Annotated in this window: 55 protein-coding genes and 2 tRNA genes (2 of these 57 running past the window's edge); 28 read left to right on the top strand and 29 right to left on the bottom strand. The window is 61.5% G+C overall.

Annotated elements, in window-relative coordinates; genetic code table 11:
* Window positions 1-652 carry the 5' portion of a glucose 1-dehydrogenase gene (locus ATY78_RS03690; RefSeq protein WP_088680993.1) on the bottom strand. 125 nt of this gene lie to the left of the window's left edge, so the window shows 652 of its 777 coding nt (coding positions 1-652); it begins with the start codon at window positions 650-652; its stop codon lies beyond the left edge, outside the window.
* 107 nt (window positions 653-759) lie between these two features.
* Here ATY78_RS03690 and ATY78_RS03685 point away from each other — a divergent pair, with 107 nt between their 5' ends.
* Window positions 760-1,335: a TetR/AcrR family transcriptional regulator gene (locus ATY78_RS03685; protein ID WP_088680992.1), complete on the top strand. Its 576-nt coding sequence runs from the start codon at window positions 760-762 to the stop codon at window positions 1,333-1,335.
* A gap of 47 nt (window positions 1,336-1,382) precedes the next feature.
* On the opposite strand, the gene ATY78_RS03680 is transcribed toward ATY78_RS03685, so the two are convergent.
* On the bottom strand, window positions 1,383-1,997 hold the full coding sequence (locus ATY78_RS03680; RefSeq protein ID WP_088680991.1) for an FMN-dependent NADH-azoreductase: 615 nt from the start codon (window positions 1,995-1,997) through the stop codon (window positions 1,383-1,385).
* A 139-nt stretch (window positions 1,998-2,136) separates the two neighbouring features.
* Here ATY78_RS03680 and ATY78_RS03675 point away from each other — a divergent pair, with 139 nt between their 5' ends.
* On the top strand, window positions 2,137-3,105 hold the full coding sequence (locus tag ATY78_RS03675) for a LysR family transcriptional regulator (RefSeq protein ID WP_088680990.1): 969 nt from the start codon (window positions 2,137-2,139) through the stop codon (window positions 3,103-3,105).
* Between the two features lie 39 nt (window positions 3,106-3,144).
* Here the strand turns inward: ATY78_RS03675 and ATY78_RS03670 are convergent, their stop codons facing one another.
* On the bottom strand, window positions 3,145-5,133 hold the full coding sequence (locus ATY78_RS03670) for a bifunctional 2',3'-cyclic-nucleotide 2'-phosphodiesterase/3'-nucleotidase (protein WP_088681041.1): 1,989 nt from the start codon (window positions 5,131-5,133) through the stop codon (window positions 3,145-3,147).
* 178 nt (window positions 5,134-5,311) lie between these two features.
* On the opposite strand from ATY78_RS03670, the gene ATY78_RS03665 reads away from it, so the two are divergent.
* Window positions 5,312-6,031 carry a hypothetical protein gene (locus tag ATY78_RS03665; protein ID WP_088680989.1) on the top strand — a complete coding sequence of 240 codons (720 nt, stop codon included), beginning with the start codon at window positions 5,312-5,314 and terminating at the stop codon, window positions 6,029-6,031.
* On the opposite strand, the gene ATY78_RS03660 is transcribed toward ATY78_RS03665, so the two are convergent.
* The 3 genes from ATY78_RS03660 to ATY78_RS03650 form a co-directional block, all read right to left on the bottom strand.
* Complete coding sequence (locus ATY78_RS03660) at window positions 6,001-6,405, bottom strand: PilZ domain-containing protein (protein WP_088680988.1); 405 nt, start codon at window positions 6,403-6,405, stop codon at window positions 6,001-6,003. The two genes, ATY78_RS03665 and ATY78_RS03660, sit on opposite strands and share 31 nt — an antisense overlap.
* 86 nt (window positions 6,406-6,491) lie before the next feature.
* Window positions 6,492-7,373 carry a DMT family transporter gene (locus ATY78_RS03655; protein WP_088680987.1) on the bottom strand — a complete coding sequence of 294 codons (882 nt, stop codon included), beginning with the start codon at window positions 7,371-7,373 and terminating at the stop codon, window positions 6,492-6,494.
* Between the two features lie 72 nt (window positions 7,374-7,445).
* On the bottom strand, window positions 7,446-7,907 hold the full coding sequence (locus ATY78_RS03650) for an Lrp/AsnC family transcriptional regulator (protein ID WP_003587050.1): 462 nt from the start codon (window positions 7,905-7,907) through the stop codon (window positions 7,446-7,448).
* A 156-nt stretch (window positions 7,908-8,063) separates the two neighbouring features.
* Here ATY78_RS03650 and ald point away from each other — a divergent pair, with 156 nt between their 5' ends.
* Window positions 8,064-9,182: an alanine dehydrogenase gene (gene ald / locus ATY78_RS03645; RefSeq protein ID WP_088680986.1), complete on the top strand. Its 1,119-nt coding sequence runs from the start codon at window positions 8,064-8,066 to the stop codon at window positions 9,180-9,182.
* 16 nt (window positions 9,183-9,198) lie between these two features.
* On the opposite strand, the gene ATY78_RS03640 is transcribed toward ald, so the two are convergent.
* The 5 genes from ATY78_RS03640 to ATY78_RS03615 all read right to left on the bottom strand — a co-directional run bounded on the left by ATY78_RS03640 (window position 9,199) and on the right by ATY78_RS03615 (window position 13,276).
* The gene (locus tag ATY78_RS03640) at window positions 9,199-9,702 is read right to left on the bottom strand and encodes a DUF1203 domain-containing protein (protein WP_088680985.1); all 504 of its coding nucleotides are present in this window, start codon (window positions 9,700-9,702) and stop codon (window positions 9,199-9,201) included.
* Window positions 9,703-10,040: 338 nt separating this feature from the next.
* Window positions 10,041-10,601 carry a GNAT family N-acetyltransferase gene (locus ATY78_RS03630; protein WP_088680983.1) on the bottom strand — a complete coding sequence of 187 codons (561 nt, stop codon included), beginning with the start codon at window positions 10,599-10,601 and terminating at the stop codon, window positions 10,041-10,043.
* Between the two features lie 5 nt (window positions 10,602-10,606).
* Complete coding sequence (gene sseA / locus ATY78_RS03625; protein ID WP_088680982.1) at window positions 10,607-11,476, bottom strand: 3-mercaptopyruvate sulfurtransferase; 870 nt, start codon at window positions 11,474-11,476, stop codon at window positions 10,607-10,609.
* 18 nt (window positions 11,477-11,494) lie between these two features.
* On the bottom strand, window positions 11,495-12,232 hold the full coding sequence (locus ATY78_RS03620) for an alanyl-tRNA editing protein (RefSeq protein WP_088680981.1): 738 nt from the start codon (window positions 12,230-12,232) through the stop codon (window positions 11,495-11,497).
* Between the two features lie 6 nt (window positions 12,233-12,238).
* Complete coding sequence (locus ATY78_RS03615; protein WP_088680980.1) at window positions 12,239-13,276, bottom strand: cysteine synthase A; 1,038 nt, start codon at window positions 13,274-13,276, stop codon at window positions 12,239-12,241.
* 221 nt (window positions 13,277-13,497) lie between these two features.
* Here ATY78_RS03615 and ATY78_RS03610 point away from each other — a divergent pair, with 221 nt between their 5' ends.
* A complete protein-coding gene (locus tag ATY78_RS03610) occupies window positions 13,498-14,157 on the top strand; it encodes a ChrR family anti-sigma-E factor (RefSeq protein ID WP_190237379.1) in 660 nt (219 codons plus the stop codon).
* A gap of 98 nt (window positions 14,158-14,255) precedes the next feature.
* On the top strand, window positions 14,256-15,092 hold the full coding sequence (locus tag ATY78_RS03605) for an SDR family NAD(P)-dependent oxidoreductase (protein ID WP_088680978.1): 837 nt from the start codon (window positions 14,256-14,258) through the stop codon (window positions 15,090-15,092).
* On the opposite strand, the gene ATY78_RS03600 is transcribed toward ATY78_RS03605, so the two are convergent.
* From ATY78_RS03600 to ATY78_RS03590, 3 genes are all read right to left on the bottom strand, one after another.
* Complete coding sequence (locus ATY78_RS03600) at window positions 15,093-16,352, bottom strand: cyclopropane-fatty-acyl-phospholipid synthase family protein (RefSeq protein WP_088680977.1); 1,260 nt, start codon at window positions 16,350-16,352, stop codon at window positions 15,093-15,095.
* A gap of 176 nt (window positions 16,353-16,528) precedes the next feature.
* On the bottom strand, window positions 16,529-17,977 hold the full coding sequence (locus tag ATY78_RS03595; RefSeq protein WP_088680976.1) for a deoxyribodipyrimidine photo-lyase: 1,449 nt from the start codon (window positions 17,975-17,977) through the stop codon (window positions 16,529-16,531).
* Between the two features lie 150 nt (window positions 17,978-18,127).
* Window positions 18,128-18,454: a hypothetical protein gene (locus ATY78_RS03590; RefSeq protein WP_088680975.1), complete on the bottom strand. Its 327-nt coding sequence runs from the start codon at window positions 18,452-18,454 to the stop codon at window positions 18,128-18,130.
* 207 nt (window positions 18,455-18,661) lie between these two features.
* Here ATY78_RS03590 and ATY78_RS03585 point away from each other — a divergent pair, with 207 nt between their 5' ends.
* The gene (locus tag ATY78_RS03585) at window positions 18,662-18,973 is read left to right on the top strand and encodes a hypothetical protein (RefSeq protein WP_088681040.1); all 312 of its coding nucleotides are present in this window, start codon (window positions 18,662-18,664) and stop codon (window positions 18,971-18,973) included.
* Window positions 18,974-18,977: 4 nt separating this feature from the next.
* On the opposite strand, the gene ATY78_RS03580 is transcribed toward ATY78_RS03585, so the two are convergent.
* Window positions 18,978-19,463, bottom strand: coding sequence for an Lrp/AsnC family transcriptional regulator (locus tag ATY78_RS03580; protein WP_088680974.1), 486 nt, complete (start codon window positions 19,461-19,463; stop codon window positions 18,978-18,980).
* Window positions 19,464-19,599: 136 nt separating this feature from the next.
* On the opposite strand from ATY78_RS03580, the gene ATY78_RS03575 reads away from it, so the two are divergent.
* Window positions 19,600-20,019 (top strand): DUF2000 domain-containing protein, encoded by a 420-nt coding sequence (locus ATY78_RS03575; RefSeq protein ID WP_088680973.1) that lies wholly within the window; start codon window positions 19,600-19,602, stop codon window positions 20,017-20,019.
* Window positions 20,020-20,144: 125 nt separating this feature from the next.
* Entirely contained in the window at window positions 20,145-20,822 is a 678-nt protein-coding gene (locus ATY78_RS03570) for an HAD-IA family hydrolase (RefSeq protein WP_088681039.1), read from the top strand.
* Window positions 20,823-20,839: 17 nt separating this feature from the next.
* Here ATY78_RS03570 and ATY78_RS03565 read toward each other — a convergent pair whose 3' ends face one another.
* The 6 genes from ATY78_RS03565 to ATY78_RS03540 form a co-directional block, all read right to left on the bottom strand.
* The gene (locus tag ATY78_RS03565) at window positions 20,840-23,497 is read right to left on the bottom strand and encodes a nitrate reductase (protein WP_088680972.1); all 2,658 of its coding nucleotides are present in this window, start codon (window positions 23,495-23,497) and stop codon (window positions 20,840-20,842) included.
* Window positions 23,498-23,842 (bottom strand): nitrite reductase small subunit NirD, encoded by a 345-nt coding sequence (gene nirD, locus ATY78_RS03560; RefSeq protein ID WP_088680971.1) that lies wholly within the window; start codon window positions 23,840-23,842, stop codon window positions 23,498-23,500. It lies immediately after the preceding gene.
* Window positions 23,843-23,852: 10 nt separating this feature from the next.
* Window positions 23,853-26,303, bottom strand: a complete 2,451-nt coding sequence (gene nirB / locus ATY78_RS03555; RefSeq protein WP_088680970.1) for a nitrite reductase large subunit NirB — start codon at window positions 26,301-26,303, stop codon at window positions 23,853-23,855.
* 17 nt (window positions 26,304-26,320) lie between these two features.
* Window positions 26,321-27,562 (bottom strand): nitrate/nitrite transporter, encoded by a 1,242-nt coding sequence (locus ATY78_RS03550; protein ID WP_088680969.1) that lies wholly within the window; start codon window positions 27,560-27,562, stop codon window positions 26,321-26,323.
* A 487-nt stretch (window positions 27,563-28,049) separates the two neighbouring features.
* Window positions 28,050-29,333, bottom strand: a complete 1,284-nt coding sequence (locus ATY78_RS03545; protein WP_190237378.1) for a CmpA/NrtA family ABC transporter substrate-binding protein — start codon at window positions 29,331-29,333, stop codon at window positions 28,050-28,052.
* Between the two features lie 34 nt (window positions 29,334-29,367).
* Complete coding sequence (locus ATY78_RS03540) at window positions 29,368-29,955, bottom strand: ANTAR domain-containing response regulator (RefSeq protein ID WP_088680967.1); 588 nt, start codon at window positions 29,953-29,955, stop codon at window positions 29,368-29,370.
* Window positions 29,956-30,367: 412 nt separating this feature from the next.
* On the opposite strand from ATY78_RS03540, the gene ATY78_RS03535 reads away from it, so the two are divergent.
* The 3 genes from ATY78_RS03535 (at window position 30,368) to ATY78_RS03525 (ending at window position 33,204) form a co-directional block, all read left to right on the top strand.
* Window positions 30,368-31,027: a peroxiredoxin gene (locus ATY78_RS03535; RefSeq protein ID WP_088680966.1), complete on the top strand. Its 660-nt coding sequence runs from the start codon at window positions 30,368-30,370 to the stop codon at window positions 31,025-31,027.
* A gap of 166 nt (window positions 31,028-31,193) precedes the next feature.
* Window positions 31,194-32,150, top strand: coding sequence for a lytic transglycosylase domain-containing protein (locus ATY78_RS03530; RefSeq protein WP_088680965.1), 957 nt, complete (start codon window positions 31,194-31,196; stop codon window positions 32,148-32,150).
* A 100-nt stretch (window positions 32,151-32,250) separates the two neighbouring features.
* On the top strand, window positions 32,251-33,204 hold the full coding sequence (locus ATY78_RS03525) for an NAD-dependent epimerase/dehydratase family protein (protein ID WP_088680964.1): 954 nt from the start codon (window positions 32,251-32,253) through the stop codon (window positions 33,202-33,204).
* Between the two features lie 99 nt (window positions 33,205-33,303).
* On the opposite strand, the gene ATY78_RS03520 is transcribed toward ATY78_RS03525, so the two are convergent.
* A complete protein-coding gene (locus ATY78_RS03520; protein ID WP_088680963.1) occupies window positions 33,304-34,569 on the bottom strand; it encodes a glycerate kinase in 1,266 nt (421 codons plus the stop codon).
* Window positions 34,570-34,759: 190 nt separating this feature from the next.
* Between ATY78_RS03520 and ATY78_RS03515 the strand changes: the two genes are divergently transcribed.
* Window positions 34,760-35,056, top strand: a complete 297-nt coding sequence (locus ATY78_RS03515) for a DUF6074 family protein (RefSeq protein WP_088680962.1) — start codon at window positions 34,760-34,762, stop codon at window positions 35,054-35,056.
* Between the two features lie 87 nt (window positions 35,057-35,143).
* Here ATY78_RS03515 and ATY78_RS03510 read toward each other — a convergent pair whose 3' ends face one another.
* The 3 genes from ATY78_RS03510 to ATY78_RS03500 all read right to left on the bottom strand — a co-directional run bounded on the left by ATY78_RS03510 (window position 35,144) and on the right by ATY78_RS03500 (window position 36,734).
* Complete coding sequence (locus ATY78_RS03510; protein WP_088680961.1) at window positions 35,144-36,064, bottom strand: hypothetical protein; 921 nt, start codon at window positions 36,062-36,064, stop codon at window positions 35,144-35,146.
* Between the two features lie 194 nt (window positions 36,065-36,258).
* A complete protein-coding gene (locus tag ATY78_RS03505) occupies window positions 36,259-36,528 on the bottom strand; it encodes a hypothetical protein (RefSeq protein WP_088680960.1) in 270 nt (89 codons plus the stop codon).
* Window positions 36,525-36,734: a hypothetical protein gene (locus ATY78_RS03500; RefSeq protein WP_088680959.1), complete on the bottom strand. Its 210-nt coding sequence runs from the start codon at window positions 36,732-36,734 to the stop codon at window positions 36,525-36,527. Before ATY78_RS03500 ends, ATY78_RS03505 begins: the two co-directional genes overlap by 4 nt.
* A 538-nt stretch (window positions 36,735-37,272) precedes the next feature.
* Here ATY78_RS03500 and ATY78_RS03495 point away from each other — a divergent pair.
* The 3 genes from ATY78_RS03495 to ATY78_RS03485 all read left to right on the top strand — a co-directional run bounded on the left by ATY78_RS03495 (window position 37,273) and on the right by ATY78_RS03485 (window position 38,290).
* A complete protein-coding gene (locus ATY78_RS03495) occupies window positions 37,273-37,452 on the top strand; it encodes a hypothetical protein (RefSeq protein WP_088680958.1) in 180 nt (59 codons plus the stop codon).
* An 81-nt stretch (window positions 37,453-37,533) separates the two neighbouring features.
* Entirely contained in the window at window positions 37,534-37,737 is a 204-nt protein-coding gene (locus ATY78_RS03490; protein ID WP_088680957.1) for a CsbD family protein, read from the top strand.
* Between the two features lie 238 nt (window positions 37,738-37,975).
* Complete coding sequence (locus ATY78_RS03485) at window positions 37,976-38,290, top strand: hypothetical protein (protein ID WP_088680956.1); 315 nt, start codon at window positions 37,976-37,978, stop codon at window positions 38,288-38,290.
* Window positions 38,291-38,731: 441 nt separating this feature from the next.
* Here the strand turns inward: ATY78_RS03485 and ATY78_RS03480 are convergent.
* Window positions 38,732-38,806, bottom strand: a tRNA-Asn gene (locus ATY78_RS03480).
* A 117-nt stretch (window positions 38,807-38,923) separates the two neighbouring features.
* Here ATY78_RS03480 and ATY78_RS03475 point away from each other — a divergent pair.
* Both ATY78_RS03475 and ATY78_RS03470 read left to right on the top strand, forming a co-directional pair.
* Window positions 38,924-39,241 carry a hypothetical protein gene (locus ATY78_RS03475; RefSeq protein ID WP_088680955.1) on the top strand — a complete coding sequence of 106 codons (318 nt, stop codon included), beginning with the start codon at window positions 38,924-38,926 and terminating at the stop codon, window positions 39,239-39,241.
* Window positions 39,242-39,334: 93 nt separating this feature from the next.
* Window positions 39,335-39,643: a hypothetical protein gene (locus tag ATY78_RS03470; protein ID WP_088680954.1), complete on the top strand. Its 309-nt coding sequence runs from the start codon at window positions 39,335-39,337 to the stop codon at window positions 39,641-39,643.
* A gap of 77 nt (window positions 39,644-39,720) precedes the next feature.
* Here the strand turns inward: ATY78_RS03470 and ATY78_RS03465 are convergent, their stop codons facing one another.
* A complete protein-coding gene (locus ATY78_RS03465; protein ID WP_088680953.1) occupies window positions 39,721-40,059 on the bottom strand; it encodes a KTSC domain-containing protein in 339 nt (112 codons plus the stop codon).
* Between the two features lie 270 nt (window positions 40,060-40,329).
* Here ATY78_RS03465 and ATY78_RS03460 point away from each other — a divergent pair.
* The 7 genes from ATY78_RS03460 (at window position 40,330) to exoR (ending at window position 48,864) form a co-directional block, all read left to right on the top strand.
* Window positions 40,330-40,403: transfer RNA gene (locus ATY78_RS03460), tRNA-Cys, on the top strand.
* A 426-nt stretch (window positions 40,404-40,829) separates the two neighbouring features.
* Window positions 40,830-41,495: a protein-L-isoaspartate O-methyltransferase gene (locus ATY78_RS03455; RefSeq protein WP_190237377.1), complete on the top strand. Its 666-nt coding sequence runs from the start codon at window positions 40,830-40,832 to the stop codon at window positions 41,493-41,495.
* Window positions 41,496-41,818: 323 nt separating this feature from the next.
* Window positions 41,819-42,703, top strand: coding sequence for a DUF2497 domain-containing protein (locus tag ATY78_RS03450; protein WP_088680951.1), 885 nt, complete (start codon window positions 41,819-41,821; stop codon window positions 42,701-42,703).
* A 116-nt stretch (window positions 42,704-42,819) separates the two neighbouring features.
* Window positions 42,820-45,663, top strand: coding sequence for a valine--tRNA ligase (locus ATY78_RS03445; protein ID WP_088680950.1), 2,844 nt, complete (start codon window positions 42,820-42,822; stop codon window positions 45,661-45,663).
* Between the two features lie 399 nt (window positions 45,664-46,062).
* Window positions 46,063-47,343: an OmpP1/FadL family transporter gene (locus ATY78_RS03440; protein ID WP_088680949.1), complete on the top strand. Its 1,281-nt coding sequence runs from the start codon at window positions 46,063-46,065 to the stop codon at window positions 47,341-47,343.
* A gap of 89 nt (window positions 47,344-47,432) precedes the next feature.
* Window positions 47,433-48,041: a hypothetical protein gene (locus ATY78_RS03435; protein ID WP_245313479.1), complete on the top strand. Its 609-nt coding sequence runs from the start codon at window positions 47,433-47,435 to the stop codon at window positions 48,039-48,041.
* Window positions 48,042-48,060: 19 nt separating this feature from the next.
* On the top strand, window positions 48,061-48,864 hold the full coding sequence (gene exoR / locus ATY78_RS03430) for an exopolysaccharide production regulator ExoR (protein ID WP_088680947.1): 804 nt from the start codon (window positions 48,061-48,063) through the stop codon (window positions 48,862-48,864).
* 9 nt (window positions 48,865-48,873) lie between these two features.
* On the opposite strand, the gene xth is transcribed toward exoR, so the two are convergent.
* Both xth and erpA read right to left on the bottom strand, forming a co-directional pair.
* Entirely contained in the window at window positions 48,874-49,665 is a 792-nt protein-coding gene (gene xth / locus ATY78_RS03425; protein WP_088680946.1) for an exodeoxyribonuclease III, read from the bottom strand.
* A 231-nt stretch (window positions 49,666-49,896) separates the two neighbouring features.
* Entirely contained in the window at window positions 49,897-50,229 is a 333-nt protein-coding gene (erpA, locus tag ATY78_RS03420; RefSeq protein ID WP_088680945.1) for an iron-sulfur cluster insertion protein ErpA, read from the bottom strand.
* Between the two features lie 222 nt (window positions 50,230-50,451).
* Between erpA and ATY78_RS03415 the strand changes: the two genes are divergently transcribed.
* The 3 genes from ATY78_RS03415 to ATY78_RS03405 all read left to right on the top strand — a co-directional run.
* Window positions 50,452-51,669 carry a deoxyguanosinetriphosphate triphosphohydrolase gene (locus tag ATY78_RS03415; RefSeq protein ID WP_088680944.1) on the top strand — a complete coding sequence of 406 codons (1,218 nt, stop codon included), beginning with the start codon at window positions 50,452-50,454 and terminating at the stop codon, window positions 51,667-51,669.
* 64 nt (window positions 51,670-51,733) lie between these two features.
* Complete coding sequence (gene argS, locus ATY78_RS03410; protein WP_088680943.1) at window positions 51,734-53,491, top strand: arginine--tRNA ligase; 1,758 nt, start codon at window positions 51,734-51,736, stop codon at window positions 53,489-53,491.
* Between the two features lie 61 nt (window positions 53,492-53,552).
* Window positions 53,553-55,955, top strand: partial view of an SPOR domain-containing protein gene (locus ATY78_RS03405; RefSeq protein ID WP_088680942.1) — the 5' portion only. It continues 783 nt past the right edge of the window; only the first 2,403 of its 3,186 coding nucleotides appear in the window; its start codon is at window positions 53,553-53,555; the stop codon falls past the right edge of the window.

The raw sequence follows: 55,955 nt of genomic DNA, 5'->3' as shown, positions 1-55,955 counted from the left end.
CGTCGGCTTCGCTCATGCGGCCAAGCGGGCTGAGGCCGCCCATACGGGTCTCGAGCACCGACATTGCGTCTTCCGTTGGCGCCATCGGCGACCAGATCGGCGTCTTCGTGGCGCCTGGAGTGACCTGGTTGACGCGGATGCCGCGCGGCGCGAGTTCTGACGCCATGTTGCGCGTCATCGCCCGGACCGCCGCCTTGGTGGCCGCATAGGCGGACCAGCCGGGAGCTCCGAGCACGGCATGCACCGAACCGTTGAGGATGACGGAACCGCCGTCATTGAGATACGGCAGGGCCGCCTGCACGGTGAAGAAGACCGCTGTCAGATTGGTGGTGATGATCCGGTTGAACTGCTCCGGCGAGGTGTCACCGAGCGGTGTCGCGCCGCCGATGCCGGCATTGGCGAAGACGATGTCGAACTTGCCGACCTTTGCGGCGGCTTCCGCGAAGGCCTTTTCGGTGGCGGCGGCATCGGTGACATCGACCTGCAACGCCAAAACGCCGGCGCCGAGCGTCTTTTCGGCGGCAGCGAGCGTTTCCGGATTGCGGCCGGTGATGACGACCCTGGCGCCCTCATCGATGAAGACCTTGGCGGTCGCAAGACCGATGCCGCTGTTACCGCCGGTAATCAGGGCGACCTTGTTTCTTAGACGCATGATTCATGCTCCTCTTGGAAATGACAACGATCTGGATTATGATCGTTATCTATAAGGATTATGACTGTAATCTTTTTGAGTCAAGAGGCACTCCCAGGAGAATTGCGATGGGTCGTTCGCAGCTGGAAAAACAGAAGACGCATGAGAAGATCGTCGAAACCGCATCAAAGCGGCTGCGCGAGGAGGGGCTTGAGGGCATCGGCGTCGCCGACCTGATGAAGGAAGCCGGGCTGACCGTCGGCGGCTTCTACAAGCACTTTGCCTCCCGTGACGATCTGGTCGCCGAGGCGATCGGGTCCGCCTTCGATTCGTGGGGGCGCGGGCTGGAAGCCGAGGGCGTGGACCCGGCGAAGATGACGGCTGCCGATGTGGCCGATCGCTATGTCAGCGCCTATCACCGCGACAATCCCGGCGAAGGCTGCCCCTTTGCCGCGCTGACCTCTGATATCGCTCGCAGCGGCGAGAAGGCGCGGGGCATTGCGACGGAGCGGCTCGAACGCAATTTCGAGGCTTTGGCCAGCAAGGCTGCGGGAACGGATGAGGGGGAAAGACGACGAAAGGCGATCATGGCTTTCGCGATGATGGCAGGTGGCGTCGGCCTTGCCAGGATTTCCCTGGACGAAGCTCTCTCGGCCGAAATCCTGGCGACGATCCGGGATTTTGTCGCCAATATCGATAAATGACAACGGCCGGCGAAAGCCGGCCGTTCCACAAAAGATTCGAAAGCCGATCAGGCGGCGAGCGCGATTTCCTGGACGCGCGACTTGGCTGCGTCGATGGCCTTTTCAGCGGCTTCCGGACCGAAGGCGAGGCCCTCGACATAGATGGTTTCGACATCGGTGATGCCGAGGAAGCCGAGAACCGACTTCAGGTACGGAACGGCGTGGTTCAGAGGAGCGGCCGGTCCCTGCGAGTAGACGCCGCCCGAGGTGAGCACGACATAAACCTTCTTGCCGGTCAGGAGGCCGACCGGGCCGCTTTCCGTGTACTTGAAGGTCACGCCGGCGCGAGCGACGTTATCGATCCAGGTCTTCAGCGACGAATAGATGTTGAAGTTGATAAGGCCGGTGCTGATGACGATCGTGTCGGCAGCAAACAGTTCGGCGACGAGTTCGTCGGAGGTCTTGATGGCTGCGATTTCTTCGGCGGTGCGAGCTTCGGCCGGCTTGCGGATCGCGCCGGTGAAGAGGTCGTCGATATGCGGCAGCGGGTTGGCGGCGAGGTCGCGGCGGACGAGAGCGCTGCCCGGCTTCTGGTTTTTCAGCTTTTCGGCGAGATCGGCGGCGATCGGCGTCGAGAGCGATTCGGCACGCGGGCTGGACGTCAGAAGAAGGATGGACGACATGGTGCATTTCCTTTCGAATTGAACGGGACGGCCCGGTGTTGGGAGGTGAGCCGCAGTGTCGAGGAGGAAAATAAGGCTGGCCAGCTATCGAAAAAACGGAGATAATGTCGATCAAAATTATCGATGGAATGGATGGAAGATGCTTCCGAACCCGACTCTGGATCAATTGCAGGTGTTTCTGACCGTTGCCGAGACCGGCAGCTTCTCGGCCGCTTCGCGCGTGCTGAACCGCGCGCAGTCGGTCGTCAGCTATACGATCGCCAATCTGGAAGCCCAGCTTGAGATGCCGCTTTTCGAGCGTTCCGGCGCCCGACAGCCGAAGCTGACGGAAGCGGGCAAGGCGATGCTGGAAGATGCGCGCCGAATTCTCGGCGACCTGCAGGTCATGCGGGCGCGGGTCAAGAGCCTGAAGGAAGGGCTCGAAGCCGAGGTTTCCGTCGCCATCAGCGTCATGGTGCCGTCAAAAGCCGTGGTGGATGTGCTCCACGAATTCCGCGAGATGTTTCCGTCCGTTTCCCTGAACCTCAACGTCGGCGAGCTCGGAATGGTGATGGATCTGGTTTTGAGCGGCAAGGCGACGATCGGGATCGGCGGCGCGGTCCTGAAGCAGGACGATTCGGTCGTCACCGAGCGGATCGGTCATTCCTTCATGCTGCCGGTTGCCGCCAGCAATCACCCGCTGGCCGGGCTCGGCCGGCCGCTGACGCTCGGTGATGTGCGCGAGGAAGTGCAGCTCGTCGTCACCGACGCGTCGGGCCTGACGAAGGGGCGGGATTTCAACGTCCTGTCCTACAAGACATGGCGCGTCAGCGATATCGCCACGAAGCATCAGCTCATCAAGGCTGGCCTCGGCTGGGGCGGCCTTCCGGCCTCCCTGATCCATGACGATCTCCTCAGCGGCGCGCTCGTCCATCTCGATCTGGATGCCTATGAGCAGGGAGAATATGCCATCTATTCGATGCGCCGGCTCGCCAATCCGCCCGGACCTGCCGCCACCTGGATGATCGACGCGTTCCGCTCGCGGCTTACCCATTGCCCGAGCCAAGCGGATTTCCACGCCCGCATCGCCGAACTGCGTGAGCCCGCAATCCCGCTTGCGGCCGAATGAGGAAGGCGCGAGTGCGCCTTCCTCGAAATTGCCTTGCCCTTACAGGACGAGCCTGAACTTCGAGAAGCCGTCGGCTCCTTCGCCGGCTTCCTCGATCTTGACGCTCTTGACCGCGGCAAGGAACTGCTTTGCCTTCGGGCCGCTCTCGAACGTCGCCGTCGTGCCCGGCAGCGGCTTGAAGGTCCAGTTCGCGTCCGCCGACGGATTGATCGTGCCCTGGTCGTGGACATAGCGGACGATGACGTCGCGGTTGGTATCCGGCGCCTGGAAGATTACCTTGTCCGCGGCAATCTCCGGGAAATTACCGCCGCCGCCGGCGCGGTAATTGTTGGTGACGACGACGAATTTCTGGGCGGGATCGATCGGCTTGCCGCCGAAGGCCAGATTCTGGATGCGGTTGGCATCCGGATTGATCGGCTTGCCGGATGAGTCATATTTCGGCGGCTGCGACAGGTCGATCTGGTAGGTCACGCCGTCGATGACATCGAAGTTGTAGGACGGGAAGTCGTTGTTGAGCAGCGCCGCATCCTTCGAGCCGGCTGCGATGTGATTGAACATGCCGGCCGACATTTCCAGCCAGTTCTTCACCTGTGCGCCGGTGATGGCGACTGCCTGCACCGTGTTCGGATAGAGATAGAGATCGGCGACGTTCTTGATGGCGATATCACCGGCCGGAACGTCGGTATAGTAGTCCGCGCCGCCGCGTCCGCCGGCCTTGAAGGGAGCTGCGGCCGAAAGCACCGGCAGGTCCTTGTACTCGGTGTCGGCGAGCATCTGCTTGATGTACCAGGTCTGGGCCTGGCTGACGACCTGCACGGAAGGATCGTCGGCGACGAGCGCGAAATAGGAATAGAGCGGCGCGGAGGTCTTGCCGACGGGCGTGCGGACATAGGCGAGCGTCGCCTCATGCTCTGATTTGGCGGCCTCGACCACTTCCTTCTTGTCGGCGTAGTCGGCAACGACTTTCTTCTTGTCGTCGCGATGATAGATCGGCCGCGCTTCCGAGGTGAAGTCGACGATCTTCCAGCTGTTGCCGTCCTTTTCGAGCAGCAGGTCGATGAGGCCGAGATGCGAGCCCCAGAAGCCGGCCATCACAGCGGGCTTGCCATGCAGCGTGCCCTTGACGGGATCCGCATTGGCGATGCCGTCCCAGCTCTTCGGGCCGGGGAAGACGAGATGCTGGTGGCCGGTGAAGATCGCATCGATCCCCTCGACGGCGGCCAGATGCAGCGATGCGTTTTCCATCTTTTCGGACGGCGTGGCTCCGTCGATGCCGGAATGGGAGAGGGCGATGACGATATCGGCGCCGGCTTCCTTCATGGCGGGAACCCAGGCCTTGGCGGCTTCGACGATGTCACGCGTCTGCGCCTTGCCCTCGAGGTTCTTGATGTCCCAGAGCATGATCTGCGGCGGCACGAAGCCGATGAAGCCGATCTTGACCGGGCTCTCCTTGCCGGCGCCGTCCTTGATCTGCTTTTCCACGATGACATAGGGTTTGAAGAAGAGCTCGTCCTGCTTCGGGTCGGAAGCGAGCTGGCCCTTGGTCAGGTTGGCGCAGACGAAGGGGAAGTTCGCGCCCGACAGGACCTTGAACATGAAGTCGAGGCCGTAGTTGAACTCGTGATTGCCGAGCGTCCCGACGGTATAGCCGAGCGTGTTCATCGCCTTGATCACCGGATGGACGTCGCCGTCCTTCATCCCGTGCTGGTAGGCCATGTAGTCGCCCATCGGATTGCCCTGCAGCACGTCGCCATTGTCGATCAGCAGCGAGTTGGCAGCTTCCGCACGGATATTGTCGATGATCGTCCCGGTGCGCGAAAGGCCCATCGTGTCGTTCGGCTTGTCGGCATAATAGTCATAGGGGAAGACGTTGACGTGAATGTCAGTCGTTTCCATCAGCCGGAGATGCGCCTGATTGGCATTGGCGCGCGCGCTGAAAGGGTGCAGCAGAACCAGGGCGGAGGTGGCGGCGAGACCGCCGAGCAGCGAGCGGCGGCTCATGACGCCGACATCGAAAATGGAAGACATGGAAAGCTCTCCTTCAAAGATCATGCATCGTCCGGCGCATCAGAATTAGGACGATTTCGCGAGGAGTACACATCAAAAATGACGGGACGGCAAAACAATCCGAGGGAAAGGCCGCGTGGTTTTAAAATACAATTTATGGTAAAGTGGCGCGACTGAGATCGATAGGGGGATCGGGATCATGAGCAGGGTCGTCATCGCAATGGTCGGAGGTTTCGGAGGCACGGCGCCCAGTCTGGTCGACAAGGCGCAGGCGCTCTATAGCGGCGACGTGGAGAAATGGCTGACGACGACGGCAAATCCGTGGATCTCAGTTGCCTGCGCGGTCGGCGCCATCGCGGTCTTCTTCATCATCGGCGCCGCAATCGCCCTGATCTATCGCGAACAACAGCTGCAAAAGGCGCTTCTTCTCGGCATCGGCGCGCCGGCCCTCATCATGGCGGCCGCGCAAGGCAGCTCAACCAGCCCGAGGCCGATCGAGGTCAAACCGCCGGTCTCCGGCCTTTTTTCCATCGTCGGCGCCGCTTATGCCCAGGACCGCTCGCTGCCGCCGCGTGTCGAACTGAAGGTCAATCCCGGCTGGACGCAGGGCGAATGCCAGACCTGCGATATCAAGTTCCTCGGCCGAGACGGCCAGCTCATATCAAGCGAGCCGCTCTCGGCGAGCCCCGCGCCCGGCGGTGTCAACGTGCCCTTGGGCACGGAGACGATCGTACTGTCGGGCGCCAACGCCAACAGCGCTGCCATCGACGTCAAGGATCTGGGCGCCAGGCTGCCGGAGAGGCAAGGCCCCGTCACCCTCGACGTCAACGTCAACCGCAGCTACTGGAACGATCTCAGTCGCTCCTTCGGCGCCAAGGCGGTGCAGCCTTATGATTTCAGCGTCGATGTCGCCAGGTGAGGTCTGTTGTTGCCGCTCGGATGGGCTGTGACCAGCTGGCGTACCGCCAGCACCGGCCGTATTTCCTTATGGAAAAAGCGGAAATAGGAGGAGACCTGCGCCCGCGCATTCGAGTTCACGTCGAACTGGATGCCGATACGGCCGTTATGTTTCCAGCGGATGATGCCTTCGAGCATGCCGAGGTTCTCGGCCTCGATCCGCACCTTGCTGCCGGAGGCGGCATGGACAGGCCCCTTCGTCTCCAGCGCGGCGCCGGTTGCCGACAGGTTGAGAATGCGGACATCCACCTGGGTGTTCAGATATTTCATGTTGCCGAAGACACGACAGTTTTTGCGGTCGGCCTTTCGGGCCGTAATATTCAGGTTGCGCGTCATATTGTCTCCCTTGGACATCGCCGGAGAAACATAGCAGCCGAAAATTGAAATGGTTTTAGGAGCTTGGCTAAAATTGCAATGAAACGTCAGCTGGTTTTATCGTTTCTGCGCCCCACCACATGTTCGCGCCAGACGGTGAAGATGCCGGCTCCAACCACGATGACCGAGCCGACGATCATGTTGAAGCTCAGCGTCTCGCCATAGATCGTCACGCCGATGATCGAAGCGTAGACAAGCGACAGATAGGTCAGGGGCTGGACGGCTGCGGCATCGAGAATGTCGTAGGCGCGGATCAGGAAATAATGGCTGGAAATGCTGGTCACGCAGACGAGCGCCATCCAGCCCCAGTCGCCTGGTGACATCCAGCTCCAATAGAACGGTCCGACAAGCGTCATCGTCACGGCGCCGACGACACCGGTATAGAAGAAGCTGGTCGTCGAAGAATCGTCGCGGCTGACGAGACGGGTGATGATGACGTAGAAGGCGAAGTTGAAGCAGGAAAGGACGGCGAGAAGCAGCTTCACGTCGAAAAAATCGCCTTCCGGCTTCAGGATCAGCAGCACGCCGAAAAGCCCGGCGCCGATCGCCGTCCACCGCCGCCATCCGACCCGCTCTCCGAGGATCGGCATCGCCAGCAACGCGATCAGGATCGGTGTGGCGGAAAAGATCGCCTGCGAACGGGCAAGGCCGATCAGGGCAAAACAGGTGATGGCCAGCACCACCTGCACCGCAAGCAGAACGCCGCGCGCCACTTGCAGGGCGGGACGTTTGGTGCGGGCCGTCGCCTTGAGGCCGCCGCGCATCTTCGAAGCGAGAATGATCGTGAAGAGCCCGAAGGCCCAATAGCGGATCATCGTCACGAAGATCGGCGGATAGGCGGATGCCAGGTGTTTGGAGATGGCGTCCTGCAGCGAAAAGATGGTGAGCGCCAGCAGGGCGAAAATATAGCCTTGGGACTTCGATTTCATCACATGCCAATAAGCGGGAAACGCCCGCGCGCGACCGAAGTCTGGTCAGGCTTTCCGTGAATATGCAAGGCCTCAAAGGCCGACATTCGGCCTGTCGATGATTTCTCGGAGCGCAAAACTGGAATTGATCTTGACGACGTGGGGAAGGGCCGACAGCCAGTCGCGATGAATGCGCTCGTAATCTTCCAAGTCTCGGGCGGCGACCCTGAGGATATAGTCGTATTCGCCCGACATCAGGTAGCAGACGAGCACGTTCGGGCAGAGCTTCACCGCCGCCTCGAATTCCGCGAGCGTCTTGGCGAACTGGCCGGAGAGCGAGATATGCACGATGGCGATCATCTTGTAATCGAGTGCCTTGTGCGAAAGCCGCGCATGATAGCCGCCGATGACGCCGCTTCGCTCGAGTATGTCGAGCCGGCGTGAACAGGCCGAAGGCGACAATCCGATCTTTTCGGCAAGCTCGGCATTGGTGATGCGGGCATTGGCCTGCAGCACCTTGAGAATCGCAAGATCGATGGTATCGAGATCAGCCATTCGCAGAACCTTCGAAAAAGGGCGGAAGATACGCAATAATCTCCGAAAAGTGGCCTTCTGGCAAATCGTCTTTGCAAGGACATTTCGCGGTCTTGGTGGTTGGATTCATCGTCAGAGGAGATCCGCGACCGCGGAGACAAAATGAGAGGAACGCCAATGCGTGTCGGTTGCCCGAAGGAAATCAAGAATCATGAATATCGCGTCGGTCTGACGCCGGCTTCTGTGCGCGAATATGTGGCCCACGGCCACGAGGTCTGGGTGGAGACCAAGGCGGGCGCCGGCATCGGCGCCGATGACGCCGCCTATGCCGCGGCTGGCGCGAAGATTGCTGCCTCCGCCAAGGATATTTTCGAAAAGTGCGACATGGTCGTCAAGGTGAAGGAGCCGCAGCCTTCCGAATGGGCGCAGCTTCGCGACGGCCAGCTTCTCTACACCTATCTGCACCTGGCGCCCGATCCCGATCAGACCAAGGGGCTTCTCGCCTCCGGCGTCACCGCGATCGCTTATGAGACGGTGACCGACGAGCGTGGCGGCTTGCCGCTGCTGGCGCCGATGTCGGAAGTGGCTGGACGCCTGTCGATCCAGGCGGGAGCGACCGCGCTGCAGAAGGCCAATGGCGGCCTCGGCGTCCTGCTTGGCGGCGTGCCTGGCGTATTGCCGGCTAAGGTTGCGATCATCGGTGGCGGCGTCGTCGGCCTGCATGCCGCCCGGATGGCCGCCGGCCTCGGCGCCGATGTCAGCATTCTCGACAGGTCGCTGCCGCGCCTGCGACAACTCGACGACATTTTCGCGGGCCGCGTCCATACCCGTTATTCCAGCATCCAGGCGCTGGAGGAGGAGGTCTTCTCGGCCGACCTCGTCATCGGCGCCGTGCTGATCCCCGGTGCCGCCGCTCCGAAGCTCGTCACCCGCGAGATGCTGTCCGGCATGAAGAAGGGTTCCGTCATCGTCGACGTCGCCATCGACCAGGGCGGCTGTTTCGAGACCTCGCATGCGACCACCCATTCCGATCCGACCTATGAGGTCGACGGCGTGGTGCATTATTGCGTCGCCAACATGCCGGGTGCCGTACCCGTCACCTCGGCGCATGCGCTGAACAATGCCACGCTGGTCCACGGCCTCGCGCTTGCCGATCGCGGCCTGCGCGCCATCGCCGAAGACAAGCATTTGAGGAACGGCCTCAACGTTCACAAGGGCCGCATCACCAACAAGCCGGTCGCCGAAGCGCTCGGCTACGAAGCCTTCGCGCCGGAGAGCGTGCTGAACGTAGCGTAAGTTCGCTGACTCTAGGTTAGGCGCCGGTCTCCACGAGGGCCGGCGCCTTTATCTTGTCGATCCGGCACTGGAAGCAGTTGTTGCGCGCCGAGCGCACATGCACATAGGCAATGTCCGGCCGCGCCAGCAGCTTTTCCCCATAGGCCGCAATCTCGCCGATGAGGGTTACGGCACCAGTGCCATAGACGATGCGGTTGTTCTCATTGTAGCCGCGGACGATGAAGTCGCGGCTCGTCGTCAGCACCGGCGGCAGGATCTCTTCGGCGGCATAGCGCCGGCAGGGCTGCTTATGCAGGAAGATCGGCCCGGTTTCGGCATAGGGCTGCAGTTCCGGAAAGGGGCGGTAGGCAAAGACCAGCATCTCCTCGCCCTCTTCGATATTCTGCAGGCAATGGCGGCAAGGATTGCCGTCACCATCTGACATCATCGTCTCGGGCAGCCTGTCATAGGCGTCGCGGCCGCCGTTCCAGAGGTGTTCGGCATCAGCGGTCGGCATGGCGACAAAACGAATGGCGGTCATGGCAGATCTCCTTTGTGATCGCCATGAAATTGCACTCGGACTATCGGCCAAGCCACCCGTTTCTTGCGCTTATTGTTTGCCGGGATCGCGGCTGCAAACTCGCTTCTCACGACGGCAGGCATGCCAACGTATTGAGAGAAATTCCACCTCTCTTCCCTCATTCTGTGCTTGTCACAGGAATCCAGTGCGCCCAAGTCATTCACCGCGCCGACGCGCGGTGGCTGGATTCCTGTGACAGGCACAGGAATGAGGGAGGCGAAGAAAAGGACGTTTCACCGCATCGCCTGACATACCTGACGTGGACACGCAGACAGCGCCCGGACGAGGAAACGAACCCGTCAGCTTTTCCGCGCAAGCTCCAGCAACTCCTTGTCACTCAGCGGCCGGACGATGCCGGTGCCCGTGGACACGGGAGAGAAGCCGAACATCTGGTAGAGCTGCAGCGCGCGGGGATGGTCGAGATTGTTGGTGGTGGTGGTGACGCGCTGCGGATTGAGCGTCCAGATGGCGTAGAGCGCCTGCAGCAGGAACCATTTGCCGATGCCGAGGCCGAGCGCATGTTCGATCAGGCCGAAATGGCTGAGCTCGATCGTGTCCTCGTCCTCGCAGAAATATTCATAGAAACCGGCGGGTGCGCCGTTCACGTAGAGGACGCTGATATTGTTGCGCTTGTCGTTCAGCGTGCCGGCAAGCTGCTCATCGCTCATGCGCAGCCGGTCCACCCATTGCCAGCGCGCGCCCACCTGCCGGTAGAGGTAGCGGTAGAAGGGCAGCGGTATCTCAGGCGCGCGCATGATCGCGGTCTGGATGTTGACGGGCACCGGCAGGCTCGCCTTCGGCGGCGCCGTCATTTCGAGCCGGGTGATATGAGCTTTCAGCGAAGCGGGCGTCTTCCCCATGGCGATCAGGCTTTATCAGGCGTCGGCGGGCCGGTGACGATGGGCGTATCCTCGCGGCTGCCCCATTCGCTCCACGAGCCGTCGTAAAGCTTGTTGTCGTGATGGCCGAGCGATTCCAGCGCCAGCGTGATGATCGCGGCCGTAATGCCCGAGCCGCAGGAGGTCACGACGGGCTTCGAGAGATCGATGCCGGCTTCCTCGATCGTCTGCCTTAGTTCGGGCAGCGACTTGAACCGGCCCTGGTTGGCGAATGTGCCGGAAGGCAGGCTGCGGGCGCCGGGCATATGGCCGGAGCGCATGCCGGCACGCGGCTCAGGCTCGGCGGCGGCAAAGCGGCCGGCGCTGCGGGCATCGGCGATCTGCATCGCGCCGCTCGAGACGATGTCGCGCATCGTTTCGAGCGTCACCACGCGGCTCTCGTCGAAGTCAGGCCTGAAGGTCGCCGGCGCATGGTTGGGCGCGGTGGTTTCCAGCGGCCGGCCCTCGGCCTTCCAGCCGTCGAGACCGCCGTCGAGTACGAAGACGTTCTTCGCGCCCATCACCCGGAACAGCCACCAGACGCGCGGCGAGGCGAACATGCCGATGCCGTCATAGACGACGATGCGGTCGTTCTCGCCGATGCCGAGCTTGCCGACCTCGGTGGCGAAATCATCGGGTGAGGGGATCGTGTGCGGCAGCGACGTCGAATGATCGGCGATCTTGTCCTGGTCGAAGCGGATGGCGCCGGGAATGTGGCCGGCCGCATATTCTGCATCGGCATCGCGCTTCTGCGCCGGCAGATAGAAGGAGGCGTCCAGCACGCGCAAATCCGGCTTGCCGAGTTCGGCCTGCAGCCAGTCGGCCGAGACGACGAAACGGCTCTTGGTCTCACTCATTATGGTCTCCCTTGATGGTCAGGCTTCGTCGCCGGGCGTACCGAAGCGGATGCGGAAGCGCCGGTTCTCCTTGCCCTTCTTCTCGATCTTGGCGATGTGAATCTGGCCGACTTCCTGTGTCTCGGAAACATGTGTGCCGCCGCAGGGCTGGCTGTCAATCGAGGAGTTCTCGCCGATGCAGACGAGGCTCACGCGCCCGAGCCCGATCGGCGGCCGCACGTTCTTCGATTTGACGATATCGGGGTTGGCCGCAAGCTCGTCGTCGGTGATCCACTGGAGATAAACTGGATGGTTCTGGCCGACCAGTTCCATCAGCTTTGATGTCACCTCGTCCTTGTCGATCGTCTCGCTCATGTCGAAATCGACGCGGCTTTCCTCCTCGCCGACGGCTGCTCCCGTTATCGGATAGGAGCAGACGACGGACAGCAGGTGGCAGGCCGTGTGCATGCGCATCAGCCTGTAGCGGCGCGGCCAGTCGACATGCAGCACCAGCGTCTCGCCGATTTCAGGCCGCGCCTCGCCGTCGCGCGGCACATGGATGATGATATCCTTGCTCGCACCGTGCTTGGTATGGCCGAGCGCGATCTTGCTGCCGTCGGCGCGCTCCAGCTCTCCGGTATCTCCCGGCTGGCCGCCTGACGTCGCATAGAAACAGGTTTGATCCAGTTCGATGCCCCCGTCCTCGTGAATGGCGGTGACGACCGCCTCGCATGTCGAGAGATAGAAATCGTCACGATAGAGGGCATTGACGGGCATGGGGTCTCACGCGGGTTCGTAAGGAACGTCTATCTCAGGTGACTTCGCCATCCAGCCCGGAACGGGCAGGCCCTTCGACACCAGGAAATCCGGGTTGAAGAGCTTCGACTGATAGCGGTTGCCATAATCGCAGAGGATCGTCACGACCGTATGGCCGGGCCCGAGATCCCGGGCGAGCTTGACCGCGCCGGCGATGTTGATCGCCGTCGAGCCGCCAAGGCACAGGCCTTCGTTCTCGACGAGGTCGAAGAGATAGGGAAGCGCCTCGGCATCGGAGACACGATAGGAGAAATCAGGCGTAAAGCCTTCGAGATTGGCGGTGATGCGGCCCTGGCCGATGCCCTCGGTGATTGAGGAGCCCTCGGATTTCAGCGTGCCGTTCTGGTAGAATTCAAAGAGAGCCGCACCATCGGGATCGGCGATGCCGATCTTGACGTCGGCATTGAAAGCCTTGAGGCCTGCGGCAACACCGGCCAGAGTGCCGCCGGAGCCAACGGAGCAAATGAAGCCGTCGATCTTGCCGTCGGTGTCTTTCCAGATTTCCCTGGCGGTCGTTTCGATATGCGCCTGGCGATTGGCGACGTTGTCGAACTGGTTTGCCCAGATCGCGCCGTTCGGCTCGGTCTTCGCCATCTGCTCGGCGAGCCGCCCGGATACCTTCACGTAGTTGTTCGGGTTCTTGTAGGGAACGGCGGGCACTTCGACGAGTTCGGCGCCGAGCAGCTTCAGCGCGTCCTTCTTTTCCTGGCTCTGCGTTTCCGGGATGACGATGACGGTGCGGTAGCCGAGCGCCTTGGCGACCAAGGTCAGCCCGATGCCGGTATTGCCGGCCGTGCCTTCGACGATGACGCCGCCGGGCCGAAGCAGGCCCTTCCGCTCCGCGTCGCGGATGATGTAGAGCGCGGCGCGATCCTTGACCGACTGGCCGGGGTTCAGGAACTCCGCCTTGCCGAGAATGGTGCAGCCTGTCGCCGCGGAAGCGCCCTTCAGTTTGATCAGGGGCGTATTGCCGATGGCTTCGAGGACGGAGGGGTGGAAGGTCATGGAATCTGCCTCTATTCGAACTCTTACTTTAGGAACGGTCTTTTCCCTTCACAAGGCTGTGTTGGCAAGAAATGCTATTCCATGCCTGTGGCGGACGCGATAAAATTTCGCTTTCCTTCCCCGAAATGCGTGGGGCCTGCAATAAGCCTCCGTCCGGGTGATCCGAAGATTGACTTTCCCCGTACGGATGACGACAAAGCCAAGCGGGGCGGCAACAGGGCGTGACCGAAACACAGATGGTTCACGGGCATATCGACACGATCGATGCATTGATGGCGCATTATGTGGCCGGCACCTTGCCTGAGCCGGCGCGTGTGCTCGTTCGGTCCCATCTCGAAATGAAAGCGGACAATCGCAGCTTTGTGAACGGCCTGGAACTGCTGGCCGGAGAGGCGCTGGAAAATGCTGCTGGAATTGCCATCGCCGAGCGGGACAGGCAGCTTCAGGCGATTTTTGCTTCCGCTTCTCCCATTCCCGAACCACCTACCTCCGCACGGCCGAAACCTGCGCTGTTTCCACGGGCATTGCGTGATCTCGTCGGCTTCGAAGCCGAGGACGTGCCCTGGCGCAAACGGCTGCCGGGCTTCAAGGAATATTCTCTCGACAGGGACGGCTGCGAGGTCAACCTGATGTGGATCCGCCCGGGCCGCGCCTTGCCGGCCCATACCCACAAAGGCATGGAGCTGATCCTCATCCTCGACGGCGCCTTCAACGATGAACGCGGCCATTTCGGCCCCGGCGACATCTCCATTGCCGACGAGACGGTCGAACACCGGCCGGTCGCCGAAGCGGACGGGCCCTGCATCGCCTTCACCGTTTCGGACGGCCCGGTCAGGCTCACGGGATCATTTCGTCAGATGATGAGCGACCTCATCGGCTGAAAGCAGCCACAATGGTGTGATAGAGCCATAAATCCGGGAGATGAGAGAACTTCCGGACCTGTTTTCGTGTTGATCAGGCAGAGCAGGAGGAACATGTCATGCGTGATTTCATCGCCCGTCCCGAACATGGAATCGTCTGGATCTCGGGCGCGAGTTCCGGCATCGGCCGGGCGCTCGCGCTGACGCTCGCCGCCGAAGGATACAAGGTCGCCGTCACCGCGCGGAGACATGAGGAATTGGTCGAGCTGCAGGCCGAGGCCAGCGGCCTTTCCGGCAGTATCATCGTGCTCGACGGCGACGTTACCGATGCCGAGGACATGGAACATGTCATGGCCTCCATCGAATACGAGCACGGCACGCTCGCCATGGCGATCTTCAATGCCGGCGTCTATGTGCCTGTTCATGCCGAGGATTTGCACCGCGCCGATTTCGAAAGGAGCTTCGCCGTCAATCTTTCCGGCGTCGTCAACTGCCTGTTGCCGGCGATCCGCCATATGAAGGCGAAAGGGCAGGGACAGATCGCCATCGTCTCCTCCGTCACAGGCTATGGCGGCCTGCCGACGGGTGCCGCCTATGGCGCCACCAAGGCGGCGTTGATCAACATGACCGAGAGCCTGAAGTTCGATCTCGACAAGATGGGTATCCGCATCCAGCTCGTCAGCCCGGGTTTCGTCGACACGCCGGCGATGAGGAAAAAAAACGCTTTTCCCATGCCAGCCCTGATATCGGCCGAAGAAGCCGCCCGGCAGATTGCCGCCGGATTGAAATCGCAGGCCTTCGAGATCAGTTTCCCGAAGCGCTTCACCACGCCGCTGAAGCTGGCGCGGCTGCTCCCCTACGGCGCTTACTTCGCGCTGGTGAACCGTATGACCGGCTGGCGGGAACGGCCGGCGGCGACTGGTCACCACCCGGCGACACCGCATCCGGTGAAATGATCAACGGCGCGAGAACACGACCTGGCGCACATCGATGTTGCGGGCGCGGAAGCCGGCTTCGCAATAGAACAGATAGAATTCCCAGAGCCGCTTGAAGCGATCGTCGAAGCCCATAGGGCGGATGCGTTCCCAGACCGACCAGAAACGCTCGCGCCATTCGGCGAGCGTCCGGGCATAGTCGAGCCCGAAGCTGAAGTCCCTGACTAGTGACAGGTCGACCTTGCCGGCCAAGTCGGCGAGATGGTTGCGCGTCGGCAGCATGCCGCCGGGGAAGACATATTTCTGGATGAAATCGGGATTGCTGCGATACTGGTCGAAGGATTCTGCGCTGATCGTGATGATCTGCAGGCCGGCCTTGCCGCCCGGCTTCAGACATTGCCGGAGTTTGGAGAAATAGGACGGCCAGTATTTTTCACCGACCGCCTCGAACATCTCGATCGAAACGATCCGGTCGTAAACCCCAGCCTCGTCGCGATAGTCCTGGAAACGGAATTCGACGCGATCCTCGAGGCCGGCTTTACGGATGCGCTCTTCGGCGAAGGAGAGCTGCTCGCGGCTGATGGTCAGGCCCGTTACCTTGCAGTTCAGCTCGCCGGCGGCGAATTCGGCAAAACCGCCCCAGCCGCAGCCGATCTCCAGCACGTGATCCCCGGGCCTGATGCCGGTCGCTTCGGCAAGCGCGCGGTACTTGGCGTTCTGCGCCGATTGCAGGTCGTTGGCGCCTGTGGAGTAGAGCGCGGAGGAGTACGTCATGCTCGGATCGAGCCATTGCTTGTAGAAATCGTTGCCGAGATCGTAATGGGCGGAGATGTTACGCCTGGAGCCCGTCCTGGTATTGGCGTTCATCCAGTGGCGCACACGCTCGACGAGGCGGCCGACGCCGTGCTTGCCATGCGCATAGCTGAAAGCGGCCTCGCCGTTGACGAGGAAGAGTTCGAGGAAGGCAGTGATGTCGGGACTGTCCCAGTCGCCGTCCATATAGGTCTCGGCGACCCCGATCGTCCCGCTCGTCAGCGCCCGGTAGGCAAGGTTCCAGTTGTGGAGGCTGAGTGCCGCCTTCGGCCCGGCCTTCTTTCCTTCGATCAGCAGCCTGCGGCCGTCGGGCAGGGTCACGGCAAGCGAACCGTGCTGCATGCGCAGAAGCCCGCGCAGCGCCAGCTTTGCCTTGAACGGCAGACCCTTCACGAGACGGGATATGTTTTCGGCCGTCAGCGTCACCGCGTCCCGGGCCAGCAGATTCCAGTCCTGCGCCTTGCTCATCTTCCTCCTCCAGCATTTTTTGCCGGTTAAGGACGATGACACATCCCTGACGATGTGCTCGGGCGGCCTCCGGCCATTACTTGAACGTTAATGTTATTCCGCTGCGTCCGCAAGTATATGGGGCCGGAGCCGATGACGGTGATCTTCAGCCGAGGCGGAGCGGGACGAAAATTGCTTCATGCGGCATCCCTCGTGGCTTTATAGGCCGCGAGCGCCCGGTCGCGGGCGCGGGCATGATCGACGATCGGCTCAGGATAGGTCTGGCCGAGGATGATGCCGGCCTCGTCGAGTACGCTCTTCGGCGCCTCGAAGGGCCGGTGAATGTATTTTGCCGTAAGCCCTCGAAGTTCCGGCACATGAGCCCTGACATAATCGCCGGCGGGATCGAATTTTTCCCCCTGCAGCACCGGATTGAAGATACGGAAGAAAGGCGAGGCGTCCGCTCCCGAGCCCGCCACCCATTGCCAGCTTGCCGCATTGTTAGCCGGGTCGGCATCGACAAGCGTATCCCGAAACCAGGCTTCGCCCCGGCGCCAGTCGATCATCAGGTCCTTGATGAGAAAGGAAGCAGCGATCATGCGCACGCGATTGTGCATCCAGCCGTGGCGCCAGAGCTGGCGCATGCCGGCATCGACGATCGGATAGCCGGTCATGCCGCGCCGCCACGCTTCGAAATCTTCGCCATCATCGCGCCATTCGAAGCCGTCGAAGCGATCGTTCCAGTTGGCCGAGGCAAGTCGCGGGAAATGGAAGAGCAGGTGATAGGAAAATTCGCGCCAGGCGATCTCCTTGCGGAAGTGCACGATGTCGGATGCCGGCACGCGTTTCGACAGGCCGCGCGTCGCATCCCATATGCGGGCAGGGGAAATCTCGCCGAGCGCCAGATGCGGCGACAGCATTGAAGTCGCTTGCTTGGCGGGATAGTCGCGGTTTTCTTTGTAACCATCGAGAGCTTCCTCGACGAAGGAGCCGAGCCTCTCCTGCGCGCCTTCTTCGCCCGGCGTCCAGAGATCGACGAAATCTCTTGCCCAATCCGGCTTCGTCGGCAGCAGCTTCCAGCTTGCCAGGCTTTCCGACGCCGGAAGTTTTGATGCCAGCCGCAGCTTTGAGGGTGCGTCCAGCGGCGGCTTCGGTTCGCCGGTCTTCTCCAGCGCACGCCAGAACGGCGTGTAGACGCGATAGGGTGCGCCGCTGCCGGTCATCAGCCTGGAGGGTTCATGCAGCAACTGACCGCCGAAGCTCCTTGCATCTATCGCCTGCTTTTCCAGCTCCTGCTTGATGCGGATGTCGACAGCGATCCCCGGCGGATCGTAGCGCCGGTTCCAAAAGACGGCTTCGGCACCGCTATCCCTGATGATGGTGCAGAGCACCTCCAGCGCCTGGCCGCTTGCAAGGAGCAGTCGTCCGCCCCGCTTGAGCAGCGACCCGTCGAGTGCTTCGAGCGAATGGTGCAGCCACCATGCCTGGGCAGCGCCGGGCGGAGCGGCGCCTGTCCCGGCTTCCCTGATATAAAGCGGGATGACCGGCCGCCCCGAGAGGTGGGCAGCGTTGAGAGCCTGGTTGTCGTCAAGGCGCAAGTCCTTGCGAAACCAGAGAATAACCGGTTTTAGCCCGTCCTGTGCCAATGAAGCCTTTCCCCCTATTTGTGCGACATCCTACGGATGTACGGAACGCCCGGATCAAAAGTTTCATCCGGAACGACGTTCTTCATCACCGTCACGACGGAAAAAAGGCCGGCGTGAACCGGCCTTTTACGCAAGCGAAGGTCGGCTTGCTCAGTTGTCGTATTCGCGGCAGGCTCCGCTGATCGATGCGCCGCTCTGGCCGCCGCGCGTGTCGACGCCCGACATCTGCTGGGGCATGCCAGGGCATTCCATCGCCTGCGGTCGGCCGATGCTCTGTGTCGTCATCGGATCGACCGGGGCGACACGCACCGGATACATGCCGTTGTCATCATTGGTGTAATCGGATGAATAGTTACCCGAACTCGGATCGGTCGAGCCGCCATTCGTCGGCCCGATGGGATCCGGGTTCGACTGGGCAAAGGCTGACGATGCCATGCCGATCGCGAGCAGCGAAGCGGCAATAAGGGATTTGGTCATAAGGATATCCTCCTTTGATTTTCATCTGGGATGACCTTTGGGTAACTGCCCCTCGGAATCATTGTTCCGAAATTTCTGAAAAACCTGCGCTGGTGCCCGCATGCCGGCGCATGGTTAGGCGTAAACCTTAACGGGTGAAGCCGCTGGATCGGCGCTGTCGCCTGCCTTAGTGGCATGACAGAACCCAATCCGCAGCATGAGGCCGCAATGTTCGTTTCCCTGCGCGAGGCCGCAGATCTCTGTCTCCAGATCGCCCTTGCCATCACCTTTACGGCAAGCGGCATGGCGATCGCCTCATGTGCCTTGGGCGGCGAAAAGGCCGGCATATCGGCGCTCGATGTCAGCCGCCCCTCGCTTTGGACTGCCGTTCCTATGCATATCGATCCACTCGCACAGTCCTACCTGCGCGCCGATGCTCCCGCCGAACTGGAACTTGCCGCCGGCGCCGATGAACTGTGTCACGACCAGATCGGCTTGCGCCTCTCCTGCGACCTGATCACCACCGGCACAGCCTTTTAGGCGCTCAGCGCGCACGGCCGGCGGCCGGCGCCTGTACGGGCAGCATCGTCGACGCCTTGATGTCCTTCAGCACGAACATCGTATGCATCTCCTTGATGCCGGGCAGGCGACGGATCACGGTCATCGCGAATTCGGCGTAACTGTCGAGATCGGCTGCAACCACCTGCAGCAGAAAATCGGCTTCGCCGGCGACGGAATAGCAGGCGATGACCGCCTCCAGTTCACCGACTTCGCGCTCGAACCGCTCGGCCTCGTCATGGGAATGCGTGTCGATCTGCACACGCACGAAGGCGAGGACGCCGAGGCCGACGGCGCGGCGATCGATGACGGCCTGATAACCGCGGATGACACCGGCCTCCTCCAATCTTTTCACCCTGCGCCAACAGGGCGAGGTCGACATCCCCACGCGTTCTGCAAGCTCCTGATTGGTCAGCCGTCCCTCGCTCTGCAACGCCTTCAATATGCGGATATCGCCCGGCTCGAAATCCATGATCGGTATGTCCTTTCGATTTTTCCCGATTGTCGGGTAGATCCTACCAAATGCGTGGGCGGGACGACAGGAATAGGCAGGATATTTCTCCGGCTTTCGATAAATTCGAAATAGAACGAAGAACGGAGAACGATGAATGACAAGTGAGGACTGGCGTGTCGCGGTGATCGTCGAGCCGGCGCTGCCTGCCGGCGAACTCGCCAATACGGTTGCGGTGCTGTCGATCGGCCTCGGCGCTGCGGTGCCCGCACTGGCCGGCACGCGACTGACCGACCAGGCAGGACGGATATTTCATATCAGCGCCAACAAGCCGGTTCCGGTGCTGCAGGCGGCAGCCGCGGATCTCAGATCGCTGTTGCTGAAGGCTCTCCCGGCGCCTGACGGCGCGCTGGTCGTGCCGTTTCCGCGTTTTGCCCGCGCCTTGCACGTCTATGCCGACTATGAGGCGTCGATGCCGAAACGCGACCTGTCTTCGGAAGCCATCGACGGCGTTGGGCTCGCCGGCCCGACGAAGTGGGTACGCTCGCTGACGGGTTCGCTGAAGCTGCTGCGTTGATAAATGTCTCCGGATGGAGATATGGCTGGCATCTCCGGGCGAAAGCTTGCAAACGGCAATGATTTACCGTTTGATCGGGTGATAGCGACATTCATCCGATGCTCTTCCCTAAAAAGGATCCGCCTTTGTCCCTGCCGATGCCCCGCGGCTTCGAGAAGCCTTATGCCGCCTTCCTGTTCGATATGGACGGCACCATCCTCAACTCGATCCGTGCGGCTGAACGCGTGTGGAGCGACTGGGCAAGACGCCATGGCCTCGATGTCGTGGACTTTTTGCCGAAGATGCACGGCTCGCGCGGCATCGATACGATCACCCGGCTGAACCTGCCCGGGGTCGATCCCGAACACGAAGCAAGACTGGTGACAGAGGCTGAGATCGCCGATGTCGGCGATGTCGTTGCCATTCCGGGGGCGGCGACATTCCTGAGTTCGCTGCCGCCGGATCGCTGGGCGATCGTCACGTCCTCGCCCTTGCGTCTTGCCCGCCGGCGGCTGGAAGCGGCAGGCCTGCCGCAGCCGAAATTCATGGTGACGGCGGAGGACGTGAAGGCCGGAAAACCCGATCCGCAATGTTACATTCTGGGCGCTGAACGCCTCGGTGTCAGCACGCGTGATTGCCTGGTGTTCGAAGACGTCGCCGCCGGAATTGCAGCCGGCGAGGCGGCCGGCGCCGATGTCATGGTCGTCACGGCAACCCATCAGCACAAGATGGAGACGGCCCATCCGACCCTCTCATCCTATGACGAGTTTTCCGTCCGCATTGACGCCGATCGTAAAATACTGATCGTCTCGAACGCGGCCTGACGGCAGGCCGCGCGGTCTCACTCCGCGGCGGCCGCAAGACAGCGATCGATGATCCTGCCGATTTCGCTGCGGCAGGAGCCGCAATTGGTTCCGGCGCTCGTTTCCTTGCCGACCGCTTCGACGCTGTGGCATCCGCCGCGCACGGCGGCGGCGATCTGATTGACCCCGACGCTGAAGCACGAGCAGACGGTCGCACCCGGATCCGGCCTGCCGGCCCCGGGACGGCCTGCGACGAGCGCGAAGCGCTTCCTGAGGTCGCCATGAGAGATGGTAAGCTGCGAGATCGCCCAGTTGCGCGCGACGGCGACCGGTTCGCGTGCGAGGAACAGCGCGGCAAGCAGGGTCTCGCCATCGAAGAAGGCAAGCCTGAGGTCGCCGGATTGCCGATCGGCATAGCCGAGCGGCTCGATTTCATCAGGAATGGCAAAGACCGCGCGGCACCAGGCTACCCAGTCTTCGACGGCTTCGCTGAAAGCAAGCTCCAGCCGCCAGCCGCCGACAGCTTTGGCCAGCGCCCAATAGCCTGCGTCGGGCGTAGCAGGTTTTACGGCCGAGACGGCGAAACCGTAATGGGTGGCGCCAAAGGGACAAATGGCGACGGCGACGTTCTTCGAGGCCGGCTGACCGGAAAAGGGGTCGGTGATCGGCGCGACGAGGGCATCGATCCGCGCTTTTGCCGCGAACTGATCGTTCCAGTGCATCGGCGCAAAGATGCCGCCGCGCGCCTGGCGATCGGTCACCAGGGCGCGGACGATAGCCTTGCCATGGGGGCTTTCGATCTCGACGAGACCGGCGCTTGATATGCCGTTCTCCATCGCGTCGCGAGGATGGATTTCCGCGAAAGGCTCGGCGATATGGGCCGAGAGCCGCGCGCTCTTTCCGGTCCGCGTCATCGTATGCCACTGGTCGCGGATGCGCCCGGTATTCATCGTGAAGGGGAAATCGGCATTGGTGCGGTCCGTTGCGGGCGGCTGCACCGCGACGAAGCGTGCCTTGCGGTCGGGATGGAAGAAACCGCCTTCGGCGAAGAAACGGGTGACGCCGGGTGCGGCTCCTGCCGGCTGCGGCCACTGGAAAGGTGAAAGCTCGTCATAGGCGCCGCCGGCAATATCGGCGCGGGCGCCGATGTCGAAATCGCGGCTGCCGTCATTTTCGAAGGCGGAGAGGGCGGCATGTTCCGCAAAGATCCCGACCGGCGCATCGAAGTCGAAGGCGTCGGCGAATCCCATGCGGCGGGCGACTTCCGCAAGCTGCCACCAATCGGCCTTTGCATCGCCGGGGACGTCAAGGAATGGCCGCTGCCGTGAGATGCGCCGCTCGGAATTGGTGACGGTGCCGTCCTTCTCGCCCCAGCCGAGCGAGGGTAGAAGCACATGCGCGTGCCGGGTCGTATCCGTCTCTTTCAGGATGTCGGATACGACGACGAAGGGACAGGCGGCGATCGCGCTTTCGACGCTGTCGGCATCCGGCATCGAGACGACGGGATTGGTGGCCATGACCCAGAGCGCCTTGATGCGCCCGTCGGCGACCGCGCGGAACATGTCGACCGCCTTCAGGCCGGGCTTGGCGGCGATGACCGGCGAGTTCCAGAAGCGCTGCACGCGGTCGCGATCCTCAGGATTCTCGATCGCCATATGGGCGGCGAGCATGTTGGCAAGGCCGCCGACCTCGCGGCCGCCCATGGCGTTCGGCTGGCCGGTCAGCGAGAACGGCCCCATGCCCGGCCGGCCGATGCGGCCGGTCGCGAGATGACAGTTGAGGATGGCATTGACCTTGTCGGTGCCGGAGGAGGACTGGTTGACGCCCTGGCTATAGCAGGTCACGACTTTCTCAGTCGTCTCGAACAGCCGGAAAAATTCCCGGATCTGCATGGCCGGCAGGCCGGTCCGTTCCAGCAGATCGTTGATATCGAGCGTTGTGGCGGCCGCAAAAGCTTCGGCGAAACCTTCCGTATGGGCGGCGATATAGTTCTGGTCGATTGCCGGGCTTGTCGCGAGATGGGCAAGCAGTCCCATGAACAGCGCGACGTCGCCATCCGGGCGGATTGCCAGATGCAGGTCGGCGATGTCGCATGTCATCGTCCGGCGCGGATCGATGACGACGATCCGCATGCTTGGCCGCGCCGCCTTTGCGGCTGCAAGCCGCTGGTAGATGACGGGATGGCACCAGGCGAGGTTGGAGCCGGTCAGGACCACCAGATCCGCCAGTTCGATATCCTCATAGGTGCCGGGCACCGTGTCGGCGCCGAAGGCGCGGCGATGCCCCGCCACGGAGGAGGACATGCACAGCCGCGAGTTGGTGTCGATGTTGGCCGAGCCGATGAAACCCTTCATCAGCTTGTTGGCGAGGTAATAATCTTCGGTCAGCAACTGACCCGAGACGTAGAAGGCAACCGAATCCGGCCCGTATTTGGCGATCGTTTCCGAAAAACGCTGGGCAACGAGATCAAGCGCCTCGTCCCAGCCGCTTTTTTCACCTGATATTTCCGGATAGAGAAGCCGGCCGTCGAGATCGATCGTTTCGGCAAGCGCCGAGCCCTTCGAGCAGAGCCGGCCGAAATTCGACGGATGCTCGGGATCGCCCTTGACGCTGACCGCGCCGGCCTCGTCGACCGTGGCGAGCACGCCGCATCCGACGCCGCAGTAGGGACAGGTGGTCTTGACCTCTGTCGTCATCTATTCCGCCGCCATCATCAGGCTTTCGAGCGCGATGAAGAGGGCGCCGTCTTCATTGCGGATCGGTATGGTCCGCACCGCGCCCTCGTCGGCGCCGAGCGCCTTGCCGGTTTCGAGAGAGATCACCCAGTTGTGCAGCGGGCAGGTGACGGCCTTGGCATGCACGATGCCCTGGGAGAGCGGGCCGCCCTTGTGCGGGCAGTGATCCTCGATGGCAAAGACCTCGTTTTCGGCCGTGCGGAAGACGGCGATCTTGCCCTGCGGCGTCTTCACGCAACGCGCGCCGCGCAGCGGGATGTCGGAGATGTCGCCGATCGGATGCCAGTTTTCATTGGGCCAGGTCATATCAATCTCCTTACTCGGCAGCCTGCGGATAGCCGACCGTCGCCATCGGCTTGAATTCATGCTTGTCCTTGCCGGAAACGCGCTCCGACCAGGGATCGACCTGTGCGAATTTCTGGCTGAAGACGAAGCGGTCGTAATAGGCTTTGCGCTTCTCGCCGTCGTCCATGATCTGGCGGCGGATTTCATCGAGGCCGACGCGCTTGGCCCACTTGTAGATGCGCTCGAGGTAGCGGGCCTGCTCGCGGTACATCTGCGTCAAAGCCACGATATGCTCCAGCGCTTCGTCCTCGCTCTTCACGAGGCCGAGCACCTCAGTGCCCTTGATGTCGAGACCGGCGGCGCCTGCGAAATGGATCTCGAAACCGGAATCGACGCAGATGACCCCGATATCCTTGCAGGTGGCCTCGGCACAGTTTCGCGGACAGCCGGAGACGGCCATCTTGAGTTTGGCCGGCGTCCAGGAACCCCACATGAATTTCTCGATGCGGATGCCGAGCCCGGTGGAATCCTGCGTGCCGAAGCGGCACCAGTCGGAACCGACACAGGTCTTCACCGTGCGCAGGCCCTTGGCATAGGCTTGCCCGGAGATGAAGCCGGCCTTGCCGAGATCGGCCCAGACGGCGGGCAGATCTTCCTTCTCGATGCCGAGCAGGTCGATGCGCTGGCCGCCCGTCACCTTGACCAGCGGGATCTCGAACTTGTCGACGACATCGGCGATGGCGCGAAGCTCGTTCGAATTGGTGACGCCGCCCCACATGCGGGGAACGACGGAATAGGTGCCGTCCTTCTGGATGTTGGCATGCACACGCTCATTGATGAAGCGCGACTGGTAGTCGTCGGCATATTCGTCCGGCCAGTCGCAGACGAGGTAATAGTTGAGCGCCGGTCGGCATTTGGCGCAGCCGCAGGAGGTCTTCCATTCCAGCTCCTGCATGACGGCCGGAATGGTCTTCAGCCCCTTCGCCTTGATCAGCCGGCGGACATCGTCATGGCCGAGTTCGGTGCAGTTGCACATCGGCTGCACGGCAGCCGGATTGTAGCTGTCGCCGAGCGTCAGCGCCATCAGCTGCTCGACGAGGCCGGTGCAGGAGCCGCACGAGGCGGATGCCTTGGTGTGGGCGCGCACGTCATCGAGCGACGTCAGCCCCTTGCTGGTGATGGTCGAGGTGATCTTACCCTTGCAGACGCCGTTGCAGCCACAGATCTCCGCGTCATCCGGCAAGGCTGCAACGGCCGCCATAGGGTCCAGCGGCGACCCTCCCTGATAGGCCTGTCCGAAGATAAGCGTCTCGCGCATCTCGGAAATGTCGGTGGCCTTCTTCTTCAGATCGTTGAACCAGGCGCCATCGGCGGTTTCGCCGTAAAGCACGGTGCCGATGATCTTGTTGTCCTTCAGCACCAGGCGCTTGTAGACGCCGGCGCTGGCATCGCGCAGCACGATCTCCTCGCGGTCGTCGCCATCGGCGAAATCGCCGAGCGAATAGAGCTCGATGCCGGTGACCTTGAGTTTGGTTGGCGTGTCCGCGTGGACGAAGGCCGGCGAGCGATCGCCGGAGAGATGCGCGGCGGCGATACGGGCCATTTCATAGAGCGGCGCGACGAGGCCGTAGACCATGCCGCCCACCTCGGCGCATTCGCCGAGCGCCAGGATATCGCCATCCGAAGTCTGCATGCCGGCATCGACGACGATGCCGCGATTGACCGCAAGGCCGGCGTCTTTCGCCAGGCCGACACTCGGGCGAATGCCGACTGCCATCACGACGAGCGTTGCCGGGATGATGCGGCCGTCGTCGAGTTCGATGCCCTCGACCTTGCCGTTGCCGATGATCGCCTTGGTGTTGGCCTTGCAGATCACCTTGATGCCGCGTTCCTCGACCGCCTTCTGCAGGAGATAGCCGGCTGCCGGATCGAGTTGGCGCTCCATCAGCGTCGGCATGACATGCAGCACGGTGACGTCCATGCCGCGCTGGGCAAGGCCGGCCGCCGCCTCAAGGCCGAGCAGGCCGCCGCCGATGACGACTGCCTTTTCACGCGACTGGGCGGCAAGCAGCATGGCCTGCACGTCGTCGAGGTCGCGATAGGTGATGACGCCGGGCAGGTCCTTGCCTGGAACCGGGATGATGAAGGGCACGGAGCCGGTGGCGATCACCAGCTTGTCGTAGCTTTCGGTGACGCCATGGTCTGACGTGACGGTCTTGGCGTCACGGTCGATGTTGACGATCCTATGGCCCTTGTAGAGCGTGATGCCGTGCTTGATATACCAGCCGTCACCATGAATGATGATCTGCTCGTAGTCCTTTTCGCCCGAGAGAACAGGCGACAGCATGATGCGGTCGTAGTTGACGCGCGGCTCGGCATTGAAGATCGTAACTTCATAGCGACCGGGCGACTGCTCGAAGAGGTGCTCCAGCATGCGCCCCGGGGCCATGCCATTGCCGATGATGACGAGTTTTTCAGTCATATGTCCAAGTCCTTGGATTAGGTTGCAGCCACGGGCGCCGAGTGCGCCCGGCGCGACAGTTGCTTGACGGACAGGTGCATCCAGATGAGCGAGATGGCGACGATTGCGAAGAGCAGCAGGAAGCAGCTGGACCAGAGGCCGGTCATGTCCTTCAGGAGGCCGAAGGCGATCGGCAGGATGAAGCCGCCGAGGCCGCCCATCATCCCGACGACGCCGCCGACGGCGCCGACGCTTTCAGGGTAGTAGGCCGGAATGTGCTTGTAGACGGCAGCCTTGCCGAGGCTCATGAAGAAGCCGAGCACGAAGATGACGACGATGAAGACCACAGGCGTGATGGTCGAAGCCGGCAGCGACAGGACGAGCGTGGCGACCGCCGACACGGCAAACATCGCATACATGACGCTGCGCGCGCCCTTCTTGTCCGACAGCACGCCGCCGAAGGCGCGGAAGATGCTGCCCGGAATGGAGTAGGCGGCTGCGACCATGCCGGCGGTTTCCAGGTTGAAGCCGTAGACGCCGACCAGATAGCGCGGCAGCCACAAGGACAGGGCGACGAAGCCTCCGAAGGCGAAGAAATAGTAGAGCGAGAAGCGCCAGACCTGAACGTTCTGCAGCGGTGCGAATTCCTGGGCAAGGCTCTTGGAAGCGGCGCCGCGTTCGCGGCGAAGACGGAAAGCCGGATCATCGGTCGTGGTGAACCAGAAGACGATCGCCATCAGCGCGAGGCCAACGGCCCAGATCTGCGCGACCGCCTGCCAGCCCCATGCGATCAGCACGAAGGGAGCGGCGAATTTGGTCACGGCTGCGCCGACATTGCCGGCGCCGAAGACGCCGAGCGCGGTTCCCTGCTTCTCCGCAGGGAAGAAGGGCGAGACATAGGCGACGCCGACTGCAAAGGAGCCGCCGGCAAGGCCGACGCCGAGGCCGGCGATCAGCATCTGCGGATAGGTTTGAGCGTAGGAGAGAAGAAAGGTCGCCAGGGCGGCGGAAAGCATGGTCAGCGTGTAGACGAGACGGCCGCCGTAGCGCCCCGTCCAGATGCCGAGGACGATGCGCACGAGCGAACCGGTCAGCACGGGTGTGCCGACCAGCAATCCGAATTCGGCTTCGTTCAAACCGAGGTCCTGCTTGATGCGAATGCCGATGATCGCGAAGATCGTCCAGACGGCAAAACAGAGGGTGAAAGCAAGAGTGGAGATCCACAATGCTTTGGCTGGTTCGCCGGCAGACATGGGCTGCGCTTTCTCGATGACAGACATGGCTTCTCCGTGGCCCGACAAGGTCGTGCCGATCCATTGCTGAGGGTTAAAACAAAAAGCCGCTGATCAGGATGCGCTTGCACGAGGCGCGCGAATTATCCTGATCAGCGGCTTTGCTGGTGGCGCCCGCCGTTGGGCGCCCAATCATTGGCCTTCCGGCCTATCTATCTCAATGCAATCCCGATGCCGGGTTGCCGAACATTTGATCCATTGCGACTTACCTTCGCGTCGCAGCGTAACTCCCGTGTCCCTTATGGGCGCTTTCGCGTGCCCATTCTGCGCTGATCGCCGTTGATCCGTGCAGTATTATCAAAGCAAGCCCCGTGCCAATTCTCTTGAATTTTTCCAATCAATTGAAATCAAAGGATTTTCTGGCAAACTGCTTCTTGCCTGTTTTTCATGCTGGCGGTAGGTGTGCAAATCTTTTGTGCGCCGCGGTAGGGCGAGTGCCGATCGTTGCTGGCGTTTTGTGCAGACCGGCCCGGCATCAGATTTCGTCGCTGCCGGGGGTGAAGGACAGGGCGCTCCTGACGGCAAAGCCTGCGACGTAACCCGGCAGCTCTGTGGGATCGAAGACCTTGCCGTCCATGAAGCGGTCGCCCTCTTCGCTGCCCTCGATGCGGATATCGGCGTCATCGGGTGCGTTCTTGTCGCCGAGAGCTGCACGGTAGAGATCCGGACGGTAGGCGGACGTCGCGGCCCGTGCCTTGTTGAGGCTGGTCTCCGCCTGTCCCCAGCGGATCATCTGACTGTAGATCCACAAGGCATGGCTCGGTCTTGGATAATTGGCGAAGCCGGCATGGAACTGGAAATAATCCGGGATGACGCGCCGGTTGCTCTTGGCGTCGAGGCTGAATTCGCCGGCGAGCACGCGGCGGATGATGTCGACCGGGGCGGCGATATAGCGGGGGTCGGCAAGCGCTGCCGCCAGCGCGTCGTGATTCTCCGACCGGTCGCACCAGCGGGCCGCCGCATCGAGCGCCACGATCAGCCGGGAAACGGTTTCCGGATGGCTTTCCGTCCAATCCGGCCGCATTCCGATCACCTTTTCCGGAGCCGAAGGCCAGATGTCCTGTTTGGCGGCGACGATACGGCCGAGGCCCCGCTCCGAGGCGACCATGTTCCACGGAGCGCCGACGCAGAATCCGTCGATCGCGCCGGCCGCCAGCGCATCCGAAGTCATGGGCGGCGGTACGACGACCAGCTTGACGTCCCTGTCGGGATCGATGCCGCCGGCTGCCAGCCAGTAACGGAATTCGTAATTGTGCGAGGAGAAGGGATATGTAACCCCGAAGGTCGGCATCGGCTCTCCGCGCGCCTTCATTGCCGCCAGTACCGTTGCCAGCGCACGGGCATTGTCGAGGGCGTTTGCCGCTTCCGCCAATCCGGCCTCATTCCGCATCCGATCGAAAAGCCGCGCCGACAGCGTGATCGCGTTACCGCCGCGGCCCAGCGAGAAGGGCGTAATCGTCGGCGAGGGATTGGAGCCGAGGCCGAGCATGGAAGCGACGGGCATCGGCGACAGCATATGAGCGATATCGAATTGACGGAACGCCAGCCGATCGCGGACATTCGCCCAGGAGACGTCCTTGACGAGATCGAGCGTCAGGCCTTCCTTCCTGATAAATCCGAATTCCACCGCAGCGATCAGCACCGATGCATCGACGAGCGGAATGAAGCCCGCCCGCAGCACTTTCGACCCTTCACTGTTCACACGTGCGGGCGAGGGCAGCCCGCCGCTGAAATTGGCGGTATTCGTCATCATATCCACTCCGGTTTCCTCCGGAAATTCGCCAGTTCGGCCATCACATCAGAAGTCCCGCGGCGGTGACGACGCTCTGGGCAATTTCCGACATCTTCTTCTTTTCGTTCATCGCCGTCTGGCGCAGCAGGGCGAAGGCCTCCTCTTCGGACAGGCCGCGCATCTTCATGAGTATGCCCTTGGCGCGCTCGATCAGCTTGCGTTCCTCAAGCGCCGAGCGGGCATCTGCGAGTTCCCGCCGCAGCCGGCTGAAGGCGTTGAAGCGGCTGACGGCCATGTCGAGGATCGGCTTGACGCGTTCCTTCTTCAAGCCGTCGACGATATAGGCCGAGACACCGGCCTCGACGGCGGCCTCGATCGAGGCCGTATCGGAGCGATCGACGAACATGGCGATTGGCCGGCTGACCGTGCGCGTCAGCTGGAACAGATGCTCCATCATGTCGCGGTTGGGGTTCTCGATATCGATGATGATCACGTCGGGCATCAGCGTTTCGATGATTCGGGCGATCCCGTTTACCTCGTGCACCACGGTGACGCGCACATGCCCTGCCTCGCGCAGTCCTTCCTCGATGATGGAAGCGCGAATGGCATTTTCGTCGATCACCAGTATTGTCAGATCGCGGTGCGTCATCGTCTATTTATGACGCGCTGCAGCAATTTTGGCAAGATATAAGCCTGAAAATTGTGCACAAATAGATATGCCTAAAAATTAATCGATATGCCGCAGTTTCAGGCGCACGGCAAAGCCGGAATTCTTCACCGTGCTGTCGGCACTTGTCCTGAGCTTGGCGCGATGGCGGTGCTGAGTTGCCTCTTCGATCGCGCATCTGCCGGAAAAATAATGCCGCAGCAGCCCGGAAATCGAAAGAGCATGCCTTCGGTTATCGTGATATATAATTTAGTTAAAATCCTGGAATGGGAAGTTTAACCGTCGGTTGGCGCTTGCCTTGATGATTGCATCCTCGCGACCGCTTCCGGCGGATGGTCCCATGGCCTCGATTTGAGATGAACGAGATTTAACACAAGGCTTTGGAGGGCCGACCATGAGCTTGCGTATCAACGATATTGCCCCCGATTTTACCGCCGACACCACGCAGGGACCGATCAGCTTCCACGATTGGATCGGCAACGGCTGGGCCGTCCTGTTCTCCCACCCGAAGAATTTCACGCCCGTCTGCACGACGGAGCTCGGCGCGATGGCCGGCCTTGCGGGGGAATTTTCCAAGCGTGGTGCCAAGATCATCGGCATCTCCGTCGATCCCGTCGAAAGCCATGCCAAGTGGAAGGGCGACATCAAGACGGCAACCGGCTTCGACGTCGAATATCCGCTGATCGGCGACAAGGACCTCAAGGTCGCCAAGCTCTACGACATGCTGCCGGCCGGCGCCGGCGACAGCTCCGAAGGCCGCACGCCTGCCGACAATGCGACGGTGCGTTCGGTTTTCATCATCGGCCCGGATAAGAAGATCAAGCTGATCCTGACCTATCCGATGACGACGGGCCGGAATTTCAACGAGATCCTGCGCGCCATCGATTCCATCCAGCTGACCGCCAAGCATCAGGTGGCGACGCCGGCGAACTGGAACCAGGGCGAGGACGTCATCATCACTGCCGCGGTTTCCAACGAAGACGCGATCACGCGGTTCGGCTCCTTCGATACGGTTCTGCCCTATCTCAGGAAGACGAAGCAGCCGACGGCCTGATCGTTGGTTCAAACTGTTCCTCAAGCCGCCGCGGCCATATGGCCCGGCGGCTTTTTCGTATCAGCTTGAATTCAGGCGCAGATATGGAATTGGGGAAGCGTCGAGACGTCATCGATGCTATCTAGGATTCAGCGTCGCGATGGAAGGTCGAACCTGCTGAGATCCGATGAGAGGGCGAAAGCGTCAGTCCGGCACTGGGAGGAGATCGGCGAAGGCCCTGCTTTCGCTCTGCCTCCTATTTTCTCAGGTAGACACGGGACAGGCCCAGCCGGAAGGCGGCGATGCGCCGCCGGCCTGTCTCTATTCGGGGCCTTCGGCGTCGGCATCGGGCGAGACGCTTTGTATCCGCAAGGAGAGCTTCAATTACGATCTCTGCGTGGCGATCGAGCATTTCGCCGAGGCCAATCAATTGCCGCCGGATTATTTTGCCCGTCTCATCTGGCGGGAGAGCACCTTTCGCCCCGATGCGGTCAGCATCAAAGGCGCGCAGGGGATTGCACAGTTCATGCCGGGAACGGCAAAGCTCCGCGGCCTCGAAGACAGCTATCAGGTGTTGGAAGCGCTCAGGAAATCGGCCCAATACCTCGATGAATTGCGCAATCGTTTCGGCAATCTCGGCCTTGCCGCCGCTGCTTACAATGCCGGCGAAAATGGCCTCGCCTCCTACCTTACGTCAGGAAGATTACCTTACGAAACGCGCAGCTATGTCGTGGCGATCACGGCGCACACGGTCGAGGAATGGAAGAATAACCCGCCGGAAGAAGCGGCTGCCCCGCTCGACAAGGACAAGTCCTTCCTCGACAGCTGCGTGGCGCTTGCCGAAAGGCGGACTTTGAGAGACGCGCCCTGGCGTCCGGAAGGCGATTGGGCTCCGTGGGGCGTCCAGCTTGCGGCGCATGCCGATGTCGCGATGGCCCGGCGCCTGTTCCTCGATGCCGTACAGGATCTGCCCGCGCCCTTGAATGGGGAGCAGCCGCTGATTCTCCGCCAGCGCGACCGCAGCTTCGGTTTTCGCCCGCGTTATGTCGCCCGTATCGCCAGGCAGACGCGCGTGGAAGCCAATGACGTCTGCACCCAGATCCGCAAGCGTGGCGGCACCTGCCTCGTATTTAAGAATAGATAGCGCTGCCGTTCCACCCGCTTCCGCTGACGAAATGTCTCCTTGCAGAACCGCGCAGCCACGCCACATATTCGACGCGGATCATGCCAAGGGAGGAATGGTGATGCGGGTTTTGGTAATCGGAGCGACGGGCCATGTCGGCACCTATCTCGTGCCCCGCCTGGTCGAGGCAGGTCACGAGGTCATCACCATCAGCCGCGGCGCGGCGAAGCCCTATACGGCAAACCGCGCCTGGGCCTCTGTCGATCAGCGGCAGATGGATCGGGCGGCAATGGAGCGGACCGGTGAATTTGGCCCGGCCGTACGCGGAGTGAAAGCCGATATCGTCATCGACATGATCTGCTTCACGCTGGAAAGCGCAAAACAGCTGGTGACGGCGCTGTCCGGCCATGTCGGCCATTTCCTGCATACCGGCACGATCTGGACGCATGGCTACCCCGTGGCCGTGCCGACGAGGGAAGATGCGCCGAAGTCCCCCTTCGGTGACTATGGCGTGCAGAAGGCGGCGATCGAGGCCTATCTGCTACAGCAGGCAAGACTTCAGGCATTTCCCGCGACCATCATTCATCCCGGCCACATCGTCGGCCCCGGATGGGCGCCGCTCAATCCGGCCGGCAATTTCAACCTGCAGGTTTTTTCCACCCTTGCCCGGGGCGAGACGCTGGCTCTGCCCAATTTCGGCCTGGAGACCGTTCATCACGTCCATGCCGATGACGTGGCCGCCATGTTCATGGGTGCGATCGCCAATTGGAATGCCTCGACCGGCGAGAGTTTCCATGCGGTTTCGGAGCAGGCGCTGACACTTCGCGGCTACGCGGAGGCCATGTCGCGATGGTTCGGGCACGAGCCGAAGCTCACCTTCTCGCCATTCGATCACTGGGCCGAAGGCCAGGTGGCCGAGGATGCGGAAGCGACATGGGAGCACATCGCCCGCAGCCCGAATTGCTCGATTGCCAAAGCCGGCCGTTTGTTAGGCTATACCCCGAGATATACATCCCTGCAGGCGGTGCAGGAGTCGGTCGGCTGGCTCGTCGGGCAGGGGCGGATCGAAACCTAAAGCATGTCGCGCAAAAGTGTGCAGCGGTTTTGCGGCAACGACATGCGTAAAACAAGGCCCTAAAGCGCAAGGAGCGAATCTGAAAGATCGCGATGCGCTTTAGCGGATCAGGATCACCCTGAAATCATTGACGTTGGTTCCTGTCGGCCCGGTCTCGAAGAGATCGCCGATGGCCTTGAAGCCGGAATAGCTGTCATTGCCGTCGAGCAGGCGGCGGGGATCAAGGCCGGCGGCGCGCAGGCGCTTCACGGTGCCGCCATCGGCAAAAGCGCCGGCATTGTCCTCCGATCCGTCGATGCCGTCCGTATCGGCCGCCAGGAGATGAATGTTCTCATGTCCGTCGATCGCGAGCGCCGCAGCGAGCGTGAATTCGCCGTTGCGCCCGCCCTTGCCGCCCTTGGCTCTCAGCGTCACCGTGGTCTCTCCGCCGGAGAGGATGACGACGGGCTTCGAAAACGGCCGGTCTCGGCCCAGAACTTCGCGCGCGATCGCCGCATGCACCAGCGCCACCTCACGCGCTTCTCCCTCGATGGCATCCGAAAGGATGACTGCTTCGAGCCCCTGCGCCTTCGCCACGGCAGCCGCCGCCTCCAGTGAGACGCCGGCCGAGGCGATGATGTGATGCTCGTGCCGCGAAAAGACCGGATCGTCCGGCTGCGGTGCATCTGCCTTCGGTGAGTTCAGATGGTCGAGCGCTGCCTGCGGCAGCTGCAATCCGTATTGCCTGATAATTTCAAGCGCATCGTGCCGCGTCGAACCGTCAGGCACCGTCGGCCCGGAGGCGACATGGGCAGGATTGTCTCCCGGAATGTCGGAGACGATCAGGCTGACGACCCTCGCTTTGGTCGCCGCCGCAAGTCTGCCGCCCTTGATGGTGGAGAGATGCTTGCGCACGACGTTCATTGCCGAAATCGGTGCGCCGGAGGCAAGCAGCATTTCGTTGAGCGCGATTTCGTCTTCGAGCGTCAATCTCTCCGGCGGGGAGGGCAGCAGCGCCGAGCCGCCGCCGCAGATCAGCGCGATGACCAGATCGTCTTCGGAAAGGCCGCGCACGGTTTCCATCAGCCGCCTTGCTGCGGCAAGTCCTGCGGCATCCGGCACCGGATGCGCCGCCTCGATGATCTCGATGTCGCGGGTCTCGCAGCCATAGCCGTAGCGGGTGACGACAAGCCCTTCGAGCTTTTCGTCACAGACGCTTTCCAGCGCCTGCGCCATCTGCGCCGCGCCCTTGCCGGCGCCGATCACCACGGTCCTTCCTTTCGGCTTGGCAGGCAGATGCGCCTTGATGCCGGTCAGTGGATCGGCGGCGCGAACCGCCGCGTCGAACAGGCTTTTCAGGAAATCACGGGGAGCGGTTATCGTCATCGGCGGTCTCTGCAGCTTCAAATATCGATCGTGACTCGAACTGTCGGCGCATCGGCGTGCCCGCGTCAAGGTCGAAGAGGGTGCAGATTGACAGTGCGGGCGTTCTTGAGCAGTCGCAGATGCGACACGAATAGAAAGCCTTAACCATACTCCCGTAGACATCGAATAGAATCAGAGGAACCTGTGTTCGATGGCTACTGACATGACCCGCCGCCCCGCCTCCAATGAAGGCAGGATTATTGCTTTTCCCTCCGCAACCGGACCGGCCAATATCGAGCGCTGCGCCCGCGAACTTGGCCGGCGACATGGCGCGGATGCGCTGGAGTTCTGGAAGGCCGAATGCCGCAGGTTCGCCGATCAGCTTCTGGCGGCCGGAATGCCGGAGAACGATGTCCGCCAGCGGGTGATGCAGTTTCAGGAAGATGTGCAGACCGAACTCGTCCTCAGCCACGAGAAGCGGGCCATCGCAAAATCGCAAAAGCGATAATGGCAATCGCGCCGGTTATCTAAAGAGCCGGGCTTATTGTGGCCGCCATGAAAGGCGCGGGCCTTGGGTCCGCGCCCAAGCTCCATCCTAACGCCGCGAGGCAACGATCAGGTCTTCCTCTTCATCACGCTGCGATCCGCCAAGGGCCGCGGCGGCGGAGGCGATGAACGCTCCGATCAGAAGCGACAGCGAGCCGAGCAGAGCTGTAGTAGAGGCGGTCTTGCGCGCCTCGTCGGCCGCTTTCTGAGCGGCGACCTTGGCATCGTCTATGCGCTTGAGCACCGTATCGACGCGAGTGCGGGCATCCGCTTCGGAAAGGCCGGTCCGGGACGATATGATGGTAGCAAGATAGGCCTTGTCGTCGTCGGGGACTTGCCCCTCGGCAGCGCCGTTGAGCAGGATGCGGGATACTTCCGACGTAGCCGCAGCATTGTTGTCGGTTGCCTGCGCGCGAGCCTGTTCCGGACGCAACAACGCGTCGGTGAAATAGGCCGTGGACAGATCTACAGGCGAGGTTGCCGATGATGCGGCCGCCGCACCGGCGACGGTGGCGGTCGAACCGACAGCCTGTGCTGCCGAACCCACGGCTTGCGCGCCTGCGCCGGCGAGCGATGTCAGCGATGACGTGAGAAATCCGGCGACGAATATCGTTGCCAGCGCCCAGCTTATGAAACCATGTGCTGTGTCGCGGAAGAAGACCTCGTCGGTGTGGACGGTCGCCCATTTCGTGCGCAGCCGACCCGTAATATAACCGCCGAGCGCTGAAGAGAGCCATTGCACGACGACAAGCCAGATCGCTGCCGTCACGCCGAGCGTGCCGAGCGAACTGCTTTCTCCCGACCAGGGAGACACCATCGTCAAGCCGACGCCGGACCCCAGAAGCAAAAGGATGAGCGTCACTGCGATGGCGGCGGCCGCGCCTGCGAAGATCGGCCCCCATGTCATGGCGGATTTAGAGGATTCGACCGGAGCGACGACCTCTCCGGAACCTGTCATTGAAACCGACATGATCCGATCCTATCGCATAAACAGAGCCAGAAGGATGATGATTGGCAGTGGAACGCCAAGCAGCCAAAGTAGAATACCGCGACCCATGAGAGACCTCCTGTCAAAGCCGACGTTACGTGGTTGAGGCCATTTAACTTTTAACCCCGGCGTTTGTTCCCGACCGGTGTGGAGCGACCAAAGACGGCACGATCTCTTTAATCGCGCGGAAGCTTCCCGAGCAGAAGCAGATTGCCGGACCGGTTGCCGCATCCTCGGCACTTGAGGCGCTTGGCCAAGGTGGCGAGAGACAGCTCATCGCCGCAGCGCCGGGTAACGTCCCGCCGGTCGATCGGCGTTTGGTGACGACATGCCCGGCAGCGGGCATGAACGACGAACCATTGCGGCAGGGTCGCCAGGGTCTGCCTTTCGATTTCGATGGCATAACCAGCAGGGGGCTGAAGCTCGATACTGCGACGATGCTTCATCTTCGTTCGAAGGCCGGTGTCCACCCCCGCGTCATGCCGCGGCTCATCGCCCCCTCCGTCAGGGCAAGCTGAAGCCTGAGGTGGCGGCAATCGAGCAGCAAAGTCGTGATCGCGGCACGGACGTTCCCATCGTGAAAGGCGACGACTGCGTCGACCTCTCCTCTCAGCGCTTCGTCTGCCAGTTTTTCGGTAATCTCGGCGCGCACGGCCTCGCTCTCCTTCCAGAGTTTTCCTGACGCAAGTTTTCAGATTGGCGGCCGCCACGCCGAATGTTCTTATTATGTTCCGTTCGGCATTCGAGTCAAGAGTGGAGACACCCGCACGCTGCCCATCCCGTTATCGTCCTCGACGAAGCAGCGGAGCCGTTGCGGGAAAGCTGCGCAAAAGCGGGGAATCGTGCTGAAGATGAGAGATCGCGCAGAATGTGGGTGGGTGTGTGCGGAGACAGGAGGCTCCGTCCGCGCGATCTCCTCGATATCAACGATCGTCGGCAACCAAGGTTCCCGTAGGTTTGCAAACTGAAACAATCTCGAAAGCCGCTTGTCCGCCAGCAGTCAGCAACGCGGCAGCGAGGAGGCAAAGGCTCGTTCGAGCGGTGCTTCGTAGAGGCAAGAATTTTGCGCTTTGGGTGCTGACGCCGACCGAGGAGAGCGCATATATGTTCAGACGGAAGGTGATCGGCGCGCTCCATCCCCTCATTGGGAGGCTGCATCACCTGGCCGCAGTGTAATTGGAGACGCATTGATGAGCAGATTACGGGCATTTGTAGCAGTCGGCGCAATCGCTTTTGCCGCCATTACCTCGGCCTGCTCGACGCCTCCGAACTCCTATGGCTCGGCATCGGGATATGTGCCGGGCGATTCCATGAACCCGGCCTGTGCCGATGGCTTCCGGCCCCGGGAGGGCCGTGCGTGCAGCTACTAGAGCCGGCTGCCGGGCGACGCGTCCTGGGAACACTTAGCCCTCGTCTCCGTTCCTCCATTCCAACGATAGGAGGAAATACCCATGGATTGGAACCGTGTTGAAGGCAATTGGAAGCAGATGAAAGGCAAGGTGAAGGAGCAGTGGGGCAAGCTCACTGATGACGACCTTGATATCATCGACGGCAAGCGCGACCAGCTCGAAGGCAAGATCCAGGAGCGTTACGGCTACGAGAAAGACCGGGCCAGGAGAGACATCGACGACTGGTACGGCCGCCAGACGTGGTAATGGCAGCGCCTTGCACACGACGAGCCGTCGGCATTTGGCCGGCGGCTATGTGATGGTAGGGCGCCGATACGCGCTCGATCGCGTCTTGCGGCGACTGGGACCGGAGCGCTCACCGAACACCATAGGCCGGCGCGAGCACCACCAGCGGCACGCCGGCCGGCGTTTCTGGGATGCGCGGAGCCGTTCATCGGAGGTTAATCCTCATTAACCCAGAATCGCAGCCTGAAAGGATGCGCCGATGAAAATGCTTTTTTCCTCACTTGCAGCCATTGTCTTGTCTGCATCTTTCGCCCTGCCGCTGAACGCCAGGCCGATCGTCGTGCCGAACGCAGCGCAACTGCACACCTCAGACGTCGAGCAGGTCAAACACCGTCGTCACGGTCATGGACATGCGTATGGCCACTGGAAGAAACACCGGTACGCTCACCGCGACTGCCGGTATTACGGCTCGTGCTATCGTCCGCGGTATTACGGCAGTCGCGACTATTATGGCTATCGCGATGATTACTCCTATCGTCGTCGATCAGGTGTGACCGTCTATTTCGATTTTTAGTCGGCAGCGCCAGGGAACACCAACCTGGGAGCTCAACAAACGCACCGCCGGACTTACCGGCCGGCGCCAGAACGGTCTTGGATGAAAAGAAAGGGTCGGTGCGAAAATTCGCCCGACCCTTCTTTGATCGCATCAGCGCGGTGCCAGTACATCCGTGGTCACCAGCAAAAGCCATCTGATAGATTAAATTTATGCGCCTCGTGGATTTACGCAAGGAGTAGGACGGTGCTGATTTGGGGCTAGGCGAGGGGGCGGCCGGTAGCTTTGCCGCCACAGCGACCCGTCCGCCTCACCAGTTGAGGTGGCAAACCTTTTAGGCCATACCATTATCCACAGGAGTCGAACCGTAGAAAGGGCGCTTCAAAAGTGGGGAGGGAAAGTGGGGAATTAAGTGCCTGCCTTCGGATTTCTCAACAAAAACAGGCACTTATTTCTATAAACTGGCTCCCCGGGCCGGATTCGAACCGGCGACCTGTCGATTAACAGTCGAATGCTCTACCGCTGAGCTACCAGGGATCACTGCTTGGCGCGGTGTGAGTGGGCTAATACAAATGCTTGCCCGATTTGCCAAGCGGTTTTTTCAAAAAAATGAAATGAACTTGTATTTGGGTCGCCTGTGCCCATCTGTGATGCATGACGAATGGGAATGATTGTGGACAGACGCGGGGCGGCGCGGAGCGCAAGGAGCGGGCAGGGCGCTTCGGTATCGATCACGCAAGCGGCAGGCTCGTGCTCGGTTCCTTCAGTTTCGGCATGCCGCGCTCGCGCCTTGCGCGGATGGCAATCGGCATTGCCCTGATTTTCTGCGGACTGCTGGGCTTCCTGCCCATCCTCGGTTTCTGGATGCTGCCGCTTGGCTTCCTGGTGCTCTCGCACGATCTGCCGCTCGCGCGCCGGCTTCGGCGGCGGCTGGCGGTCTGGTGGCACAGGCGGCGGAAACCGGCAGGCTGACGGTTATCCCCGCGGAACAGTGGATGGCTTTCCGCATTCATGGTTTATGGATGATAAAAAGCAAAGCTGCGCCAAGATGGTTCAGGTGAGGAAATGAAGGCATTTTTTGTTGTCGTGCTGTCAGCGGCGGCGATTCTCTCGAGCGTTCCCGCTGAAGCTCAGGTCGACAGCCGTGGTTTTGACGCTCGCGGCATCTGCCGCCGTCCCGAAGGCTGCGTCGTCGATCACGGTCAAGGCGGCAGCTATAACGGGCCTCGCAACTATCGCAATTTCAACGGCCGTAACGACCGAGACCAGAATGACCGCGACCGGGACAACCGCCGCTATCGCTCCCAAAACAGAAGCGACAATCTCGGCAATGATCGCGCCCCGCATGTCCGCTTGGCAATGACTGTCGGCTGATGTCGCAGCGGCGGCCGATTCGATGGAAATCCTGATCGCATTTTCATTCTGTGGCGACGGCCTATGCGAATTCGTCTCTAGTTGGGCCTCAATTCGCTCGCCTCGAAAACTCCGTCATTGCCGGGATCGATTGTGGTGGCCATCAAAAGGCTGCAGGCGGCAATGAGGACGACGAGCTTCAGCCCGTAAGACGCCATGGAGCCACGCCGCCGGTGCCCCGGCGATACCCGGCAGGGCGCGATGTAATATTTATAGTAGAAGTGGGGATCGCTCGTTTCCAGCAGGTTCTGGTAGACGTGCGGCGGAATATCCGCATGTTTCACCGATCGGGAGCCAGGGAATTTTACCAGCAGATCCCGAGTTTCGGCATCGTATGCCGCGTGCATGTGCTTCGATTTGAGGGCGGCCCAATCCATCGCGGCTCCTACGCAGCTTTCATGCCCTCCCGATGAAATAAGATGTCCGGACGACGGTCGAAGTCAAGCTTAGGATTTGTGTCAAATACGATCCTTGGCCGGAAATGGAGCATCGTCATCCTATGGAAACCTTGGTTCGCGACGGATCGCTCCGGGATGGGAAAACGACCTTTTCGGCAGCAGCTGAACGCCGTTTTTCCGAAATGCCCTCTTGCGATTTCCTTACGATCATTCTAAACGCTCGCCACGGCTCGGATAACGAGCGGGTGAGGCCTCGTGGCGGAGTGGTGACGCAGAGGACTGCAAATCCTTGTACCCCGGTTCAATTCCGGGCGAGGCCTCCAATCTTCTTCCACATGATACAATTTGGCTTTGAGACGCGGCGCATGCCGGGATCTGCATCTGCCGATATGGCAGGTGCCGTGCGGAGAATATGTTTGAGCGCGCTCTATGCACTCGCTCTCAGGTCGCTTCGCCGTCCAGCAGCCCGCAGCAGAAGATACCGATCAGTGCTGCGAGGATGAAGAAATCGAACAGCGTCAGATATTCGAAAATCGCAGACATGGCCTGCTCCTCCTATTCCTCCATGAAAAATCATAGCACGAAGGGGCAGACGGTTCCACGCTGGAGTTGCAGCATGCCCATGCCTCCTGTGGCGCGGAAGAAGCGCGCGCCGGATTCTTTTCGCAGGCCGCTGGCAAGCCTTGAAAGCATTCGTCCCGGAGATTAAGAGACGGGGGACAGGAACCGCTTTCAAAGAGCGAGAGGACATGATGGATTTCGAAGCAGCGCGCGCAAAGATGGTCGACAACCAGGTTCGCACGACGGACGTTACCTCGCATTCCGTGCTGACGGCGTTTCTCACGGTGCCGCGCGAGGCTTTCGTGCCGGAAAAGGCGAAGGTGCTGGCTTATATCGATAACGACGTCGAGATCTCCGCCGCCGCACCCGGAAAGCCGGCCCGCTTCCTGATGGAGGCGTCGCCGCTTGCCAAGCTGCTGCAGCTCGCCGCCATCACCAAGGATGATTTCGTCCTCGAAGTCGGCTGCGGCACAGGTTACACCTCGGCGCTGCTGTCGGTCGTCGCCGGTTCCGTTATCGCGCTCGAATGCGATGAGGCGCTGGCCGCCGAGGCGAAGGCGCAGCTTGCCGGCTACGGCAAGGTCGAAGTCGTGACCGGCCCGCTCGAAAAGGGCTACGCGGCCGGTGCTCCCTATGATCTGATCTTCGTCAACGGCGCTGTCGAAGAGGTTCCCGCAGCCCTTCTCGATCAATTGCGCGACGGCGGCCGTCTGGTCACGGTCGAGGGTTACGGCAATGCCGCCCGCGCCAAGGTCTTCGTCGCCGAACGCGGCGCCGTTTCGGAAAACGTCTTCTTCAACGCCTCCGTCAAGCCTCTGCCGGGTTTCGCCAAGGCACGCGAATTCGTTTTCTGAGGCCGTCTTCATCGATGAAATTCTTAAGCGGGCGCCATCGGCGCCCGCTTTTTTGTCGGCGCCGTCGGAAAGCCTTCACAAACGCCGCCTATCCTGAATCCTCCGCGTCGAGCCGGATGGAATAGGGGGCGTTTTACCTCTGTCGTCGCCGAGAAAATTACCGCCGGCTTTCCGGCGGCAAACATTGGGTAACAAAACTGTGCATGGCCCCATTCATTTGATTCGCGATGATTTTTTTCACGCCTGGGGTATTCTAAGGTCGTGGTGATTCGGATGACCGCTCCACACCATCCGGTCGTTGTTTTGGGATAACGGGGATAGATATGGCTCAGCCAAGTGTAGCGCGTGAACCGTCCATGGAAGAAATTCTGGCCTCGATCCGCCAGATCATCGAAAGCAATGAGCCCGGCGCCGGCAAGGCGATTTCCGCATCTCTGCCGCCGGTCTACGGCGCCGACGAGGATGAGAATGGCTCCGAAATCCATCTGACGGTTGATGATACCTATGCCGGCGTCGAATTCCCCGAGCCGGTCGCACGCTCTTCTTCCGATCCGCGCTTCGTCGCCGCCAATTCGGCCGGCACCGCCCCCGAGCCTGAAGTGCCTGCCCGCGCGCTGTCGCTCGCCGATGTCGCCGCCCGCGTGCGCGCCGCCTCCGAGCGCAGTGCTGCGCAGGCCGGTCAGGCGCTGCGCGAAATTCCGAGCGCCTTCCGTCAGCCCGAACCGCAGCCGGCCGTGATGCCGGAGCCGCCGCGCGCCGCCGCGCCGCAGCCGCAGCCACAACCGGTTCCGCCCGTTTTCCCGGTTGCTCCGGCGCCTGTTCAATATGCTCCGGTGGAACAGCAGCCGGCCGAGCCGGTGTTTGCGGAAGCGCCGAGAGTTGCCGTCGCCGAGCCGGAACCTGCCGTCGAAGTCGCGCCGCCGGCGCTGGAGCCTGCCGCAGAATCGTCAACCGAGCGTTTCCTTCCGAGCGTCATGGAAGAGGTCCAGCCGACGCTGCTCTCGGAGGATGCCGGCCTGCAGATCAGCCGCTCTTTCGAGGAACTCGCCGCCGCCATCGACGGCGCGGAGCGCCGCTCGCTGGATGAGATCGCAGAAGACATGCTGCGCCCGATGCTGCGCGAATGGCTGGACGATAATCTGCCGACGCTGGTCGAACGGCTGGTGCGTGAGGAAATCGAGCGCGTGGCGCGCGGCCCGCGCCGCTGATCGGATTGCTTTTTCCTGAAAAGCCGCTCCGGTCTCCGGGGCGGCTTTTTTATTGACTTGGCCGTGCCCATCCTATTTACAAAACCCCATCCTCGAACCTCGAAATTGGCCAGAAAATGCTCGACAAGACCTATGATTCCGCTGCCGTCGAACCGAAAATCGCCGCGAAATGGGATGAGGCGGACGCCTTCCGTGCCGGCGCGAACGCCAAGCCCGGGGCCGAGACCTTCACCATCGTGATCCCGCCGCCGAATGTCACCGGCTCGCTGCATATGGGCCACGCGCTGAACAACACGCTGCAGGACATCATGGTGCGCTTCGAGCGCATGCGCGGCAAGGACGTGCTCTGGCAGCCCGGCATGGACCATGCCGGCATCGCCACGCAGATGGTCGTCGAGCGCAAGCTGATGGAACAGCAGCTGCCGGGCCGCCGCGAGATGGGCCGCGAAGCCTTCATCGACAAGATCTGGGAGTGGAAGGCGGAATCGGGCGGGCTGATCTTCAACCAGCTGAAGCGCCTCGGTGCCTCATGCGACTGGTCGCGTGAACGCTTCACCATGGATGAGGGCCTGTCCAAGGCGGTCGTCGAGGTTTTCGTCACGCTCTACAAGGAAGGCCTGATCTACAAGGACAAGCGCCTCGTCAACTGGGATCCGAAGCTCTTGACGGCGATCTCGGATCTCGAAGTCGAACAGCATGAGATCAAGGGCAATCTCTGGCATCTTCGTTATCCGCTGGAGCCGGGCATCACCTATCAATACCCGGTTGCTTTCGACGAGGAAGGCAAGCCGACCGAATGGGAAACGCGGGACTATCTGGTCGTCGCCACCACGCGTCCGGAAACCATGCTGGGCGATACCGGTATTGCGGTCAATCCGGAGGATGAGCGTTACAAGTCGATCGTCGGCAAGCATGTCATCCTGCCGATCGTCGGCCGCCGTATTCCGATCGTTGCCGACAACTACGCCGATCCGACCGCCGGCACCGGCGCCGTCAAGGTCACGCCTGCGCATGACTTCAACGACTTCGACGTCGGCAAGCGAGCCGGCCTGCGTGCGATCAACATCATGAATATCGACGGCACGATCGCCATCAAGGATAACGAGGACTTCCTCGAAGGCCTCGACCATCCGGCCGCCCTGCACGGCGCCTGGGACCGCCTGGAAGGGCAGGACCGTTTCTACGCGCGCAAGGTCATCGTCGAAATCTTCGAAGAGGCCGGCCTGCTCGACAAGATCGAGCCGCACAAGCACATGGTCCCGCACGGCGACCGTGGCGGCGTGCCGATCGAGCCGCGGCTGACCGAACAATGGTATGTCGACGCCAAGACGCTCGCCGAACCGGCGATCGCCTCCGTGCGCGAAGGCCGCACCAGGATGGTGCCGAAGAGCTGGGACAAGACCTATTACGAATGGATGGAAAACATCCAGCCCTGGTGCGTCTCCCGCCAGCTCTGGTGGGGCCACCAGATTCCGGCCTGGTACGGCCCGGACGGCCAGGTCTTCGTCGAAAAGACCGAGGAAGAGGCGCTGCAGGCGGCGATCCAGCATTACCTCTCGCACGAAGGGCCGATGAAGGCCTATGTCGAGGACCTGCTGGAAAACTTCAAGCCGGGCGAGATCCTGACGCGCGACGAGGACGTGCTCGACACATGGTTCTCCTCCGCCCTCTGGCCCTTCTCGACGCTCGGCTGGCCGGATGAGACGCCGGAGCTTGCACGTTATTACCCGACCAACGTTCTCGTCACCGGCTTCGACATCATCTTCTTCTGGGTCGCCCGCATGATGATGATGGGCCTGCACTTCATGAAGGACGAAGACGGCCAGCCCGTCGAACCCTTCAATACCGTCTATGTCCATGCGCTGGTGCGCGACAAGAACGGGCAGAAGATGTCGAAGTCGAAGGGCAACGTCATCGATCCGCTGGAACTGATCGACGAATACGGCGCCGATGCGCTGCGCTTCACCCTGGCGATCATGGCCGCACAGGGCCGCGACGTGAAGCTTGATCCGGCCCGCATCGCCGGCTACCGCAACTTCGGCACCAAGCTCTGGAACGCCACGCGCTTCGCCGAGATGAACGGGGCGAAGAGCGACCCGCATTTCGTGCCTGAAGCCGCCGAGCTCACCATCAACCGCTGGATCCTGACGGAACTTGCCCGTACGGAACGTGACGTTACGGAAGCGCTCGAAGCCTTCCGCTTCAACGATGCGGCCGGCGCGCTCTACCGCTTCGTCTGGAACGAGGTCTGCGACTGGTATCTCGAGCTGTTGAAGCCGGTCTTCAACGGTGAGGACGAGGGCGCCAAGGCCGAGGCTCAGGCCTGCAGCGCCTATATTCTCGAAGAGATCTACAAGCTCTTGCATCCGTTCATGCCCTTCATGACCGAAGAGCTCTGGGCGCATACCGCGGGGGAAGGCAAGGAACGCGACACGCTGGTCTGCCATGCCGAATGGCCCGCGCCCTCCTATGCCGATGACGCGGCCGCCGACGAGATCAACTGGCTGATCGACCTCGTCTCAGGCATCCGCTCGGTGCGCGCGGAAATGAACGTGCCGCCATCGGCGACCGCGCCGCTCGTCGTCGTCAAGGCCAACAACCTGACCCGCGAAAGGCTGTTCCGCCACGACGCCGCCATCAAGCGGCTTGCGCGCGTCGAGGCGATATCGCTGGCCGATGATGCGCCGAAGGGCGCTGCTCAGATCGTCGTGGCCGAGGCCACCATCTGCCTGCCGCTCGGCAAGCTGATCGACCTCTCCGCGGAAAAGGCTCGGCTTGAAAAGGCGATCGCCAAGATGGAAGGTGAGATATCACGCATCAACGGCAAGCTCTCCAACGAGAAGTTCGTAGCCAATGCCAACCCCGAAGTGGTCGAGGCAGAGCGCGAGCGTCTCGAGGAGCTGGAAGGCCAGATAGCAAGCTTGAGGATCGCTCTCTCCAGGGTCAGCGAAGCCGGGTAAGTTTCAGCAGTCATTTTGGCAAGATATTTCAAAGACGCGTCCTCGCGGGCGCGTCTTTTTTGCCCGCTGGCTTGCGTGCGATTCGGCCTTGAAAGTGGCCAATTTCCGGCTTCTGCCCTGTGGATTGTGTCTGTATGGGCATGCCGCAGGCGAAAACTCGAACTGTTGTCGGATTGATACAGCTTTCACAATGTTTGGAATGAATGCCCCAAAAGCGCACTAAAATGGCGCCATCGGCGGAATAAAATTTTATTAACCAGATTTTTTGACGTGTCCGTCAATTTCTTTACGTAAATTAGCCGTTGCAATGACTGGAGGCGCCGCCGTTGGGCGCGTTGCCATTTCCGGCGAACACTTACACAGTGTCGCCACATCAATTGCTGGAGTGGGGGAGACACAATGGCACCGCGTATGTTTTCCAAGGGCGTAACGTCGCTCGTTCTTCTTTCGTCGCTTGCCTCGCCGTCCTTTGCTGGTGGCCTGGAGCGTGGCGGATACAATATCGATCAGCTGTTCGACACGTCGCCTTTCTCGTTTCAGTCTGGTGTGATCTACGTCACGCCGCAGCGCAAGCTGAAGGACGTCCGAGACACGGATACGTCGGCAGCTCCAGGCGGCGGCAATCTGAACAGCCGTCCAGACACGGCTGACGATACCTCGAATTACACCATCCCCTATATCGGCTTTAAGGCCGGTTTCGCCGACACGATCGACTGCCTCGTCGACTATTCGGAGCCCTTCGGCGGGCATACCGACCCCGGGCTGAACTGGGCTGGCGCCAACAACAACATCGAGACGGAGATCAAGACCCGCAACTATGGCGGCACCTGCTCCTATCGTTTCGACGTCGGCCCTGGGCAGCTTCGCTTCATTGGCGGCGCCTTCTATCAGGAAGTCGAGGGCTTCAAGGAACGTCTGGTTTCAACGGTTCCGCTTCTGATCGGTACCGGAACCGGCGTCGGTCGCCTGGATCTCGAAGACAGCGGTTGGGGCTGGCGCGCCGGTCTCGCCTATGAGATCCCGGAATATGCGATGCGGGCGAGCCTCGTCTATAACAGCCGCGTAAAATACGACAATCTCACAGGTACGGTCGATCTGACGCAGGTGACTGCACCGTTCGCACCGCTGAATGGCGCGCCTTACGGAAGGGTCACGTCGGTTTTCGGCTCGGCCGAAGCGCCGGATTCGCTGGAGCTGAAGCTGCAAAGCGGCATTGCTCCGGATTGGCTCGCCTTCGGATCGGTCAAGTGGACGAACTGGAGTGTCCTCCAGTCTGTGCCTTTCTGCCCGACGTCGACGAAGGGCCTCGTCGCCTGCAGATCCGGCGGCGCCACGGAGCTGACCTCGCTCGATCTTCTTTATCGTGACGGCTGGACGATCAGCGGCGGTGTCGGCCACAAGTTCAACGATCAATGGGCCGGTGCGGTTAGTCTGACATGGGACCGCGGCACCAGTCACGGCTACGGCGCGCAGACCGATAGCTGGACGGTGGGCCTCGGTGCAGCCTACACGCCGACCGAACATATCGAATGGCGTTTTGCCGGTGCCGTGGGCGTGTTGACGAGTGGTTCGTCTGGCGCTGTGACCCAGAATGGGATCACCTACGGAGATGATGTCTCCTATTCCTTTGATAACGATCTGATCGCTGCACTGTCGACAAGCATAAAGATCAAGTTCTAATTCCACGATCTGAAGAATTGAGGAGCCCGGCACTGCCGGGCTCTTCTTTATGCGCGCCCGTTAATCATGTCATTTCCTGGCCCCGTTTTGTGACGATTCAGCAACACTTTTTTACGACGGATGGCGTATGGTGGCGATGGGGCGAATTTGTCCATTTCCCGCCACAAAGAGAGCGCACCGATATTTGCGGGCGAGGTGATGGCAGACTTACGGTGCGTGTAATCAGTAGCATGGGTCGATTTTTTTCCGGTAACAGCAGATCGTACGGCGCAATTGGCGACAGCCGCCTGATTGCGCCCGTTTCTCTTTCCGGGCAGGGCTGTTCCGGCCGTAAATTCGATCTCACGATCATGCCGTCGATTCATTCAACGTCGTCGTTTTTTGCCCGTTCGCATAGGCAAGCGAGCTTCACCGGAGCTGTCGATACCGGTTTGGTCACATTTGCTATTTACGAATGCGATAAAGGCGGGAAGGCGGATGCCGCGCCCGCCGCAAGAGTGCCGGGAAGATTGCAGTCGGGCCGTGCCGCAAGCCGGGTGGTCCTGAATGATGCGCTGAAAATTCGGCCTTTGAAAAAAGGCCAGTGGGCTGGATGCGACGCGGGCAAAGGAGCCATGGAGCTCGCCGCGGGATCGCTCGCCTCGACGGGATACATCCGCGGGATGCACGGCCTGAGCGCCGTCACCTGCCAGGGATGAACGAGAGAAATCGGTTGAAATGGTGACGTCCGAGTTCAAACTGTTCAAATTCATGCTGATGGGCATGTCGGTGGCCGTTGCGCTGGCCATGACGTGTCCGGCCCGCGCCTTCGACATCAAGGCCGGCGTCAGCAAGGAATCCGGTCCTTTCGATCTCTTCAAGTTCGGCTTCAAGGCCTATAAGAACGGACAGAAGGAAGAGGCGGTCGAGGCCTATAAATACGCCGCCGAAAAAGGCCATACCGGTTCGCGCTGGGCGCTCGCCAACATGTATGCCGATGGCGACGGCGTCACGCAGGATGATTTCGAGGCCTTCAAGATCTATAGCGAGATCGCTCAGCAGGGCGTGGAACCCGGATCTGAAGATACCGGCTTCTTCGTCAACGCGCTGCTTTCGCTCGCCAACTATTACAAGCACGGCATATCGGGCAGCCCCGTCAAGATCGACCTGACCCAGGCGCGTCAGCTCTATTTCCAGGTGGCCTCCACCTTCGGCGTTCCCGAGGCGCAGTTCCAGCTGGCGCAGATGATGCTGGCCGGCGAGGGCGGCAGCGCCAGCCCGCAGCAGGCGAAGAAATGGCTGAACCAGGCCCGCAAGAGCGGCCATCCCGGCGCCATGGCCGTCTTCGGCAATATTCTTTTCGACGAAGGCCAGACGGCCCGTGGCCTGGCCCTGATGACGGCGGCGCTCGACCGCTGCAAGCCGAAGGATTGCAACTGGATGGAAGCGCTGCAGGAGCAGGCTTTCTCGGTTGCCAACGAAGCCGATCGGCGCACTGCGGTATCGCTGTCGCACAGCATCGCAAGCGGTTCCGACGATTGAGGTAAAGCCTCAGGCCGCGAAATCGAAATAGGCGATCACCGGCACGTGGTCCGACGGCTTCTCCCAGGCCCGCACATGTTTTTCCACCGCAGCCGACGTCATCCGGTCGGCCGCTTCCGGTGACAGCAGCAGGTGGTCGATCCGGATGCCGTTGTTCTTCGGCCATGCTCCGGCCTGATAATCCCAGAAGGAATAGAGCTGCGTCGCATCCGTCGTCGCCCGCACAGCATCGGTCAGGCCGAGATTTTCGAGCCTGCGGAACGCCTCTCGCGTCTGCGGCAGAAACAGCGCGTCATTTTCCCAGACCTTCGGATCGAAGCAGTCGTGCGGTTCGGGGATGACGTTGTAGTCGCCGGCAAGGATCAGCATCTCCTCATAGGCGAGCCGTTCGGCGGCAAAGGCCCGCAGACGTTCCATCCAGGCGAGCTTGTAGGGATATTTCTCGGTGTCGACAGGGTTGCCGTTCGGCAGGTAGAGGCAGCAGACGCGCAGGATGCGCATATCGGCGAGCGTGAACACCGCTTCGAGGAAGCGCGCCTGTTCGTCCAGCGGATCGCCGGGCAGGCCGCGATTGACTTCGAAAGGCGAACTCTTGGAGAGGATCGCGACGCCGTTGAAGCCTTTCTGGCCGTATGTTTCGACGTGATAGCCGAGCGCCTCGATCTCCAGCCGCGGAAAACCCTCGTCGACCGTCTTGATCTCCTGCAGGCAGACGATATCGGGATCGGAATCCTTGAGCCATTGCGTGAGATTGTCGATGCGCGCCTTGACGCCGTTGATGTTCCAAGTCGCGATCTTCATCTCTTCGTCCTGTTGGCTCTCAGCATGTCGCGCAAAAGTGTGCCGCGGTTTTGCGATGACGACATGCCGCAAAACCAAGGAGCTAAACCGCAGGCCAAGCGAATCTGAAAGATCGCGACGCGTTTTAGCGCGCTTCTTTTATCGCGGTCTTTCACCGGCGGACAAGACGATAAACCGGCCGGAAGCAATTCTTCGGCCGGTTCGATGGGGACAATGCAATGGGTTGGAAGCTCAGATCGAGAAGCTGGTGCCGCAGCCGCAGCTTGCCACCGCGTTCGGGTTCTTGATCTGGAAAGATTGGCCGAGCAGATTATCGACGAAGTCGATCTCCGAACCCGCCATGTAGACGAGCGACAGGCTGTCGATCAGCACTTTGGCATCGTTCTTTTCGACGACGACGTCGTCGTCACCGGCGCCGTCGGCAAGGTCGAACTTATAGGAAAAACCCGAACAGCCGCCGCCTTCGACGGAAACGCGCAGGGCGCTCTTGCCGGCCTCGGCGCCGACGATCGCAGCGATGCGCTTTGCTGCGGCATCTGAAAGGGTTACACTCGTATCCGTCATGTTTCCTCCTGCCGGGGTCAAGATCCGGAGAGAATGGGTTTCGGCACTCGAATGTTCAAATGCCTGATATCAAAGGAACTTACCATGATCTTCGTTAAAAGGCCATGATGCGCCGAAGCGGTTGGGAACACGCCTCTTTGCCGTTTCATCGGGCTATAGGTATGAAGAGCGCAAAGCGGCGTCAATGGGCAGATGCGGCAACAGACAGAATGACGGTGAAGAATGACGATTGACAGACGTGCTTTGGGTTTCGGCGGTAGCGAGCGGGCGGTCTATGCGGCGGATCCCTGGACGACGCGCGGGCGCTTCTACCATGAGGATGGAAGTCCGACGCGTTCGGATTTCCAGCGCGACCGCGACCGCATCGTCCACACCACCGCCTTCCGCAGGCTCAAGCACAAGACTCAGGTCTTCATCGCCCAGGACGGCGATCACTACCGAACCCGCCTGACGCATACGATCGAGGTGGCGCAGATCGCCCGCGCGCTTGCCCGCGCCCTGAAGCTCGACGAGGATCTGGCCGAGGGCGTGGCGCTCGTCCATGATTTCGGCCATACGCCGTTCGGTCATACGGGTGAGGATGCGCTGCACGAGGTTCTGCTGCCCTATGGCGGCTTCGACCACAATGCCCAATCGCTGCGCATCGTGACCAAGCTGGAGCGGCGTTATGCCGAATTCGACGGCATCAACCTGACATGGGAAAGCCTCGAAGGCCTCGTCAAGCACAATGGTCCGCTGCTGACGGCGGAAGGGGCAGGCACGCGCGGCCCCGTTCCGCAGCCTATCCTCGATTATTGCGAATTGCACGATCTCGAACTCGCGACTTATGCCAGCCTGGAAGCCCAGGTCGCGGCGATCGCCGACGACATCGCTTATAACACTCACGATATCGACGACGGCCTGCGCTCGGGCTACCTGAATTTCGACATGCTGGAGGAAATTCCGTTCCTTGCCGGGCTGATGGCCGAGGTGAGGGAGCGATATCCCCATCTGGAGCCGAGCCGCTTCACCCATGAAATCATGCGCCGCCAGATCACCCGCATGGTCGAAGACGTGATCGGCGTCGCGCAGCAGCGCCTTTCCCTGATCCGCCCGCAGAGCGCAGGCGACATCCGCGCGGCCGACCGGGTCATCGCCACCTTTTCCGAGGGGATGGCCGAAACCGACAAGCAAATCAAGGCGATGCTCTTCAAGCGCATCTACCGCAATCCAGACATCATGCGCATCCGCGCGGGTGCGGCCCAGATCGTCACTGATCTCTTTGCCGCCTACATGGCCAACCCGAAGGAGATGCAGAGCCATTACTGGGTCGATCATATCGCCGGTCTCTCCGACGCGCCGAAAGCCCGTCATGTCGGCGACTATTTGGCCGGCATGACGGATACCTATGCGATCAGCGCCCACAGGCGATTGTTTGACCACACTCCGGATTTGCGATAGGCAGCGGTCGCCCCGCCGAGGGCCGATTTGAGCCTTTGGCACAGCCTATGCATGGAAGAGTGCGATGAACCTTTTTACCGACTTCGAAGCCAGGATCAAAACCGCCCTTGAACAGATCGATCTGGTCAGGGAAAAGCGATCCGAGCTCGATTTCGGCCGCATCACCGTCGAGCCGCCGCGCGATGCGAGCCACGGCGACGTTGCGACCAATGCCGCGATGGTGCTGGCAAAACCGCTCGGAAGCAATCCGCGCGCGCTGGCCGACGTCATCATTGCCAAGCTGAAAGAGGATGCCGACGTCGCCGATGTCTCGGTCGCGGGCCCCGGTTTCATCAATATCCGTCTCTCCGTCGGCTACTGGCAGCGGGTCCTTGCCTCGATGATCGGCGCCGGCACGGATTACGGCCGTTCGACGCTCGGCGAGGGCCGCAAGGTCAATGTCGAATATGTCTCGGCCAATCCGACCGGCCCGATGCATGTCGGCCATTGCCGCGGCGCTGTCGTCGGCGACGCGCTCGCCAACCTGCTCGCTTTTGCCGGCTACGACGTCGAGAAGGAATATTACATCAACGATGCGGGCTCGCAGATCGACGTGCTCGCCCGTTCCGTCTTCCTGCGTTATCGCGAAGCGCTCGGGGAAAGGATCGGCGAGATCCCTTCCGGTCTTTACCCGGGTGACTATCTCGTGCCGGTTGGCCAGTCGCTGGCCGCCGATTACGGCGTGCGGCTGCACAACATGCCGGAAGACCAATGGATGCCGATCGTCAAGGACCGCACGATCGATGCGATGATGGTCATGATCCGCGAGGATCTGGCGGCGCTGAACGTCCATCACGACATCTTCTTTTCCGAGCGCACCCTGCATGCCAATGGAGCGGCGGCCATCCGCACGGCGATCAACGACCTGACCTTCAAGGGTTACGTCTACAAGGGCACGCTGCCGCCGCCGAAGGGGCAGCTTCCCGAAGACTGGGAAGACCGCGAGCAGACGCTGTTCCGCTCGACCGAGGTAGGCGATGACATGGACCGGCCGCTGATCAAGTCGGACGGCTCCTACACCTATTTCGCCGCCGACGTCGCCTACTTCAAGAACAAGTTCGACCGCGGTTTCGACGAGATGATCTATGTGCTCGGCGCCGACCATGGCGGTTACGTCAAGCGCCTGGAAGCGGTTGCACGCGGCGTCTCGGAGGGTAAGGCGAAGCTGACGGTGCTGCTCTGCCAGCTCGTCAAGCTCTATCGCAATGGCGAGCCCGTGAAGATGTCGAAGCGCTCCGGCGATTTCGTCACGCTTCGGGACGTCGTCGAGGAAGTCGGCCGTGATTCGGTCCGCTTCATGATGCTTTATCGCAAGAATTCCGAACCGCTCGACTTCGATTTCGCCAAAGTGACGGAACAGTCGAAGGACAATCCCGTCTTCTACGTGCAGTACGCGCACGCCCGCTGCATGTCGGTCTTCCGGCAGGCGAGGGAGGCTTTTCCGGACCTCGATGTTTCGCCCGAAGATCTCGCGAAAACCGTTGCTGGCATTGGTGATCCGGCCGAATTGCAGCTTGTTGCCAAGCTTGCCGAATTCCCGCGTGTGGTCGAGGCGGCGGCCCAGTCGCAGGAGCCGCATCGCCTCGCTTTTTACCTCTACGACCTCGCCAGTTCGTTCCACGCGCACTGGAACAAAGGTAAAGATCAGCCGGAATTACGATTTGTTAATGATAAAAACCGAGAATCAAGTATTGCCAGACTTGGGCTGGTGTACGCCGTCGCGTCGGTTTTGAAGTCGGGACTCGCCATTACAGGCACTGCCGCACCTGACGAAATGCGATAACGTCACCATTTCCCCACAATGCGCTGGCATTTGAGCGTTGGCGTTTGCGAGTGGGATAGGCATGGCTGAGAAACAACTTGCGTATGATACGCGCGGAAAAGACGATCTGTTTGCTGACGACGATCCGTTGGCCGAACTTGCCCGTATCGTCGGTTTCGAACCTCGTGTTGCAGCGAATACGGTGACCGAGGCCACTCGGCGCGAGCCTGCCCTCGATCTCGAGGACGAGCTTGTGCGCGAGTTCGACCGTTACGATTCGCCGCGTCCGCTTGGCGAACTCGACCGGCCGGCTGAGCCGGTCGCTGGAGATGTCGAGCCTGAGGATTATGTCGAGCCCGTTCTCGACACGGCCCCTGTTGCTGAAATCGCACCGGCTCCCGAGCCGGTTTCCGTCGCTTCCGTCGAAGAGGCGGCACCCGCCGCACAGGGCTGGGACGAGCAGGCTGTCGATTGGGCAACCGGTCCGCAGCAGCTTGCCGTCGATCCCGCTTTCGAAGCGCCTGTGCAATCGGCCTTCGGCGGTGCACGCGACCTGATCGAGGAGCTCGAGCTGTCGATCGGCGCAGCCCCCGTTTCGTCAGTGCCGCAGCCTACCAAGGCACCGCAATGGTCGGCCGCCAGCATCAGGCTGCCGCTTGCCAATTTCCATGCGGCCAAACGCGAGGAACCGGTCGTTCAGCCGGAGCCGGCGGCCGAACCGGAAGTCGAGCCCGTGGCCGAGGCGTCGCTCGCCGATCTTCCCGAGGTCGAGCCGCAGCCCGTAATCGAGCAGCCGGCGCCCGTCGCCGCTGTCGAGCCCTCCGAGGAATTCGAATCCGCGGCTCCGTCGCTCGGCTTTCCCGCCGAGCTCGATCGCCATGAAGAGATGGCTGCGCCGGAAGTGACCGACGAGGCCGAGGAATTCGTCGAGATCGAGGAAGAACTTCAGGATTTCGAATCCGATGCCGGTTTCGATTTGATAGCCGCTGCCGTCGAAGGCGAGATCCAGGCCGATGCCGCGCTGACGGAAGTCGTTCCCGAAGTGCCGCACACTGCCGGCACTTTCGATCTTGACGATCTGCTCGCCGACGTTTCGCGCTATCCCGTGCCGAACCCGGTAATGAAGCGTGCCAATCCGGTGGCGGTTGCGCCGCAGCCGGCGCCGATCGAGGCTGCGCCCGTTGTCGCCGCCGCACCTGTTGAGGCCGAGCCGATCGCGTTTGCTCCGGTCGAGCCGCCTCCAGCCTATGTTGCTGAAGCCCCGAGGCCTATTGCGCCGCAGCTTGCCGAGGTCGCTCCGCAGCAGCCTGCCGCGCCTGTCTATTCCCGCGCGCCGCAGCCGGTACAGGAAGCCGACGATCCCTTCGCCGGCCATGATTTCGAGCTGGATCTTGCCGGCATCGAACTGGAACTCTCCGATCTCGATTTTTCCGAGCCGGTCGAGCCCGCGCCGCAGCCAGAACCTCAGGCGTTGGTGACAGCGCCGCAGCCGCAGGCGGTCGCCCCTGTGGTGCAGCCGGCAACTCCTGCGCCCCAGCCGATCACGCGCCCGCAGGCTGCTGCCGCGTCTGCGCAGCCCGCGCCGGTCTTCAATCCGGAGCCGCCGGCTCCAGCTCCGGCTCCGGCCTTCAACTGGGCGGCGCCGGTTGCCGATACGACCGAAGACCTGCCGTTCGATCCGGCGATGATCTCCGATCCGGAGGATCGTCCCGAGACCGTCGACGACATGCACGTGCCGGCCTTGCCGCCGGTCGAGCAGCCTGCGCCTGTTGCGAAAACCGCGGATTTCGACTTCGATCTCGATGCGGAAATCGCGAGCTTTTTCGAACCCGCCAAGCCGCGCGAAACGTCGGCGCCGGTCCGCGATACGGCCGCCGCCGCGGCAAAGCCGGTCAAGCCCACCATCGCCGATGGCCTCGATGATTTCGAGCGGGCGCTGGAGGAGGATTTCCGCCGCAGCGTGCGCGAACCCGTCGAGCGTCGTGAGAATGTTTCCGAAGTCCACATCGAATCGGCAAGCCAGGCCGCTGATTTCAGCCGCGCCCGTTCGATGCGCCGCCTGCTTGCCGGCGCCGTCGTGCTCGTGGTCTTCGCTGGTGTCGGTTATGGCGTCTATTCCTCCGTCTGGAACGGGGAAGGGCTCGGCATCGTCGCATCGGGCGAACCGCGCGTGATCGTTGCCGATAAGGAGCCGGTCAAGGTCGTTCCGGAAAACCCGGGTGGCAAGACCGTGCCGAACCAGGACAAGGCCGTCTACGACCGCGTTGCGGGTTCTGCCGAGGAGCCGAAGCAGAAAGCGCTCGTTTCCTCCGATGAAGCGCCCGTCGATGTCGTCCAGCGCACGCTGACACCGGAAGCGCTGCCGGAGGACGACGAGAACGCCGGCGCCAACGATCAGATCACGCCGACCGCAGTCGGCGAGACGGAGGATCCGCGTCTGCTGCCGAACCAGGACAGCGCCGACAGCGGTTCCGCAAGCGATGCC

Origin of the sequence: Rhizobium sp. R635 (assembly GCF_002211285.1) — a bacterium.
GTDB lineage: Bacteria > Pseudomonadota > Alphaproteobacteria > Rhizobiales > Rhizobiaceae > Rhizobium.
Note: the sequence above shows the minus strand (reverse complement) of the source record. Positions and strands in the feature narration are given on the sequence as shown.

Coding starts and splice junctions, on each gene's coding strand:
- ATY78_RS03685 (WP_088680992.1), top strand. CDS start 760: ATGGGTCGTTCGCAGCTGGAAAAACAGAAGACGCATGAGAAGATCGTC.
- ATY78_RS03680 (WP_088680991.1), bottom strand. CDS start 1,997: ATGTCGTCCATCCTTCTTCTGACGTCCAGCCCGCGTGCCGAATCGCTC.
- ATY78_RS03675 (WP_088680990.1), top strand. CDS start 2,137: ATGCTTCCGAACCCGACTCTGGATCAATTGCAGGTGTTTCTGACCGTT.
- ATY78_RS03670 (WP_088681041.1), bottom strand. CDS start 5,133: ATGTCTTCCATTTTCGATGTCGGCGTCATGAGCCGCCGCTCGCTGCTC.
- ATY78_RS03665 (WP_088680989.1), top strand. CDS start 5,312: ATGAGCAGGGTCGTCATCGCAATGGTCGGAGGTTTCGGAGGCACGGCG.
- ATY78_RS03660 (WP_088680988.1), bottom strand. CDS start 6,405: ATGACGCGCAACCTGAATATTACGGCCCGAAAGGCCGACCGCAAAAAC.
- ATY78_RS03655 (WP_088680987.1), bottom strand. CDS start 7,373: ATGAAATCGAAGTCCCAAGGCTATATTTTCGCCCTGCTGGCGCTCACC.
- ATY78_RS03650 (WP_003587050.1), bottom strand. CDS start 7,907: ATGGCTGATCTCGATACCATCGATCTTGCGATTCTCAAGGTGCTGCAG.
- ald (WP_088680986.1), top strand. CDS start 8,064: ATGCGTGTCGGTTGCCCGAAGGAAATCAAGAATCATGAATATCGCGTC.
- ATY78_RS03640 (WP_088680985.1), bottom strand. CDS start 9,702: ATGACCGCCATTCGTTTTGTCGCCATGCCGACCGCTGATGCCGAACAC.
- ATY78_RS03630 (WP_088680983.1), bottom strand. CDS start 10,601: ATGGGGAAGACGCCCGCTTCGCTGAAAGCTCATATCACCCGGCTCGAA.
- sseA (WP_088680982.1), bottom strand. CDS start 11,476: ATGAGTGAGACCAAGAGCCGTTTCGTCGTCTCGGCCGACTGGCTGCAG.
- ATY78_RS03620 (WP_088680981.1), bottom strand. CDS start 12,232: ATGCCCGTCAATGCCCTCTATCGTGACGATTTCTATCTCTCGACATGC.
- ATY78_RS03615 (WP_088680980.1), bottom strand. CDS start 13,276: ATGACCTTCCACCCCTCCGTCCTCGAAGCCATCGGCAATACGCCCCTG.
- ATY78_RS03605 (WP_088680978.1), top strand. CDS start 14,256: ATGCGTGATTTCATCGCCCGTCCCGAACATGGAATCGTCTGGATCTCG.
- ATY78_RS03600 (WP_088680977.1), bottom strand. CDS start 16,352: ATGAGCAAGGCGCAGGACTGGAATCTGCTGGCCCGGGACGCGGTGACG.
- ATY78_RS03590 (WP_088680975.1), bottom strand. CDS start 18,454: ATGACCAAATCCCTTATTGCCGCTTCGCTGCTCGCGATCGGCATGGCA.
- ATY78_RS03585 (WP_088681040.1), top strand. CDS start 18,662: ATGTTCGTTTCCCTGCGCGAGGCCGCAGATCTCTGTCTCCAGATCGCC.
- ATY78_RS03580 (WP_088680974.1), bottom strand. CDS start 19,463: ATGGATTTCGAGCCGGGCGATATCCGCATATTGAAGGCGTTGCAGAGC.
- ATY78_RS03575 (WP_088680973.1), top strand. CDS start 19,600: ATGACAAGTGAGGACTGGCGTGTCGCGGTGATCGTCGAGCCGGCGCTG.
- ATY78_RS03565 (WP_088680972.1), bottom strand. CDS start 23,497: ATGACGACAGAGGTCAAGACCACCTGTCCCTACTGCGGCGTCGGATGC.
- nirD (WP_088680971.1), bottom strand. CDS start 23,842: ATGACCTGGCCCAATGAAAACTGGCATCCGATCGGCGACATCTCCGAC.
- nirB (WP_088680970.1), bottom strand. CDS start 26,303: ATGACTGAAAAACTCGTCATCATCGGCAATGGCATGGCCCCGGGGCGC.
- ATY78_RS03550 (WP_088680969.1), bottom strand. CDS start 27,562: ATGTCTGTCATCGAGAAAGCGCAGCCCATGTCTGCCGGCGAACCAGCC.
- ATY78_RS03540 (WP_088680967.1), bottom strand. CDS start 29,955: ATGACGCACCGCGATCTGACAATACTGGTGATCGACGAAAATGCCATT.
- ATY78_RS03535 (WP_088680966.1), top strand. CDS start 30,368: ATGAGCTTGCGTATCAACGATATTGCCCCCGATTTTACCGCCGACACC.
- ATY78_RS03530 (WP_088680965.1), top strand. CDS start 31,194: ATGAGAGGGCGAAAGCGTCAGTCCGGCACTGGGAGGAGATCGGCGAAG.
- ATY78_RS03525 (WP_088680964.1), top strand. CDS start 32,251: ATGCGGGTTTTGGTAATCGGAGCGACGGGCCATGTCGGCACCTATCTC.
- ATY78_RS03520 (WP_088680963.1), bottom strand. CDS start 34,569: ATGACGATAACCGCTCCCCGTGATTTCCTGAAAAGCCTGTTCGACGCG.
- ATY78_RS03515 (WP_088680962.1), top strand. CDS start 34,760: ATGGCTACTGACATGACCCGCCGCCCCGCCTCCAATGAAGGCAGGATT.
- ATY78_RS03510 (WP_088680961.1), bottom strand. CDS start 36,064: ATGTCGGTTTCAATGACAGGTTCCGGAGAGGTCGTCGCTCCGGTCGAA.
- ATY78_RS03505 (WP_088680960.1), bottom strand. CDS start 36,528: ATGAAGCATCGTCGCAGTATCGAGCTTCAGCCCCCTGCTGGTTATGCC.
- ATY78_RS03495 (WP_088680958.1), top strand. CDS start 37,273: ATGAGCAGATTACGGGCATTTGTAGCAGTCGGCGCAATCGCTTTTGCC.
- ATY78_RS03490 (WP_088680957.1), top strand. CDS start 37,534: ATGGATTGGAACCGTGTTGAAGGCAATTGGAAGCAGATGAAAGGCAAG.
- ATY78_RS03485 (WP_088680956.1), top strand. CDS start 37,976: ATGAAAATGCTTTTTTCCTCACTTGCAGCCATTGTCTTGTCTGCATCT.
- ATY78_RS03475 (WP_088680955.1), top strand. CDS start 38,924: ATGACGAATGGGAATGATTGTGGACAGACGCGGGGCGGCGCGGAGCGC.
- ATY78_RS03470 (WP_088680954.1), top strand. CDS start 39,335: ATGAAGGCATTTTTTGTTGTCGTGCTGTCAGCGGCGGCGATTCTCTCG.
- ATY78_RS03465 (WP_088680953.1), bottom strand. CDS start 40,059: ATGGATTGGGCCGCCCTCAAATCGAAGCACATGCACGCGGCATACGAT.
- ATY78_RS03455 (WP_190237377.1), top strand. CDS start 40,830: ATGATGGATTTCGAAGCAGCGCGCGCAAAGATGGTCGACAACCAGGTT.
- ATY78_RS03450 (WP_088680951.1), top strand. CDS start 41,819: ATGGCTCAGCCAAGTGTAGCGCGTGAACCGTCCATGGAAGAAATTCTG.
- ATY78_RS03445 (WP_088680950.1), top strand. CDS start 42,820: ATGCTCGACAAGACCTATGATTCCGCTGCCGTCGAACCGAAAATCGCC.
- ATY78_RS03440 (WP_088680949.1), top strand. CDS start 46,063: ATGGCACCGCGTATGTTTTCCAAGGGCGTAACGTCGCTCGTTCTTCTT.
- exoR (WP_088680947.1), top strand. CDS start 48,061: ATGGTGACGTCCGAGTTCAAACTGTTCAAATTCATGCTGATGGGCATG.
- xth (WP_088680946.1), bottom strand. CDS start 49,665: ATGAAGATCGCGACTTGGAACATCAACGGCGTCAAGGCGCGCATCGAC.
- erpA (WP_088680945.1), bottom strand. CDS start 50,229: ATGACGGATACGAGTGTAACCCTTTCAGATGCCGCAGCAAAGCGCATC.
- ATY78_RS03415 (WP_088680944.1), top strand. CDS start 50,452: ATGACGATTGACAGACGTGCTTTGGGTTTCGGCGGTAGCGAGCGGGCG.
- argS (WP_088680943.1), top strand. CDS start 51,734: ATGAACCTTTTTACCGACTTCGAAGCCAGGATCAAAACCGCCCTTGAA.